Source organism: Knoellia terrae, assembly GCF_048606435.1.
In the GTDB taxonomy this organism is placed as follows: domain Bacteria; phylum Actinomycetota; class Actinomycetes; order Actinomycetales; family Dermatophilaceae; genus Knoellia; species Knoellia terrae.
On sequence record NZ_JBMBWH010000005.1, the window covers coordinates 170,124 to 226,669 of the forward strand.

The following is a 56,546-nucleotide window of genomic DNA, read 5'->3' on the forward strand; positions in this document are numbered from 1 at the left end:
TCTTCCTCCTCGAGAGCCTCATCGCCGGCAAGTTCTGAACCGGCGACGCCGACAGCCAGACATCCGCACGAAGGGCCCGGCACCCTCGTCCATGACGAGAGTGCCGGGCCCTTCGTGATCCGTCGAATCAGTCGAGCACCGCGATGCGGGCGCCCTTCACTGCCCCCACCCAGATGCTGTCGCCCACCGGCGCGGCGACCGTGGGTGCTCGGAAGTTCGCGGGGTCCCCGGCATAGAGGGTGCGCGAGGTCATCCTCTTCGGGTCGACCGCGATGACGTGGAGTCCGGTCGGGCAGTTGGCGAGGTCATTGGCCTGGCACGCGATGACGTTGGCAGCGACGTAGTCCTGACCGGTCACCAGGACCTCCCCCTGGCGAGACAGCCGCAGGTTGTCGGGCAGGAACGGCACGGCAACGCTGGCGCGGCCGATGGCCGAGGTCGCGGCGGCCCGGCTCCGGTCGAGCGGGATCCGGTGGACCATGCGGGCACCCCATTCCGCGACGAATGCGGTGCGCCCGTCACGAGTCACGACGACGCCGTTCGGGCCCGCCAGAGCCGAGTCCTCCACGACGCTCCAGCCCGCCGCGAGGTCCCATCGCATCAGGTTGCCACTGGGCGTGTCGCTGAAGATCTGCGAGAACGGGTCCGACTTCGTCGGGTTGAAGAAGTTCGTCACGACGAACCCGTCGCCGCCGGGCAGGGGTGCCACACCGTTGGCGAAGGTGCCAGCAGGCATCGTGACGCACCCGGTCCAGGTGAGGTCGACACCGTTGCGTACGTCGAGCCGGAAGATCTCGACTCCCTCGCGGCCCCCGTGGTTGACGACGTAGAGGTCGTAGGCGCCGTCCGCGCGCGCCTCGAGGTTGATCCCGTGCGGGGATGCGATCGCGGGGTTGGGAGCGCCGGGGCACGACGGGAAGCGCGCCTGGTCCCACTCCACGCCCCAGGCCCGGTCGGGCCAGATCTCGGTGACTGCGCGCGAGGCGGCGTCGATCGCGTAGAGGTGGCCCACGCTGCTCGTGGACAGCGGGTCGTCCGACAGGCCGCTGACGATGGCGACTCCCGAGTCCGGAACCTCGATGATGTCCTCGGGGCTGGTGGGCCCGGAGACGAAGTCCTGCAGGGCGACTGCCGGCGTGGGGGCCTTCGGAGCGGCCCCGGCTGCCCCGGCGGTCGCGACGAGCGCGGCCCCCAGAGTGGCGCCGACGGCCAGCCGGGTGAGGGCGGATCTGGTCATGGTCATGGAAGAGCAACCTCCGTGGGTGCGTCAGTGAACCCCGCCGGAGCGGCGGACCGCCGGTGCGAACGCATCGACGTCGCCAACCTAACGCGCTCCATGTAGCGACCAGTACAGTCTTGATCCGATTCTCACGCTTCGGACGCCGACGTCGCGCAAGGCATTCTGGCCATTGTGTCGCGATTCAACTCATGTCATCCTCGTAGTGCTTGATACAGAGGCTTGAACCGCGACGGTCGGTCTGGCGCAACCGCCCCGGCCCTCTTCCGTACGCGTCTCGCAAGATCAAAGGAGATCTCGCCATGTGCACCAGCTGCCTTCCCGACGACGTCAACGCCGCCCTCGACGAGGCGGTGCCCCACCAGACCGCGCGTCCCGACCAGCCGGCTCGGGGGCTGGCACGCCGCGCCCTGCTGCACGGTGGTCTCGGCGCAGCATCGGCCTTCGGCCTCACGGTTGCAGCCACCTCCCCCGCGCGTGCTGCGACCACGGGATCGCGTCAGGTCCGCGGCAACGCGCGAACCAAGGCGGTCCTGGTGGGTACGGCAGGTGGTCCCATCTGGCGACAGGCAGCCGGACGACGGGGTATCTGCACGGTGGTCGAGGTGGACGGCGCACGCTATCTCGTCGACGCCGGCCACGGCGCCGCGGCCGGGCTGTTCGAAGCCGGCATGATCGGCGGCGCCGACGGCAAGAACGACCTCACCGCCTTCCGCGCAGGGTTCCTCACGCACCTGCACTCCGACCACGTCACCGACCTGTCGACCTTCCTCGTCCAGGGCTTCATCGCTGGCGGGCTGGGCACGAACGGGGCACCGTTCCGGCTGTTGGGTCCGGGTGACCGCGGCGCCCTTCCCTCGGTCTTCCCACCCAGCCGTCCGACGCCCGACGTCTTCAACCCGAGCGACCCCACGCCGGGGACCGCCTCCATGGTGGGACACCTGCTGCGCGCGTTCGGTACGGACATCAACGACCGCATCTTCGACGCCGGGTCTCCCCTGATCGACAGGGTCGTGCAGGCCGAAGACATCGTTCTCCCCACCGGACTGATCGTCGGTCACGACGGCCCCCCGCCAGCCATGCGCCCGTTCCGGATCCACGAGGACGACCGGGTCGAAGTCCTGGCCACCCTGGTGGACCACGGCCAGATGACCCCCTCCTACGCCTACCGCTTCAACTCCGCCCACGGCTCCGTGGTGATCTCCGGGGACACCACCCTGTCGCCAAACCTGCTGGAGCTCGCGGACGGGTGCGACGTGCTCCTCCACGAGGTCATCGACTACGACACCATCGTCGCCAGCATCGACGGCTTGCCTGTCTCGGAGGAGATCAAGGAAGCCTTCCGTAACCACATGTTCGGCGCCCACACGACCGAGGCCCAGCTGGGGGAGCTCATCCGCAGCATCGATGTGAAGACCCTCGTGCTGCACCATGTCGTACCGGGAGACATCGCGAACGGGGGTTGGGGTCGGGTGTCCAACCGCCTGGGCCGCATCGGGCGTACTGCGGTGGTTGCCGGCGAGGACAACATGGTCGTGGGCGCGAGCTGACGACAGGGTCCGCCGTGGATGCGCCGCGGAGCCCCCACACCACGCCGTCGGTCAACCGCCGTGGCTATGGTCAGTTCCACGCCCGGGCCGTTCGGCACGGCGCCGGAGCCACCGAAGGAGAAGACGCATGACCACGTGGACCGAGGACTCTGTCGCGACCGAGCTGCTCGCGTGCGAGGCGGAGCGCCGCGACCGCGTGAAGTTCACGGACGAGTGGCCTGAGCTGGACGTCGCAACGGGATACCGCATCCAGGCAGAGACCCTGCGACGCAGGCTCGCCCGGGGCGAACAGATCACCGGCGTCAAGCTGGGCCTGACCAGCAGGGCGAAGCAGGAACGCATGGGCGTGGACACTCCCCTGGTGGCCTGGCTGACCGACGCCATGGTGCTGGAAGAGGGTGAACCCGTCCCGCAGCATGCACTCATCCGCCCCCGCATCGAGCCCGAGATCGTCTTCGTGATGCGCGACCGGCTCGAAGGGCCGGGCGTCACCGCGGAGCAGGCCCTGGCCGCGGTCGCAGAGGTCCGAGGAGGAGCGGAAGTGATCGACAGCCGCTACCGCGACTTCAGGTTCACCGCCGGCGACGTCCTTGCAGACAACGCCTCGTCGGGTGCCTACCTCGTGGGTGGCGTGGCGCTCGACCCGAGCGCGCTCGACCTGGCCGCCGAGGCGGTGGAGGTCATCGTGGACGGTCAGGCCGTGCACACGGCCACAGGCGCCGACGTCATGGGTCATCCAGCCGAGGCTCTGGCCATGGCGGTCAACGACCTCGCCGATCGCGGGATCGCCATGGAGGCCGGCTGGGTGGTGCTCACCGGCGGCATGTCGGACGCGGTCAACGCCACCCCCGGCACGACGGTGACCTGTCGCTTCGCCACGCTGGGTGACGTCGTCCTTGCATGCGGGCGCCCGGACTGATGCCCCTCGTCGACGTCACCCTGGTCGAGGGCCGCACTCCCACCCAGCTGCGTGCGCTCGTCACCGCCCTGACGGACGCGGTCGTCACGGCCATCGAAGCGCCCCGCGACAGCGTGCGCGTCGTCCTCAGGGAGGTGCCCACGACGCACTGGGCCGCCGGGGACGTGACGGTCGCCGAGCGCCCCTCCCCATCCGACGCCGTACCCGACCAGGCCTCGGGCGGCGGGACCGCCACCTGAGCCCTCCCAGTTCTTCGGCCGGATGATCCGGGGGGAAGGAGACGACCCGTCCGACGGCACCGATCCGACACCTCCCACGGCGGGCGTGCGCGCGCAGCGAACGCTGATCCTGTCCTCGAGATGCTGGTGGCCGCCTGGCTCAGCACCGTGGCACCCGTGGCTGCCATCACCCACGCCGTGCTCCCTGGCCACGTCGGACGCGGCCGCCACTGGCCTTCGCCGTCAGAACGCTGGACCCGCCCGATCGCCGCCTGCAGGTTCGAGCATGATCGCCCCGGCACCTGGGGACGCGGCGCGGAACCGGTTGGACCCGCAGGAGGACGGCGGCCGCTCAGCCGGCGCGACCGGCCGTCTGGTGTCGATCGTCCAGGCGCTGCATGCGCAGCGGTCCCCTCAACAGCGTGAGGACCAGTGCAACGACGAAGAGGGTCACGCCAGCGCCGAGCACCGTGGCCCGGGGACCGAACCGGTCAGACAGGAAACCCTGTGCAAGGGCGCCTATGGGAAAGCACCCGGTGTACGCCATGATCCTCACGGCGAGCACCCGACCGCGCAGCTCGTCGGCCACGATGATCTGGACGGCGGTGTTGGTCGACGAGATGGTGACGAGCAGCGCCCATCCGACGACGACGAGCGCGACGGCGCCCCCGACGGGTCCGGGCACCAGGGCGAAGGCTGCCAGCCCCAACGCCTGGCCGATCAGCCCGACCTGTGTCAGGCGGGACCGGCGCAGCACGTGGCTCCATCCGGCGAGGACCGGGGCGGCCAGGAGCGCTCCCACACCCAGTGCTGCGTTGAGCAGGCCCAAGGTCCCCGGTCCCACGTCGTAGACGCTCCCGGCGAAGACCACGGTGAACTGGAAGATCGGGTTCACCAGCAGGCCGACGGCGATGGCGACGAGCAGTCCCATCAGAATTCCCGGTTCCCCACGGATGTAGCGCAGGGCCGCTCGAAACTGCCGGAACACGGGTGCGGGGTCTCTGGGCCTCATTTGGCTGCGCACCCGAAGCAGCACCAGGGCCAGGAGCACCGCGAGGAACGACAGCGCATTGAGCAGCAGGGCCCAGCTGGGCCCGACAGTCGCCAGGATCAGACCGGCGATGGCGGGTCCCAGGGAGCGAGCCGCATTGAACTGCAGCGAGTTCAGGGCGACCGCGGAGTCGAGGTCGGAACGCGGGACGAGGTCGTTCACGAACGCCTGCCAGCTCGGCATGTTGATGCCTTGGAAGACCCCGCCGAGGCCGACAAGGGCCATCACCACCAGCGGCTCACGCAGCCCTGCCACCCAGAAGGCCCACAGCAGCAGGGCGCTCAGCGCCATCCCGGACTGCGTCACGAGCAGAACCCTGCGCCGGTCGTGCCGATCGGCAAGGACCCCGCCCCACGGGCCCAGGGCGATGTTCGGGACGAACTGGAACGCGCTGACGAGGCCCACCCACAGGGCGCTGCCGGTCATGCCGTAGATGACGAAGGGCACCGTGAGATTCGACAGCCAGCCACCGGTGTTGGACGTGATGGCCCCCACCCAGAACACGGCGTAGTCGCGGTGCCTGAAGGCACGCATCGCGTGACGCAGTCCGTGGGCGGGGACCTTCGCCAACGGTTCGACCGCGCCGACCGCGGCCGGGGGGTTCGTCGGTGCAGAGCCCGGAACCATGCCAGCACCCGTCTCGCTCGCACCCGCGTCCTGCGGTTCCGGGGATGCGTGTCCTCGTCGCGTCACCGCCCCTGCCACTGCGGCTCACGCCGCTCCAAGAATGCGCGAGCGCCCTCCTTCTGGTCCTCGGAGAGGTACACGTCGGGGCCTGCGTCGAGCCTGATCGCCGCCAGCGGGGACATCCCTGCCGTCTTGCGGTACGTCAGCTTGAGCCGCTGCAAGGAGAGGGGAGCCGACGACACGATGTCGTCGAGCAGCGCCGTGGCTGCGGCCTCGAGCTGGTCTGCGGGCACGACCCGGTTGAGCACACCCCAGCGGTCGAGCTCGCCGGCACTGATCCGCCGACCAGTGTACAGCCACTCCATGGCGATGGCGGGCGGCACGGTGACGGGCAGCAGCACCGACGCGAAGTGGGCACCTCGACCCCGTTTGGCCTCCGGGACACCGAAGACGGCATCCTCGGTCGCAACGCGGAGGTCGCAGGACAGCGCGAGCTCGAACCCACCCGCCATGGCCGGTCCGTTGACGATGGCGAGCGTGGGCTTGCGAGAGTCGATCATCACCTCCATGAGGCTGCGGCGGTTGTTGTGCAGCGGTCCGTAGAAGGGTCGGCCCGCTGCAGCGAGGTCACGGGCGTCCTTGAGGTCAGCACCCGAACAGAACGCCGAACCAGCTCCGGTGATCGCGATCGCGAACACCTCGGGATCATGGTCAGCCGCGATGACCTCGTCGACGAGACGGTCGTTGAGGTCGCGGTTCAGCGCGTTGCGCACGTCGGGCCGGTTGAGCGTGAGCAGCCGGACGCGGCCCCGGTCCTCGACCCTGAGGATGTCATCTGTCATGGGTGGTCCTTGTCGTCGTGTCGCACGGTCCCATCAGGAAGGGTAGGCGGGGAGATCGCGCCGCACGGTCACCCACTGCAGCTCGGTGAAAGCCTCAAGGTTGGACTGCACGCCACCGTGCTTCCCGCCCGATCCCGACTCCCCCAGGCCACCGAAGGGAGCGGTCGGCTCGTCGTTGATGGTCTGGTCGTTGATGTGCACGGACCCGGTGGACACACGGTCTGCGAGGTCCAGTCCGGCCATGACATCGCGGGTGATGATGCCGAGGGACAGGCCGTACGGCGAGTCTGCCGCGAGCGACGCCGCCTCGTCGGAGTCGGCGAAGGAGACCACCGGCGCAACCGGACCGAAGACCTCGGACGCGTAGGCGGGAGCATCGAGCGGGGTGTGGCCGAGGACGGTCGGGCGATAGAACAAGCCGTCGTAGGTGCCGCCCGCGAGCAGGTCTGCGCCGGCACCGACCGACGCGGTGACCAGGGTGTGGACGCGGTCCCGCTGGCCCGAGTCGATGAGCGGGCCGTAGCCGACGCCGGGACCGAGGGGGTCGCCCACGACGGTGGCCTCGGCGATCCGGGTGAGCTCGGCGAGGTAGTCGTCGACGAGGGACTCATGGACCAGGTGCCGACCGCTGGCCATGCAGATCTGGCCGGCGTGCCGGAACGACCCGAAGGCACCGGCGGCGGCGGCCTTGGCCACGTCCGCGTCGTGCAGGACCACGAGGGCGGAGTTGCCACCGAGCTCCAGGTGGACCCGCTTGAAGCGGGCAGCGGCCGCAAGAGCGATCGCGCGGCCCGCACCCGTCGAACCGGTGAACGCGATGACCGGCACTCGGGGGTGTTCCACGACGGCCTGACCGACCTCGGCGCCACCCGGCAGCACGTGCAACAGCCCCGCCGGCAGACCGGCCTCCTCGAAGATGCGGGCGATGAGCACCCCACCACTCACCGCGGTTCGCGGGTCCGGCTTGAGGACGACCGCGTTGCCGAGCGCCAGGGCCGGGGCCACGGCGCGGATCGCCAGCACCAGCGGTGCGTTGAACGGGGCGATGACACCGACGACTCCCACGGGCCGTCGACGCGCCAACGACAGCCGTGGGGCTCCCGAGCGGAGCAGCTCTCCGTAGGGTGCGCTGGCCAGGCCGGCCGCCTCGTAGCACTCCTGCGCGGCCACGGACTGGGCCCGCTCCGCCATGGCCAACGGCGCGCCCGATTCACGAGCCGTCCACTCCGCGGCCTCGGCAGCGTGCTCCTCGAAGAGTGCACCGGCACGCCGCAGGACCACGGCGCGTGCGTCGTACGCGAGGGCCGACCAGGCACGCTGCGCCGCCAGGGCGGTCTCGACGGCGTGCGACACCGCGTCCGCATCGGCCAGGCCGGTGCTCTCCAGCAGCTCCCCGGTCGCCTTGTCCGTGACGGCTCCCTGCGAGCCGGAGACCTGCCAGCCGTTGCTGAAGTACCTGCCCGACCAGCGAGAGCCCGAGAGCAGCTGCTCGCTCACGCCGTCACCTGGTCCACGGCGTTGGACTCGACCACTCCCCCGTCGACGAGCTCGTCCACCTCTTCGGCGGTGAAGCCCAGCTCGTGGAGCAGCTCCGCGCTGTGCTGACCGAGCTGCGGCGGAGGACACTGGTGCGGCAGGTACTCCCCGTCGAAGGTCACCGGGAGGTTGACGACCTCCAGCTCCGGCACCCGTGGATGGGGCAGCGACGTCACCAGACCCACGGCCTGCACCTGCGGGTCGGAGGCCACCTCGTGCACCGGCCTCACCGGCGCACTGGGCACACCTGCCTTCGCCAGCCGCTCGAGGAGGTCGTCGGCCTCGAAGGTCCGCGTGACCTCGGAGACCGCCTCGTTGACCTCGCTCCGGCGCTCGGCCCGCTCGATGTTGGAACCGAAGCCGGGACGCTCGAGCAGGTCGGGGGCATCGAGCGCCGAGACGAGGCGCACCCACAACGCCTGGTTGCCTGCCGAGATGAAGACGTACCCGACCCTGGCGGGGAAGGCGCCGTACGGCACCACACCAGCGTGGCCGGACCCCAGGTTGCGCGGCGGGGGGTTGCCGGCTCTCGATCCCATGACCTTCTGGTCCACCCAGGAGACGGCCGTCTGCAGCAGCGAGACCTCCACGTGACTGCCTTCACCGGTGCGGTCCCTCCGCCGCAGGGCGTCGAGGATGCCGATGACGGCCCACATCCCCGTGCCCTTGTCGAGGATCGACAGGGGCACCCGGCTCGGAGGACCCTGGCCCGTGTCGAGCATGCTGACGATTCCCGAGTAGGCCTGCAGGAGGGGGTCGTATGCCGGTTCCTGGGCTCGCGGGCCCACGGAACCGAAGCCACTCATCTCGCAGTAGATGAGCCCGGGGTTGATCTCCTTGAGCCGCTCGAGGTCGAAGCCCGCCTTGGCCAGCGCGCCCGGGCGCAGGTTCTGCACCAGGACGTCCGCGCTGCGCAGGAGCCGCTCGAGCACCTGCACCCCGCGGTCGTCCTTGAAGTCGAGAGCCAGGCTCTTCTTGTTGCGGTTCAGACCGAGGAAGGCCATCGGCTCGGTGCCCCAGTACGGCGGGGCCCAGCCCCGGGTGTCGTCCCCGGTGCCGACCCGCTCAACCTTGATCACCTCGGCGCCGAGGTCACCGAGGATCTGCCCCGTGGTCGGCCCCGCGACGCTGGTGCCGAGCTCGACCACGCGAAGCCCGTCGAGCGAGCCTGGGGTGGTTCCGGTCGGGATCTGGCTCTCCATGGTGCTCTCTCTCGTCGTCATGACTCGTCCTCGTGGCCGGCGTCCTGCGGCCCGCTGCTGCCGTTGATCCATGCGCGTTCGGCGTCGTCGCGGGCCGTCGACGTGATGGGGCTGCGCCACGGGCTCGGACATCCGGCATACGTCGAGGGGCCGAGCCGGAAGTGCTGGGCCTGCTCCTCGGTCTCGACCAGCGGCATGTCCATCGCGTAGAGCGCGTCACCGGTCGGACGCGGTCCAGCCTTGCTGACCTTGCCGTGCAGCGGATGGCCGACGACCTCCTCGGCGACGTGCGCGGCCTCGATGAGCCTTGCCAGGTCGATACCGGTGTCGACCCCCTCCGACTCCAGCAGGTCGACGAGGTCCTCGGTCGGGATCATCTTGGTCGCGCGGCCGTTGCCGCAGTAGGGGCACCCGCCCATTCCGCCGATGGAGGAGTCCAGGACGAGGGTGTGCTCCGACCCCAGGGCTCGCAGGGCCATGTAGGCCGACGTCAGGGCGCTGCCCCGACCGTCATGCAGGTGGAGGTGGACGGTCCGGACCTCCGGCCAGTCGCGCCGGATGGCACGGATCTGGTCGTCGACGGCCCCGGGCGTGTTCCAGCTCATCGGGTCGCCGAGCCAGACGGTGCGCGGGGTGAGGCCCGCGCGCTGCCAGGCGTGCATCTGCAGGCCGATCATCTCGTTGCGCTGCTCCTGCGTGAACCGGCCGAGCCAGTTGGAGCCCCACGCGGCGTTGACGGCGACGACGGCCTCGCGCACCCCACGCGCCAGCGCGGCTTCCACGGTGCGAGGCACGGCGGCGATCTCGTCGGCCTGGGTGCGGGCGGTGTTGCGCTGGACGAAGACGTCGCACAGGTGGATCGTCGTGCGTGCCGTGGCTTCCTGGGGCGACAGGGGCGGCACGTGCTGCGCACGGCGCTCGGCGCCCTTCTGGTTCAGCGCGAGCGCCGTGTAGCGCACACCGGGCACCGGTGTGAAGCCCTCGACGACCCGATCGATGTGCTCCATCTGCGGAACCCACCGGGGGCTGACGAACGAGCCCACCTGGATGGTGCGGAGCCCCGTCGCGGAGAGTGCGTCGAGCAACCGGATCTTGGCCTCGACGGTGATGTCGGCGCTCTCGATCTGCATGCCTTCGCGCATGCCCTCCTCGATGATCTCGACGCTCGGGAGCCCACTCATGCCTGCCCTCCCGGTGTCCTCGTCGCCTCCGGGGCGGAGAGGAGGTCCTGCAGGCCACCGAGGTCACCGCCGGTCCAGAGCCTGTCCAGCTCGGCCAGCAGTCGGCGGGTCGGCTCCGGCGCCCACCCCGCGGAGGCGAAGGCGTCGACAGCCTTGTCCTCGAGGTCACGGGTGCTCATCGGGTTGCGCGCGTCTCCCCGGCTCACGTCGACGCGCCGCGTGTGGACCCGACCGCTGTGCGTGTGGATCGTCACCACGGTGAACGGCTCGGTCGAGCCTGCCGCATCCGGGTCGAGTCCTTCACGGACCACCACGGCGTCGACCACCGGGCGCAGGGAGGGGTCGAGCACGGCCTCGTCGGTGAAGTCGGCGAGCCGCACGTGTCCTGAGCGCAGGGCCCGGGCCACCGTGTAGGGCAGGCTGAACTTCCCCTCCAGGCCGGTGCGGGGAAGGTGCGTCAGCAGCGGCCTGAGACCGCCCCGGTGCACGGTGACCTCGATGGACGCGACGTCGTCCGGGTCGAGGGTGGTCCGCAGGTCGAGGACCGCGTCGATGGCGCGGTGCGTGGCGTAGCACGACGGAAAGCGCTTGATCACCCAGTCCTCACGCCAGGTTCCCTCCCAGCGGTGCAGGTGCTCGCCCAGCCGGCTCAACCGGACGGGGTCCGTGTCACCGAAGAGGGCGAAGAACCCCCCCGGGGACTCGAGCTGGGTGTCGCGGGCGGTGAATCCCCGCTGGGCCAGCGCGATCGCGGTGACGGCGTCGCGTGCGGCCAGGCCGGCGTGCAGCGGCTTGGTCATCGTGCCGAAGTTGGCCAGGCTGCCCGACGCCATGGAGGCGGCCAGCCCGAGGGCGTGGCGCGTCGCCCCGGTCCCGAGCCCCGTCAGGGTGGCGAGGGCGGCGGTCGCGGCCAGCCGCCCGGTCGTGGAGGTGTTGTGCCATCCCCTGCCGTAGTGCACCTCGAGCGGCAGTACCTCCGACACCGCTCGGAAGACCGCCGACCCCACTGCGTAGGCCGAGGCGAAGACATCCGTCGTCGCGCCCGTCTGAGCAGCCTGCGCGACGAGGGCGGGAAGCAGCACCGCGGCGGGGTGCATCGGCATGGTCGGTGAGGCGTCGTCCCAGTCGAGGGCGTGCGCGGCCGTGCCGTTGACCAGGGCTGCGGCCGAGGCACCCACGGTCAGGGATGACCCCCAGAGCCGACACGCCCCCGGGGCCGGCTCCGCCTCGAGCAGGTCGAGGAGAGCGCGCACCGCCGGCGTGTCCATCCCGGCGACGCTGACTGCGACGGTGTCCACCAGGGTCGTGAGCACGTCCGGGGCCTGGCCGGCTCCGGCTCGTCGCCCGACGGCGCCCGCGGCGAAGGCAGCAATGTCGTGCGTCGCCCCAGCGTCCGCCGAGGCCGGCTCGACGTCGAGATCACCGGCCGCGCGTCCCGGGTCGGTGGTCGGAGTGGTTGTCGTCCCCATCGCTCAGAAGCTCTTCGGCATGCCCAGGTCGCGGTGCGCGATGCCCGCGAGGACGAGGTTGGTGGAGATCGGCGCGATCATCGGGCCCCGAGCGGCACGGAACTTCTGCTCGATGCCGTACTCGGAGGCGAGGCCCGCCCCTCCGAAGGTGTCCATGGCCGCGTTCGCGGCATTCCACAGCGCCTTGGAGGACAGCAGCTTCGCGGTGTTGGCGTAGAAGCCGTCGCGGCTGCCGGCCTGGAACACCTCGGCCGCGTGCCAGCGCATGAGGCTCGCCGCGCGCAGCTCGGTGAAGGCCGTGGCGAGCGGGAACTGGATGCCTTGGTTCATCCCGATCGGGCGACCGAACACCTCACGCTCCTTGGCGTACTGCACGGCGCGGTCCATGAAGTACAGACCCGACCCGATGTACTCGCTCGACACGAGGAGGCGCTCCGCGTTCATTCCCGAGAGGATGACCTTGAAGCCCTTGCCCTCCTCCCCTATCCGGTTCTGCACCGGGACGCGAAGGTTGGTGATGGACAGCTGGTTCGTGTGGTGACCGGACATGACCTTGATCGGGCGGTACTCGATCTGGCCGTTCTCCTTGGCCTCCCGCACGTCGACCAGCAGCACGGTCATGCCGTCGGTCTTCTTCTGCACGTCCTCGTACTTCTCCGTCCGCACGAGCAGGAGCATGAGGTCGGTCTGGTGGAACCGCGACGTGTAGATCTTGCCGCCGTTGACGACGTACTCGTCGCCGTCACGGGCCGCGAACGTCCGGATACGGGTGGTGTCGGTGCCGGCGTCGGGCTCGGTGATCCCGAACGACTGCAGGCGCAGACCATCGTTCGCGATCTGCGGCAGCCACTGCTGCTTCTGCTCGTCACTCCCGTGTCGCAGGATGGCGCCCATCTGGTACATCTGCGCGTGGATCGCGCCGGCGTTGCCGCCCCAGCGGTTGAGGGTCTCGAGGAAGAGCGCAGCGTCCGGGATGGAGCCGCCCCCGCCCCCGTACTCCTCGGGGATGAGCAGCGAGAGCCAGCCTCCGTCGGTGAGCTCCTTGACCCACTCCGCGGGGTAGCGGCCGTCCTCCTCGACGTCGATCCAGTACTGCATGTCGTACTTCCTGGCGATGTCCGAGACGGTGTCGCGCAACGCCTCCTGGTCTTCGGTGAGGAAGTCCTCGGCGAGCCAGTCCTGGGCCATGGCGGCCTCCTTCGTGGTTCTGGGGTGGCGCGGAGTGCGGGCACCCGCGTGATCAGGCTGTGGCCTCCACGACGACCTCGAGCAGGAGCGGCTCGGTGCGCTCGCCGAGGGTCGGAAGGATCAGATCGAGCTGGTCGGTCAGCTCGTCGTGGGTCGTCACGCGGCTGGTCGCACAACCGAACCCGGCTGCGATCGTCGACACGCTCACCTCGGTGAACGCCGGCCACGGCGGCTTGCCGCCGTGACCGGCAGCCAACCGGTCCATGACGGCATACCCACCGTTGGACAGGACGACGAACAGCGTCCCGACTCCGTAGTGCTGGGCGCTCCACAGTCCCTGGATGTTGTAGAGCGACGCGCCGTCGCCCAGCAGCGCGACGACGGGGCGGTTCGGGCGGGCCATGCGCACGCCGATGCTGGCCGGCAGCGCGAACCCCAGTCCGCCCTGCGCCACGGTGACAAATCCGAAGGGCCGGCGGGTGGGCATCAGGTCGAGCAGGAGGCGCCGGCTGGACGGGCTCTCCTCGAAGACGGTCGCCTCCTCGGGCAGCCGGTCGGCCAGAGCGGCGAACACGTGCTCGGCACGCAGGCTGTCCACCGCGGGCAGCGCGACGCGTGACCGGGGCGGTTGTGCCTCGGGAGCGCTTCGGGGTGCCACCCGCTCGGCCAGGTCCGCCACGACTCGTGCCACGTCGCCGATGACGGCGAGGTGGGCCGCGCTGTAGCTCGCTTCCTCCGTGTCCGCCGTGACGACCAGGACGGTGGTGCCCGCAGTGACGAAGTGTCCCGGCTCCCAGGTCCCCTGGCGGAAGGCCGGACCACCGGCCACCAGCACGACGTCGTGCGGCGTCAGCGCGTCGCGCAGCGCCGCACGACCCGCCGGCAGGTGGCCACGAAACCGCGGCGAGTCCTGGGGGAAGCCCGCCTGCGACCCGTGCGCCTCCTGCCACACCGGGCAGTCGAGGCGGTCGGCAAGGGCACCCAGCGCGGCCCAGCCTTCAGCAGAGTCGGCGCCGGGACCGACGACGAGGACGGGGCTGCTGGCGCCGTCGAGGGCAGCGGCCAGCTCCGCGCCGACCTTCTCATCGACGCCACGAGAGACGCGAAGACGCACGGGGGCAGGCACCGCGATGGTGTCGTCGGCTGGCTCCGCCCAGTCGTTCATGGGGACGACGACGACGGCGGGACCACGGTGGAGAGCTGCCTCGTGGGCTGCACGCGCGATGGCCGCCGGCACGTCGGCGGCCCGGGCCGGCTGCCGGCTCGAGACGGCATAGGCGCCGGCCAGTCCGTCGAGATGGCCCGCCAGGAAGGGTTCCGAGGCGACATGACGGCGGTCCTGCTGGCCGACGAGGATGACGAGCGGGGCCTTGTTGGTCCTGGCCGTCGCGATTGCCCCGACCGCGTTGCCGAACCCGGCCGTCGTGTGCAGCAGGACCAGCGCCGGTGACCCCGTTGCCAGGGCGTGACCGGAGGCCATCCCGACGACGGAGCCTTCGTGCAGCCCCAGGACGAAGTCAAGGTCGTCAGGCAGGTCTGCCAGCAGGGCGACCTCGGTCGAACCGGGGTTCGCGAAGATCCGCGTCAGCCCTTGCTGCCGCAGGACCTCGAATGCTGCATCCCGCACGGTGCGCACGACCCGCTCCTCTCGCTTGTCGACCGGTGCAGGACGCACTCGGCCTCTGCCATGGTTGGAGGAGCGGACGGTCGGTGACAGGCCTTGTCGCACCCAGCGGAAGACCCTTGTCAGGGTGCCATCGTTCCTCTCACCCAGTGATGTCTCCCCTTCGGGCGGCCTCGGCCACTCCTACGGTCGAGAGGTCCCGGTCCAGAAGGAGAAGACATGTCAACGACCCCCCGTGCGCCAACGCAGCCGTCGTCCGCGGACGACGTCGCCACAGGTCCGGCAGTTCCCGGTGCCGGACCGGCCTCGGCACTCGGCGACCTCCGGGTCCTCGACGTCGCCACCCTGTTCGCCGGACCGTCGGCTGCCACCGTCCTCGCCGACTTCGGCGCCGACGTCATCAAGATCGAGCACCCCCGCAAGCCCGACCCCGCCCGCACCCACGGGCAGAGCAAGAACGGCGTCGGCCTGTGGTGGAAGATCCTCGGCCGCAACAAGAGCGCCATCACCCTGGACCTGTCGCACGAGGAGGGCCAGCAGGTCTTCCTCGAGCTCGTGCGCACCGCGGACGTGGTCATCGAAAACTTCCGCCCCGGCACCCTGGAGCGGTGGAACCTCGGCTACGACCGGCTACGCGAGGTGAACGACCGGATCGTCCTCACCCGGGTGACTGGTTTCGGGCAGACCGGTCCCCGCAGGAACGAGCCGGCCTTCGGCACGATCGCGGAGGCCATGAGTGGGTTCGCCCACTCGACGGGACAACCGGACGGGCCGCCCACCCTGCCGCCCCTGGCGCTCGCCGACAACATCAGCGGCCTCGCTGCTGCCATCGCGACGCTGACCGCACTGCACCGCCGTGAGCGCACGGGCGAGGGGCAGGTCATCGACCTCGCCATCATCGAGCCGATCCTGGCCATGCTCGGCTCGCAGGTGACCGTGTACGACCAGCTCGGCATCGTGACCCAGCGCCGGGGGAACCGGTCCGAGAACAACGCTCCCCGCAACACCTACCGCACCGGCGACGGGGACTGGGTCGCGATATCGACCAGCGCCCACTCGATCGCCGAGCGCGTGATGACGCTCGTCGGCCGACCCGACATCGTGCACGAGGAGTGGTTCCGCGACGGCTTCCAGCGGGCGCAGCACGCCGACGAGCTCGACGAGGCGGTCGGGTCGTGGATCGCCCAGCGGCCGACGTCCGAGGTCGTCGAGGAGTTCTCGAAGGCACAGGCCGCCCTTGCCGTGGTGTACGACGTCGCCGGTGTCGTCGCCGACCCGCAGTATGCCGCGATCGGCGCCATCGCCACGGTGGAGGACGCGGACCTCGGTCCGGTCCGCATGCCCAACGTGCTCTTCCGCATGTCGGAGTCACCGGGCGCGATCCGACACACGGGACGCTCGCACGGGGCCGACACGGAGAGGGTCCTGACCGAGCTGGGGATCGACCTCGACCGGCAGGAGCGGCTTCGGGCCGCAGGGGTGATCTGAGTGCGTGACGATGTCGCCACCTGGCTCTATGTCCCCGCAGACCGGCTCCCGCAGCTGTTGACCAAGGCGGCTGGCTCTGCCGATGGGGTCGTCGTGGACCTCGAGGACGCCGTTCACCCCTCGGCCCGAGGCGGCGCCCGGGCCAGCCTGCACACGGCGCTCGGGGTGCACTCGAGCCTCCTGCACGCGCTTCCGGAGAACGTCCCGGTCGTCGTCCGGGTCAACTCCGTCGACTCGTCGGACTTCGAGGCCGACCTGGCCACCGTCGGGCCCCTGCTCCGCGCCGGCACCGTCCACGGCATACGCATTCCCAAGGTCGAGTCGGGCGCTCAGGTGGACGCCGCATTCGCGCAGTCCCGACGATTCAGCGACACGCCACACCTCGTTGCCCTCATCGAGTCGGCACGCGGTCTCGCACGGGCTCAGGAGATCGCCGATGCCCGCGGTGTGCACTCGATCTCCTTGGGCGAGAGCGACCTTCGGGCCGACCTGGGCCTGCCTCGCGGCGGGGGCGACGACGGGCTGCTGCTCGCCCGCCTCGCCATCGTGCAGGCCGCGCGAGCTGCCGGCCTCCCGTCCCCCGTGGGCAGCGTCCACCCCAGCGTCACGGACCTTGACGGCCTCCGTCGCTCGTGCGAGGTCCTGCGGGAGCTCGGCTTCTACGGAAGGTCCGTCATCCACCCCCGTCAGGTTCCTGTCGTCCGTGAGGCGTTCGCTCCGAGGCTCGAGGAGGTGGCGTGGGCGAACGAGGTGTTGAGCAGGGCGACCGACATGGAGGCCGCAGGCTCCGCCGCCGCGACGCTGCCCGACGGCAGCTTCGTGGACCCGGCGATTCTGCGCCTCGCGGAACACATCAGGCAGCGGGCACACGCATGAGCGCGGGGCGGACTGCCGACGGGGCGGTCGTGACGGTGGTCGACCTGGCCCAGCCGGTGCATCCGGGCGTTCCCACGTCACCGAACCACCCCGGCTACCGGCACTCCCTGCTCCGCCGTCACGGTGACGCGGTCCGGGTCGACGGCACGTCGGGTGCCAACGACCTGCTGGTGATGGGGACCCACACCGCCACGCACCTCGACGCCCTGGCCCACATCAGCCACGACGGTCTGCTGCACGGCGGTGTCCCGGCGGCCCGGGCCCAGACCGGCGGACGTTTCCTCGACCACGGGGTCCACACGGTCGACCCCATCGTGACGACGGGCTACCTGCTCGACGTGCCGGCCGTCCTCGGGGTCGAGCGGCTCGAACCCGGACATGCCGTCACGGTCGCCGAGCTGTCGCAGGCCCTCGGCGACCGTCGACCGGCTCCCGGCGCCGGCCTGCTCGTGCGCACCGGCTGGGGGCAGCTGTGGGACGCCCCCGCAGCCTTCCTCGACCACGATGGCGGGGTCCCCGGGCCGGACGAGGAGGCCGTGGCCTGGCTGGCCTCCCACCGGCCGTGCGTCGTCGGCTCGGACACCACCGCGTTCGAGCACATCCCGGCGGGCGCCGGGCACGCCCGTCTGCCGGGACACCGGATCCTCCTCGTGGAGAACGGCATCCCCATCCTCGAGATGCTCAACCTCGAGCAGCTCTCCGGCGCGACGACGGAGGCGTTCACCCTGGTGGCCGCGCCCCTACGTCTCGTCGGCGCCACCGGGTCACCCCTGCGACCGATCGCACTCCTGCACTGACCACGACCAGTCCCATCACGCCTCGACCACCCGGGAGATCCCATGGCCGCCGCCGGAACCACGCCCATGACGGGAACCGCAGTCGCACGCCTCGGAACGTTCGCTGCAGATGTCGCCGGCGACCCACCGGAGCACGTGCTCGTCGATGCCCGTCAACGTCTGCTGGACGTCGTCGGCATCTCGGTCGCCGCGCTGGGCACCGGCCCGGCCCAGGTGGCTCACTCCCTTGCCAGCCGTTGGGGGGGTGCTGCCGTCGCCGTCGCCATCGGTCTCGACGACCGGCTCCCGGCCCCATCGGCCGCGCTCGTCAACGGCACCCTGGCCCACGCCCTCGACTTCGACGACACGCACGTGCCCTCGATCCTGCATCCCAGCGCCTCGGTGGTGCCTGCCGCGCTCGCGGCGGCCGAGGAGGCCCGGGTCGACGGCCGGACACTGCTCGCCGCGATCGCGGTCGGCAACGAGATCGCGATCCGCCTCGGCAACGCCGGGTACGACCCACGCATCAACAACTCGATCTTCTTCGAGCGTGGCCTGCATGCGACCTCGATCTGCGGCGCCGTCGGTGCCGCGGCCGCAGCGGGTGTCGCCATGGGCCTGGACGCCGAACGCCTGGCCCATGCCATGGCCATCGCCTGCAGCATGGGCGCGGGTCTGCTCGAGGCCAACCGGGCCGGAGGGTCGGTCAAACGGATGCACTGTGGGTGGGCCGCCCACAGCGGCGTGGTCGCAGCCCAGGCCGCAGGGGCCGGACTGACCGGTCCTCCGACGGTCCTCGAGGGGCGCTTCGGGTTCTACCAGGCCTACTGCGGCGACACCTACGACGAAGCAGCGCTGCTCGACGGACTGGGCGTGCGGTGGGAGACGGCCTCCTGCTTCGTCAAGCCCTACCCGACGAACGTGTTCACCCACACGGGAATCGACGCCGCCATCGCTCTTCGGGAGCGCGGGCTGCGGCCCGCAGACGTGGAGTCGGTCCGGATCGGCGTGGCGGGTGCGACCCTGCGAACGATCGCTCAACCGCGCGAGGCCAAGATCCGCCCCGAGTCCGGATATCACGCCCAGTTCAGCGGACCCTTCACCTTCGCCCTGGCGCTGCGCGGCGGAGGTGGCCTCGGGCTCTACCTCGACGACTTCACGGACGAGGCGGTGAGGGACCCGCGCAACCTCGATCTCGCGGCCCGTGTCGAGCACGTGGCCGACGCTCGTTGCGAGCGAATCTTTCCCCTGCAGTTCCCCTCGATCGTCGAGGTGCGCACCACCGACGGCCGGGTGCTGGTCCACGAGGTCCTCGCCAACCGTGGCACCGTCGAGCGACCCCTCACCGACGCCGAGGTACAGGTCAAGTACGACCTGAACGCACGCCGGCTCGGAGCCGGGGCCGACGTCCTGGCCCGCCGCATCACTGGGCTGCTCGACGCGACGTCGGTCGCGGGGCTGCTCACGCTCTGAGGATCGGTCCCCACGCGAGCTGGTGTGCCGCCCCTGCACTGCACGGTGGCGGCGGCACACCAAGCCCGGCGAACCCGTTCAGACGGGCGTGGTCACCACGTCGTACGAGTAGAGCCAGTCATAGCGGTCGGCGATCGGTTCGATGCTCCACTCGCGCTGGAGATAGGGCTCGGCCCGCTCCTCGGAGACGAGCTCACGGCTGTGGAACCGTTCCGTGTTGGCGGTGGCGCCGCGCACCATCCGGCTCGTCCGCTGGATCCGCGCCACCTCGTAGCGGGTGAGCGCCTCGGCCGGGTCGTCGGCGTAGTCCTCGATCGCGCGAGCGAGCACGACGCCGTCCTCGATGGCGTGGACGGCACCCTGAGCCAGGAAGGGCAGCGTCGCGTGGGCGGCGTCACCGAGGAGGCTGATCCGTCCCGACGTCCAGGCGGGGATGGGGTCCCGGCTGAGGAGGGCCCACTTGAGCAACCGGGGCGAGGCGGTGATGAACGTGTGGATGTCCTCGTGCCAGCCGGCGAAGTCGGCATGGCACTCCTCGGCGGTGCCGGGATCGGTCCCACCCGCGGCTGTCCAGGTCTTGCCCTCGATCGTCGCCACGAAGTTCATCAACGTGCCTCCGTGGAGGGGGTAGGTGACCGCGTGGCCGCCGGGACCGATCCACGTCGAGCCCACCGGAGCGCGCAGGTGCTCGGGAAGATCGTCCATCGGGATGAGCCCCCGCCACGCGACCATGCCGGAGAACTCCGGGTTGCTCGGGCCCCACACCGTGTTGCGCACCACGGACCGCACCCCATCGGCGCCGATGACGACGTCACCGGTCACCCGGGTCCCGTCATCGAGGACCACGGACGCGCTCGACGCGTCCTGGTCGACTCCCGTCACGCGCGAACCGAGCTGGATGACGTCCGCGCCCAGAGCCCTCACGGCATCCTCCAGAGCCTTGAGCAGGTCGGGTCGGTACACCGTGAGGTACGGGTAGCCATATCGCTCGACGGCCATCGGCCCGAGATCGAACATGGGCCAGGGACGACCGGTGTTCCAGAGTCGGAACTCCTTGCGCACCGGGTCGCAGGACTGCTTGCGCAGGGTCTCGAAGACCCCGAGGTGGTCCAGCGCCCGGTTGCCGTTGGGGCTGATCTGTATGCCGGCACCGACTTCGGTGAGAGCGGGAGCCTGTTCGAGCACGGTGACGTCCACCCCGCGCTGCAGAAGTGCCAGCGCCGCGGTCATGCCACCGACGCCACCGCCTGCCAGGACAACATGCATCAGTTCCTCCCTCAGACCTTCTCGGAGCGCAGCAGGCCGAGCACGGAGAACACCGGCTCGTCGCTGGCGCGGACCAGCCGCGCCGACTCGGACACCACGTGCTGGTAGGGCCGCCAGGCCGGGACGGCGATGATGTCGCCGCGTTCCCAGGTCAGCCGCTCACCGTCCACGACGGTCTCACCAGCGCCCTCGATGACCGTGAAGATCGAGTTGGACGTCGTCCGCCTCGTCGGGGACTCGAAGCCGGCGCCGAGCTCCTGGACGTGCAGGGCGATGGTCGGCATCGCCGGGCTGCCGAGCTCGATCTCGCGCTCGGCCATGCCGTGCTCCGGGGCCTCCGTCTCGGCGGCCAGACGGGCGAGGGAGTCCTCCCACCGGAACGCGATCGGTGAGGTGTCGATGTCTCGGGGGTCCTCCTGGACGCCCGCGGGGTACTTCTCGAAGAACATCGGCTCGAGCAGGTGGACGAGGGGGACGTCGAGGATGTCGACCCAGTAGCAGTCGTCCGGTCCCACTGCCGAGTGCTCGTGCCAGGCCCAGCTGGGCGTCAGGAGGACATCTCCGGGTCGCATCTCGACACGGTCCCCATTCACCACGGTGTAGGTGCCGCGGCCCTCGAGGATGATGCGCAGCGCGGCCGGCGTGTGGTGGTGGGCGAGGGCGACCTCGCCGGGACGAATGAGCTGGTAGGCCGCCACGAGGCTGCGCAGCGTCGCGTAGGTGTTGCCCTCCACCGGGTTGGTGAGGGTGAGGTTGCGCCGGTCAGCCATCTCGTGGTCGACCAGTCGCCCGGCCGCGTCGAGGACGGCCTTCATCTGCGCGTAGCGCCACCTGTGGGGCAGGAAGTTCGGCAGCGGCTCGGGCCACAGGGCGGGGGAACGGCGGTACCAGCCGCCCTCGACGCTCAGGTCGTCGAAGACGCTGTACAGGTCGTCGAGCTTGTCGATCTCGGCCACGGACCGGGCGTCGAAGGAGGTCATGCGGTGCTCCTCAGTGCTGTTTGATGATCGGGGGGTCGTAGGGGCGAGCGAAGACCTCGGTCCGCCCGGTGGTGCCTTGGACGACGTTCACGTTCATCTCGCCCACACGCTCGATCCGGATGCGGATCGTGTCGCCGTCGGTGACCGGTCCGACGCCTGCCGGCGTGCCGGTGGCGATGACGTCGCCGGGGTGGAGCGTCATGACTGCCGAGGCCATCTCCACCATGCCGGGAATGTCCAGGACGAGGTCGCGCGTGTTCGCGTGCTGGCGGAGCTCATCGCCGACCCACAGGCGCATGTCGAGGTTCGTGGGGTCACCCACCTCGTCGGCGGTCGTGATCCACGGACCGACGGGGCAGAAGGTGTCGTAGGCCTTGCGGAAGACGCGCTCCTCACGCCCGCGGACCACCATGTCCAGGAGACAGGCGTAGCCGAAGACGTGCGAGCGCCATTCCTCGCGCGGGATGTCGCGTCCACCGGCGCCGATGATGATCGCGAGCTCGGACTCGTGGTGGACCTCACGGCCCGGGACCACGGGCAGGATCACCGGCTCACCGGCACCGGACAGCGACGACGGTGGTTTCAAGAAAAAGCCCTGCACGTCGGCGCGGTATCCGGCCTGCATCTCACGGCCGTGGTCGTGGTAGTTCACCGGATAGGCGATCACCTTGTTCGGCCATGGGACCGGCGTGAGGAGGGTGACCTCGCCGAGTGGCCGGCGTGGTCCCTCGGATGCTGCGCGCTCCAGGAGGGGACGGAGCGAGTCGAAGTCCCTGATCACCCGGTTCATGGTCACCGGTGGCCACGCGTCCGTGCCGCTGCCGCTGTCGACGGCGTCGGTGACGTCGACGACGTCGTCGTCGACCACCACACCGATGCGGTCATCGTCGAAACGGGCGATCCTCATGGCGCTCCTTCGGGGGTGGCGATCGGGTCGGAGCCATCCTGCGACCCCTGTCGCCTCACCCGCCGACGTCGTCGCACCTACCGGAACGCCTCTTCCCGGGTCGAGCTACGAACGACCGGCGACCGACGCCCCGATCTCGTTGGCGATGGTGACGACGTCGTCCTTGACCTCGCCGTACCGGTCGACCGTCAACCGCGTGGACGACCCGGAGATGCTCAGGGCGGCGATCACCTGTCCCTCACCGTCCCTGATCGACGTCGCGGCACCGCTCAGTCCCTTCTCACGCTCGTCGATGGCGATCGTCCAGTGGCTTGCGCGGATGGCATCGAGCTCGTCCTCGCTGGCGACCCACCTGCCGGCGGCAGCGGCCTCGGCCCGCACGATCTCGTGGACGTGGGCAGGCGCGAACGCGAGAAGCAGCTTCCCCGACGAGCCCACGCCGAGCGGCTGCCGACCCCCGGTGGGCACGACCGGGCGCAGGGCGGCGCGGCCCTCCACGGACGCCAGGCAGATGCGGTGATGGCTCTGTCTGATGTAGAGGTGCACGCTCTCCCCCGTGGTGTCGCGCAGACGCTGCATCCACGGCTCGGCCACTCCCCGGATGACGAAGGAGTCCGCCGCGCTGGCGCCCCATGACAGGAGCCGGGGCCCCAGGGCGATCCGCCCGTCGGGCGTCCGTCGAACGATCCGCAGCTCGGTCAGCTCGCCCAGGAGGCGGTGGACGGATGACTTGGGCAGGCCGAGATCCTCGGAGACCTCCGCCAACGTCATTGGTCGGCCCTTGCGAGCCAGGCTGTCGATGGCGCTCGCCGCCTTGTCCAGGACGGACATCGGTTGTGCTCCTTGGGTGTCTGTGTGTGCGGCTCAGGCCGGGCGGACTGCGGAGACACCGCTTCTGCGGGAGTGTCCACGGTGCCCCAGCCCGCTCGAGATCATCATCGCGGCCTGCGTCACGACCCGGGCGAGCGGGGCCGGGCTCAGCGGCTCGGGCGACAGCCTGACCGAGACGGCGGCGCGGACCTGACCGTCTTCGTCGAAGACGGCCGCCGCCACGAGAAGTCCGTCTCCAGATCCGCCGGACCCGCTCACGGCATACCCCGCGCGACGCACCTCGCCGAGCCTCTGGCGCAGCACGAACTCCCCACCGTCGACACCCGGACCTCCCTGTGCGGGGAGCAGTGGCTCGAGCGGCAGGTGGGCGAGCATGGCCAGTCCGCCAGCGTTCTGCGTCAACGGAATACGACGCTCGGGCTGCCAGGTGGCCGCCGCCTTGTGGCCGGCGATGAGGTCACAGAGGATGGCTTCGTCCTGCTCCCGGGACCACAGGGCGACCGGCGCTGCCGTGGCCGAGTAGAGGTCGACGAGGAAGGGGCGCGCGACGTCCTTGAGACGACGCACCTCGGGAACCCCCCAGCCGAGCCGCCACATGCGGCGACCCAGCCGGTACCGACCGCGACAGGCCCGCTCGACGGCACCCCACTCGACGAGGTGGGCCAGCATCCGGTGAACCGTGGCGGGGGGAAGGCCGGTCTGCGTGCACACTCCGGCGATCGTCTGCTCCGGCGTGTCCGGTCCGAAGCAGTCGAGGATCTCGAAGGCCCTTCCGAGCACTGAGCGCTTCTGGTCCCCGTCGAGCTGGCTTGGTGACGTCACTGTCATCTCCCACTATCCGGAATGGCATTCCACTATATTGAACGATAGGCCCCCAGATGCGGGGTCGTCAATGGCATCCCGCCGTCAGCGAGCCGAGGCCCCGCCGAGAAAGCCCACGAGCAACGTGTTGAACTCGCGCACGCGTTCGAAGGGGACCCACAGGCCGGTCCTGCCGTAGAGGTGGACCTGGACGTCCGGGATGCGGTTGAGGAGGAACAACGCGTTGTCGTAGCCCTGGACGCGGTTGTCCCGGCCCCACACGACGAGTGTGCGTGCCTTGATGCGGTCGAGCTCCCGCCACACCTGCTCGGTCTTCGGTGACGACGGCTCAGGGCGACCCTCCGGGGCCGCGGCGGTGAGCTCAGGACGGATGCTCGCCGCGTAGCGCTCCTCGACGAGCTCGTCGGTGATGGAGGTCGTGTCGTACATCATCATCTCGAGGTACGCGCGCATCCTGGCTGGGGAAGGTCCCTCGCCGCCGTAGTAGGACTGGATGAGCTTCTGGCCCTCCGACGGCATGGGCGTGAACAGCGGCAACCCTCCCGCAGAGCTGACGAGAACGAGGTCGTCGACGAGGCCGGGGTGCTCTATGGCAAGCATCATCGCCACAGCCCCACCTGTCGCCATCCCGAGAACATGCGCGGACTCGATGCCGAGCGCGGCGAGGAGGTCGGCGAACACCTGGGCATGGAAGCCGTAGCGGCCGCCCCTGATGTCCGGGACGTCCGAGCGCCCGTAGCCCGGGAGGTCGACGACGAGGACGCGGAAGTGCTCGGCCAGCCCCGGCACGTTCGCTCCGAAGTTGCCCCAGCCGTAGGCGCCCGGGGCGCCGCCGTGGATGCACAGCAGGACCGGGCCGGAGCCGGCGTCGTGGACGTGCACCCGGACGCCACCGGCGTCGACGAAGCGGCTCGTCGACTCTTCGGTGAAGCGTGGCTGGGACCCCTCCTTCCGGGCGAGGCCCTCCATCAGATCTTCACGTGCGACGGGATCGGGTGACCGAAGAGGTTGAGGCCGTAGGCGTGGAAGATCGGGCCCGACCCGTTCTGCACGTGGTGCAGCGCAGCCTGGGTGTCGCGCCACCGGCGCTGAAGCACGCCGCTGCGGTGGAGCGAACCTCCCCCGCTGAGGCGGAAGACGCTGTCGGCGGCAGCGGCGGCACGGTGGCTCGCCTGCACCTGGTTGCGCCGCACCTCTGCCCGCATGTCGAGCGACACGACCTCGCCGCGCTCGACGATGTCGTGGACGCGTTCGACGTCCCACAGGAGGTGGCCGATGCTGGCGTCGATGTCCGCCGCCGCCGCCCCCAGCGCAGAGAGCTGGAACGGGTCGAGGGCGGCTCTGCCACCTCGGCCCTCCCGCGAGCGGGTCACCGAGACGTAGGCGGCGAGCGTTCCCTTGGCCATGGCCAGCGTCGCCGCCGTGATGGCGCCGGAGAACATGACGTTGCGAGGCATCCGGTAGAGGGCAACCGACGCCCGGCTGGGGTCCTTGCCGCCGGTCCCGTCCGTGACGCCGGTCGTCTCGATCGTGCGGTAGGTGGGGACGTAGGCCTCGGTGACGACGAGGTCCTTGCTGCCGGTACCCCGCAGGCCGACGACGTCCCAGGAGTCCTCGACGACCTCGTAGTCCGACCGTGGAAGGAGAAAGTGGACCGGGGTGGGGTCGGCGACCTCGCCCTCCTGATCGGTGACGAGCCCGCCGATCATCACCCAGCGGCAGTGGTCGGTGCCCGAGGAGAAGTTCCAGCGCCCGCTGAAGACGAAACCGCCGTCAACCGGCCGCGCGCGACCGAGGGGCGCGTAGGGCGACGCCACCCAGGTGTCCGGATCCTCCGCCCACACCTCGGCCTGGACGCGGCGGTCGCCGTGGGCGAGCTCGTGCGGGTGAACACCGACCACGCCGGCGACCCACCCGGAGCTGGGGTCGTGCACCCCGATCTCGAGGACCGCACGGAAGAAGTCGACAGGGTGGGACTCCAGTCCGCCGAAGTCCTTGGGCTGCAGCATCCGCATCACTCCGGAGGTCCGCAGGGCAGTGGCTGTCTCGTCGGGAAGCCGTCCGAGCCGCTCGCCTTCGGCGGCATTCGCCTCGAGCACGTCTGCAATCCGCTCGATGTTGTCGAGGACGGTCATGGCCCTTCCTTTCAGGAGGTGCGGTGGTGGCCCCAGTAGTGCGCCACGTCGTAACGGGTGGGGAGCCAGGACTCGTCGTCGATGAGGATGCCGTCCGTGCCGTACTCGATGCCGAAGCCCGAGGGGGACCGCACGTAGTACGAGACCATCTTGTCGTTGGTGTGCTTGCCGAACGTGGAGAGGATCGGGGCGGCGCCGGCGAGCACGTGGTCGTACGAGCGGCCGACGATGTCGAGGTCGTCCACCTCGAACATGAAGTGCCCCACCCCGATCGGGCGGTTCGGCGAAGCTGCGAACGCGAACGAGTGGTGCCGGGGGTTGCAGTGGGTGAACACCCCGGACACTCCCCCGGGCATGTCGATGTGGTCGCTGAGCCGGAAGCCCAGCAGGTCGAGGTAGAGCTCGGTGTACACCTGCTCGTCGCGCACCACCTGGAAGGCATGGCCCACGCCGAGGTCTCCTGCGACGAACCTCGCGCCGATCGGCGAGACGAACCGCTCGGCCGCGTTGCGCAGGCCCCAGAACAGCTCGATGTCGTAGTTGTCGTCGGGGTCCCGGAAGCTGGCCAGCCCGTTGACGCTGCGTTCGGCCGCGGCTTCGGCGTCACGTGCCGTGACGTCGTAGCCGGCCGAGGTGAGGCGAGCCGTGATCTCCTCGAGGGCAGCGGGGCTCCCGACGTCCCAACCGATGGCGATCACCCCGTCGGTTGCCGCACGACGGATGTCGATCCGGTGGACGAACTGGTCCATCCGCAGGGTGAGCCTGTCCTTGCTGCTGTGGCCCACCTGCAGTCCCAGCAGCCCGGAACCGAACTCCTGCCATGCCGCCGGGTCGGTGCTTCCGACCACCGCGTAACCGAGAGCCTTCACTCGTGCCGTCATTGTGAGGTCCTTTCCGTTGGGCTGTGTCTGCGTCATCCTGTGTCCCGACCGCACCGTCCGCATAGCCGAGCGTGCCGACTGGCGGAATGCCCTGCGGACCCGTTACCGGCAGAGTCGTGCGGCAGCGGTGCTCGCCGCGCGGGACAGGGCCTCGACCCACGTGTCCAGCTGTGCCAACGACGCATCGGCGGGAAGGCCGGACATCCGCATCGCGATCTGCGGCATCTCGGCGGGAACCGGGACCGGGACGACGATGGAGTGCAGGTGGTAGGTGCGGTCGGGCTCGAGGTCCGGTTCGTACAGCAGCGCCGTGTCCGCGATCATCTGCTTCATCCGTCGCTCGTGCTGCGGCGTGCGCTCGGTGGAGGAGTAGTCCGTCATGAGCGAGATCCGGTCGACCGACGGGTCGGGCATGAGCGACACCGAGTAGCCACGCTCGCGGACGCGGTCGACGTTGCGGCGGAAGACCTCGCGGGTGGCGTCGTCCTGTCCGGGCGCCCGGGCGAGCCAGTCGGTCACGTCCTCCTCGGGTGCGTCGCGCAGGAAGACGGAGCCCAGGGGCGGGACGAGGGGGACGCGATGACCGACGGACGGGGTCGTGGGCTCCTCGGACCGGTTGGCGGTGAGGACGAACACGACGTCCCCGCCGACCCTCGCGAGCACGGCGCAGTCCACCTCGTGCTCGACGCTGAGCTGTTCGATGTCACCCCTGGCCAGCTCCGCCAGCCTCACGGCGTGGATGAGGTCGGGGTGGGAGGGCGCGACCAACGAGGGTGGGGCGAAGCGCCCGTAGCCGCCCTGGAAGAACAGCAGCGGCAACGACGGTCGCGCCACAGCGAGGTCGCGGATCCGCCCCAGCACGATGTAGTGGTCCCCGCCGTCGCGCACCTCCTCGTAGGTGCATTCGATCCACGAGACGGCACCGTCGAGGATGGGCGCCCCGCCCGGGGCGGGCGACCAGGCAACGCCCTCGAACTTGTCGACGGCACGCGACGCGAAGCGCCGGCACGTCGACTCCTGGTCGGCCGCCAGCACGTTGATGCAGAAGGTCGCTCCGGTGCGAAGCCTGGCGAAGCTGCCCGAGTCGCGGGTGGGAAGGAAGGCCACCAGCGGCGGGTCGAGGGAGACGGACGTGAAGGAACCGACGACCATGCCCGCCGGGAGGCCGTCTTCGGCGATGCCCGTGACGACCGCGACCCCGGTCGGATAGTGCCCGAGCGTCTCGCGGTACAGCGCCGGGTCGATGCCGGCGTGCGGTTCGGTGGGTGCCACGTCGGGGTGCGTCACGTCATGCCTCCTGGTTCGGTGGGTGCGGCCGTGATGGCCGTCCATCCTCGAGTGTCGCGGGAGGCGCCGCGTCGGCCTAGGACGCTGTCCCGTACCTCGGGACGGGGCGGATCACGGGGTGTGGTCGAGCATCGTCGTCAGCGCCTCACGTCCGAGAGCGACGTCCTCGTCCGGTGGGGCGCCACTGACACCGATTGCTCCGAGCAGGTGTCCGTCGATCTCGACGGGCAGGCCTCCCGGGAGCGAGGTGGGGGCGAAGGGGAGAGTGTCGGCGATGAGCTCGAAAAGGTCCGGATACTGCCCGCGCATGCCGCCGAGGCTCTCTGACGAACGGGCGAAGGCCGCCGCGGTCCGCGCCTTGGTCCGGGCCACGTCGGGGGTGAACCACGAGGCGCCGGTGCCCCTGAGGACGACCAGGTCGAAACCACGCTCGTCGACGACCGCCACGCTGACGGCCAGGCCGCGAGCCGCAGCTGATGCCAGCACCTCGCTGGCAACCGCCTGGGCGACCGCCGTCCCGAGGCTGGCCGGGTGGGTACGGCTCACGACCGACCGCCTACGGCGCGACGGTGAGCGTCGTGTTCGGGGTGGCCCTGCCCGATGCGACTGGTCGGCGGATCAGCGTGTAGACCTCGCTGCGCAGCTCCGCGAAGCGCGGCAGGGCCTTGGTGCCGAGCTGGTCACGGGGCACGGGCAGGTCGACGTCGATGAGTGCCGCGACGCTCGCCGGTTTGCCCGCGAGGACGAGGACGGTGTCAGCGAGGTAGACCGCTTCGTCGATGTCGTGCGTGACCAGCAGCACCGTGATGCCCAGCCGCTCCTTGAGGCCGATGACCAGGTCCTCGAGGTCAGCGCGGGTCTGGGCGTCGACCGAGGCGAACGGCTCGTCCATGACGATCGCGTGGGGACGGAAGGCAAGGGCCCGGGCGATCGCCACGCGCTGCTGCATCCCGCCCGACAGCTGCCACGGGTAGGCGTGGGTGAAGTCGGCCAAGCCGACCTCCGCCAACGCCTCCTTGGCCTGGGCGATGCGCTCGGCCTTGCCCATCCCTGCTGACCGCAGGGGCAGAGCGACATTCTCGAGGACCCGCAACCAGGGCATGAGCGACCGGCTGTAGTCCTGGAACACCACGGCCATGCCGCGCGGGGTGCCCTTGACGGGTTCACCCTCGAAGACGACGCTCCCCTTCGTGGGCTTGCGCAGCCCGGTCAGGCACTGCAGGAGCGTCGTCTTGCCTGCTCCGGAGGGTCCGACGATGCAGACGAACTTGCCCGTCGACACCGTGAAGTCCAGTCCTTCGAGGACGACGTGGTCCCCGTAGGAGTGGCCCAGACCCGTGACCTCCAGAACGGTGTCGTCGGTCGCGTTCCGATGTGGGGTGACATTCATGATCCGGCTCCTTCGTGGTGGGACATCATGCCTTTGTGCCAGCTCAGGACCCGGTTCTCCACGAGGCCGAAGAGCTTGTTCAGCAGGTAGCCGACGATGCCGAGGGCGATGATCCCCGTCCACATCGCGGGAATGTTGAACTCGCGCTGCGAGCTCAGGATGAAGTACCCCATGCCGCCAGGTGTGCCGACCATCTCGGAGATGACCATGGCGACGACCCCGATGGCCAACGCTGTCCGGGCGCCCGCGAAGATCTGCGGCATCGCCGTGGGCAGGGTGATGTAGCGAATCCTGTCCCATCTGGAGAGGCGGTAGCTCCTGGACACGTCTCGCAGCACGGGCTCCACCGAGCGGACTCCGTCGATCGTGTTGAGGAGGATGGGCCAGGCGCTCACCAGTGCGATGATGCCGATCTTCATCGACGTGCCGATGCCAAGGATGAGCATCATGATGGGCAGCACGGCGACGCCGGGGGTCGCCCTCAGGAACTCGATGATCGGCCGGGTGGCCTCCTCCAGCCAGCGGACCGAGCCCAGGAGCAGCCCCAGGGCGACCCCGCCGACGACGGCGATGGCGAAGCCCGCCGCGAGCCGGACCAGGCTGGGAACGATCTGGGTGGGGACGTTCTCGAAGATCCAGAGTGCGCGGAACTCCGTGAGGATGGTGGACAGCGGAGGAAAGTAGAAGGACGTGCTGTTGGCACTGGTGAACCACCAGAGCGCGACCAGCACGGCGGGGAGCCAGATCTCCCACAGAATCTTGGAGCGCCAGGACTTCATGTCAGCCACTTTCTCTCTGCGAGGGGTGCCACCACAGCAACCGACGTTGCGCGGCGAGCAGGACGAGGTTCAGTCCGACCCCCATGAACGCCGCGGTGAAGGCGTAGACGAACATCTCGTCAGGGTTGTTCACGGTGAGGGCGTTGAAGAGACTGCGCCCGATACCGTCGGTGCCCCCGAGGAACTCTGCCGAGATCGCGAGCAGGAGGCTGATGGTGGCAGCGATACGCAGACCAGTCGTGAGGAACGGCATCGCACTGGGCAGGTAGATGGCCCGGATCCGGTCCAGGACGCTGAGGTGGAAGGCAGCGCCCACCTGTCGCATCTGCGGCGAGACCTGCTGCACGGCGTAGGTCGCCTGCACGAGCATCGGCCAGACGGCTCCGAACATCACGAGGACCAAGGCCATGGTCCTGGTGCCGCCGAACAGCAGGAGGACCAGCGGGAGGATGGCGATGCCCGGGATCGTGCGTCCGAAGTCGACGACGAACTGGGAGCTGAGGGTGACCTTGCGGCTGGCCCCGTTGAACAGGCCCAGCGGCACGCCCACGGCGACCGAGAGCAGGAGGCCGAGGTTCGCGGTGAGCAGGGTGTTGCCCACTGCGGTCCAGTAGTCACTGTCCTGTGCCATGTCGATCGCCGTGACCAGCGTCCGCCACGGCGTCGGCACGTCGGCCGCCTCGCCCGGACCCGTGGCGAACAGGTGCCAGATCACCAGAGCGATCGCGCACGCCGCCGCCTGCCGTGCGACGACAGCGCCTCGGGCTCCGGCTGTTCGGCTCAGTTGCGCCATGCGGTTCTCCTTCCGGTCCGGCGCCGCGGCTGCCCCATGTGGGGGCCGCGGCGCCGTGATCCTGGGCCTCTTACTTGCTGGCGAAGACGAGGTCGGTGGCCTTGGGTGCCTTGGCCTTGTCGAGCAGGCCGTACTTCATCAGGCGGTCGAGGGCCGTCTGCACGTTCGCCTCACTGATCGACTCGACACTGAACTCCGGGTAGTGCGCCTTGTCGAGCAGCGCCTTCGGCGCCTTGATGTAGCTCGCAGCGACCTCCGAGCGCTTGGCCGGGTCGGTGTTGACCGTGGTGTTGCCCTTGAGGATCGCCTCCTCGAACGCCTTGACCGTGTTCGGGTTCTTCTTCGCGAACTCCTGCGTCGTGACGTACGCATACGCGAGGTCACCGCCGGCGGCGGTGTAGCCGCCGAGGACCCGGATGGACGGGTCCGCCAGGGCTGCGGTTCCTGCAGGCTCCGACGTCGTGGTCACCTCCACGTTGCCGGCCTTGAGTGCGGAGAGCGTGTTGGGAACCTCCACGAACTTGATCTTCGACGAGTCGCCACCCGCCTCGTCGACGACGGAACGGATGTCGACCCAGATCTGGCTGTTGATCTGGGGGATGCCGAAGGTCGCGTTCTCGACGTCCTTCATCGTCTTGATCGGGCTGTCGGCCTTGACCCACAGGTTGCCGACACCGAAGTTGTCCTTGGGTGCCGTGCCCTTGGCGCCGGGGGCGACCAGCGTCAACGGCACACCCTTGGTCCGTGCCACGGCCGGAACGGTGAGGTCCATCAGAGCGAACTGGACCTTCCCGCCCAAAAGCTGTGGCATGCCCTCGGCGGGGGTGGCGATGGTCGCCAGCGTGACCGTCAGGCCTGCACTGTCGAAGCTGCCGTCAGCCTTCGCGGCCTGGGCGCCGAGCGCGTTGAAGCTCGGGAAGACGGCGACGGACACCTTCGGCGTCTCGACCTTGCCGTCCGAGGCGCCGCCGGAGGCGGCACCGGAGGGGGCTTCCGTGTCGGAGCCGCAGGCCCCCACGAGGGAGACGGCGGTGACTGCCACGATGGCGAGCCCTGCGCGGCGGGTTCTGCCCAGAGTGATCATGTTGGTTTCCTGTCTCGGGCCGGGGCCCAGTCTCCATTGACGTCGGCAGGTCGGCGACGGTGCGCGACCAGAATTGGCAGCACGGTGACGAGGGTTGTGGGGCTCGTGCGCCCTGCAGAACACGACCGTGACACGGGCGAAATACGCGGCATGCGCTTTGCCTCATCCTGCGGAATACGCGGTCGTGAACGGGCGCTTGTTCCGCATACTGGCACGCATGTCCCATGAGCCGGAATGGCGGGACACCGGGACGATCGCCGCCTCACCGACGAGGTCGCGGCAGTGAAGGAGAACCGATGACCGCCACCGTCAACAGCGTGCCGGAGGACCGTCAGATCACCTCTGTAGGAAAGGCCCTCGAGCTCCTCGCCGCCTTTCGGGGCACGATTCCCGAGCTCGGCGTGAGCGAGCTCGCCCGGCGGGCCGGCATGCCCAAGTCGACGGCGTTCCGGCTCCTCGCGGACCTGGAGCACGCCGGCTTCGTGGCGCGTTCGGGGGCCAAGTACCGCCTGGGACTGTCCCTGTTCGAGCTGGGCAGCAGGGTCGGGTTCTGCCGGCCCAACGGTCTTCGCGACGTCGCCATCCACGATCTCAGCTCCCTGCACGTGCAGACCGGGCTCACCGCGCACCTGGCGATCCTCGAAGGCACCGACGTGGTCTATGTCGAAAAGGTGCACGCCGCGAACTGGCCGCGGGTCGTCACGGTGCCGGGGGCGCGGATGCCGGCGTCCTGCACAGGGCTCGGCAAGGCGATCCTGGCCTTCAGTGACGGTGCCACGGTGAGGGCCGTCGTCGAGTCGGGCCTGCCCCGGCGCACCCGCAACTCGATCACCGAGCCCGGCCGGTTCGTCCGAGAGCTGCGTCGTGTGCGCGAAGCCGGGGTGGCGTACGACCGGGAAGAGGGCACCTTGGGCCTCTCCTGCGTCGCGGCGCCCATCCTCGTCGGCGGCGGGGCCGTCGCCGCGATCTCGGCGTCGGGCCCAACCTTCGGGACGAGCTGGGAGCGCGTGGAGAGCCACGTGCGGAGGTCCGCCGAGGGCATCAGCCGTGCCTACCTGCTGCGCATGGCCGAGGTGTCCTGACCCTCCCCGCGACTCGCGACCGACGGCACCAGGGCCCAGCCGTCTACAGCCGGGTGCCCGGCGGCAGCTCCCTGCCGTAGAGGTTGAGTCCGTACGCGGCATACACGGGGTCCGCGACGTTCGAGGCGTGGGCGAGCCCGGTGTGCGCGTCCCGCCAGAAGCGCTGGATGGGGTTGTCCAGGCGCATGGCATGGCCGCCGGCGTGGGCCACGAGCCGGTCCACGGCGTCCACCGAGCGCCGCACTGCGCGGACCTGGTTGCGCCGGATCTGCGCCCGCAGCGCCAAGGGCATGTCCTCGCCTCGTTGAGCGAGGTCCCAGAGCCGGCCCATGTCGGACAGGAACTGCACCCGGCTGGCCTGGATGTCCGCGCCCGCTGCGCCCAGGCTGGCGAGCTGGTGCGGGTCCTGGCTCACCCGGTGGCCAGCCCGGCTGACTCGCGACCTGCTGTGCGCGACGAACGCCGCGAGCGCGCCCTCGGTCAGCGCGATGGTGGCGCAGGCGATCGTCCCACTGAACATCGTGTGGAACGGCATCCGGTACAGCGGCACATCCCCCCGGCCCGCCTGGTCGGCAGCGGCCCCGGTCTCGAGGTCGAGCGGGTCGATGACCCTGTGGTCGGGAACGAACGCATCCCTGATGAGGACGTCCTTGCTTCCCGTCCCGCGCAGGCCGACCACGTTCCACGAGTCGTCGATGATCTCGTAGTCCGACCGCGGCAGGATGAAGTGCCGCAGCGGGTTGGGGCCTGCCACGACGCCGTCCTGGTCAGTGACCATGCCGCCCAGCACGACCCAGTCGCAGAGGTCCGTCCCTGAGGAGAACGGCCAGCGACCGCTGAAGACGAAGCCACCCTCGACGGGGCGTGCACGGCCCAGTGGTGCGTACGGCGAGGCGACCCAGGTGTCAGGGTCGTGTCCCCACACCTCTTCCTGCATCCGCCGGGTTCCCACGGCGAGCTCGAAGGGGTGCACCCCCACGACGCCGGCAACCCATCCGGTGGAGCCGTGAAGGGACCCGATGGCGAGGAGCGCCTCGAAGAACTCCAGGGGTGAGCTCTCCAGTCCGTCGAAGTCCTTGGGCTGGAGCATCCGGCCGATCCCGGTCGCGCGCAGTCGCTTCGCTGTCTCGTCGGGCACACGTCCCAGGTCGTCTGCGGCATCGGCCTGCTCCTTCAGGAACTCGGCCATCTCCTCCACACGGTCGAGCACGGTACTCATGGACGTCTCCTCGGGGTGGTGGACAGGTCAGCTGTTGGAGACGAAGTCGGCGACGAGCCGGTTGAACTCATCAGCGTGCTCGAGCTGCGCCCAGTGACCGCAGCGGTTGAACAGCACCAGGCGAGAGTTGCGGATCACCGCGACGAGCTGCAGCCCGTGCTCGAAGCCGACGACGCGGTCGTCGCGCCCGTGCACCAGGAGGGTCGGGGCCGAGATGCTGGCGAGCTCCTCGAGCGTGGCCGTGCCACGTCGGGGCTTGCCGATGCCCGCCGCGAAGTTCTCGAGGTGCGTTCGGTTGGCCGTCGCGTTGTCGAAGCGCTGCTGGGCGAGCGCCTCGCTCTTGCTGCCGCTGTCGAAGGTCATGATGTCGACCAGCTGGGCCATCACGTCGACCGATGGCTCCACGTAGCCCCGGTGCAGGATCTTCAGGCCCTCCGAGGGCCCGTCGCCCGGCGAGAAGAGGCGCACTCCCCCGGCTCCTGCGCCCATGGTGATCAGATGCGAGACGCGCTCGGGGTGAACCGCCGAGAACTTCAGCGTCGTGGCCCCGCCCATCGAGTTGCCCACGAGGGCCGCCTTCTCGATACCCAGGGCGTCGAGCAGGTGCAGGACCGCCGTGACGTGGTCGCGCTCCTCGTAGCTGACCGGTGACGACTTGCCCCAGCCCGGCATGTCGGCGGCGATGACCCGGAACTGGCGGCTCAAAGCCTTGAGGTTGGGCCCGAAGTTGCTCCACCCCGTGGCGCCGGGTCCACTCCCGTGGAGCAGGAGGAGGGGATGCCCCTCGCCTGCCTCGTTGTAGTGGATGGTGCCGCTTGGCGTCTGCACCGTCCGGCTCGTGCCCTGCTCGGTCAGTTCCTCGGTCGTACTGGTCATGGTGTGGCTCCTCAAGGACGATCTCGTGCTGTCACGAGCGGACGCGCCCGCCTGCTCTCCCGGACAGCCTCACCCACGCCCGCGGAAATGCCGAGCCGTTGGTGCCGGATGCCGGAACACCGTCACGCGGCACGCCCACCGGGGTCACCCGCCCAGAGCGTCGAGGCGCGCAGCGCGTCGGTCGGCCCGGCCGCCGATGAGGACACACGCCCAGGTCGTCACCGTCGCCGACAGCACGACGATGCTCAGCGGGACCAGGCTGACTCCGCCCAGCCCCACGAGGGGAGCCACCGCCGCTCCGACCACGAACTGGGAGAAGCCGATCCACGCCGAGCCCGCGCCGGCTGCGTCGCGTGCGTGGCCGAGGGCGAGGGCGATCGAGTTGCCGAAGACGAACCCCATGCTGCCCACCAGCAGCATGCACGTCGGCACGGCGGCCCACGGCGGTGCCGCGAAGGTCACCACGACGGCCAGGGCGACGGCGGCGGTGGTCATGAGCAGGACTCCCCCACGCAGCATGGCAGCGGGTCCACGGGCGCGGACGAGCCGGGCGTTGACCGCGCTGGCCACGACGAGCGCCAGCGAGTTGAGGGCGAACAGTCCCGCGCCCTGCAGGGGATCGAGTCCCAGCAGGTCCTGGAAGATGAACGGCGACGCCGCGATGTAGCCCATGAGGGCTGCGAAGCTGCACGTCTTCACGAGGGCGTATGCCGTGAAGCCGGGCCGGCGCAGCACCGAGAGCAGGTGCGGGGGTCGCGTCGATGATGGGGAGTCCTCGTGAGCCTCCGACCGGCGCCGGGGAGCGGTCTCCCGGATGACGAGGACGGCGACCAGGAACATGGCGCCGGTGAGAGCGGCCAGCACGGCGAGCACCCCCCGCCAGCCGACGGGGTCGGCCAGCAGACCCCCGGCGATGGGGGCGGCGATGGGGGCGAGCCCTCCGAGCACTGCCAAGACACTGAAGACGCGCGCCGCCTCGGCACCTCGGAAGACGTCGGCGACGATGGCCCGCGCGATGACGATCCCCGCGGCGCCCCCGGCGCCCTGCGCGAACCGGGCGACGAGGAGGACCTCGATCGTCGGAGCCAGCACCGCGACCACCGAGGCGATGACGCAGAGCATCGTTCCGATCACCAGCGGCGGCTTGCGACCGAGCCGGTCGGAGAGCGGCCCGAACACGAGCTGACCCAGTGCCACACCGACGAGGAATGTGGTCAATGTCAGCTGCACACCGGAAGGCGTGGTGGACAGGTCCTCGGCGATCCTCGGGAAGGAGGGCAGGTACATGTCGGTCGCGAACGGGGAGATGGTCGACATGAGCGAGAGGGAGACGAGGAGGACCTCCCTGGCGCGCCCTACCGGCGGCATGGCGGCTGTCGAGCGTCTCTCTTGGGCCCCGTGGTCCGTTGGCGTCCTCCTGGACGCAGCGACCGCCATCAGGGGCGTGACATTGCTGCGGCCAGGCCTGGGGTCAGCTTGTAGGAGTGGTACTCGAGGAACGAGCCGTAGCCCTCGACCCCGTTCTCCCGGCCGAAACCGGAGTCCTTGACCCCGCCGAACGGAGCGCTGACGGGGATGTCGAAGGAGTTGACCGCCGCTGTCCCGGTGTCGAGCTGCAGTGCGACGTCCAACGCGTGTGCATCGTCCCGCGAGTACACGGCACCGTGCAGTCCGTACCGGGAGTCGTTCGCGAGCCTGACCGCCTCGGCCTCCGAGTCGTACGGGATCACCGACACCACGGGACCGAAGATCTCCTCACGGGCGATGACCATGTCGTTGCGCACGTTCCCGAAGACCGTTGGCGCGACGTACCAGCCGCGCGAGAGTCCGGCTGGCGCGGACCCGCCGTGCACGAGGGCGGCGCCCTCGTCACGCCCCGACGAGACGAGCGCCAACACCCTGTCCCTCTGACGCTGCGACACCAGCGGACCCATGGTCGTCCTGTCATCCATCGGATCACCGACCACCAGTCCCGACGCCCCTTCCGCAAGGGCTCCCACCACCTCGTCGTGCCTCGCGCGAGGGACGAGGACGCGTGTCAGGGAGGCACAGATCTGTCCGCTGTTCCCGAAGCCGAACGCCAGCAGGCTCGGCAGGGTGGCATCGAGGTCGGCATCCTCCAGCAGGATCGCCGCGGACTTGCCACCCAGCTCCAGCTGGAGCCGCTTCATGGCCGGCCCCGCGAGAGCCGCGATCCGGGCTCCCGTGGCGGTACTTCCGGTGAAGGCCACCTTGCGGACGCTCGGATGCCGGACGAGCGCCTCTCCGACGTCGCCCCCGCCGACCACGAGGTTGACGACCCCGGGCGGGAGCCCTGCCTCCCCCAACATCTCGACGAGCGGACCGGCAACCAGGGGTGACTCCAGCGCCGGCTTGAGCACCACGGTGCACCCGGACAACAGTGCCGGGATGATCTTCTTGAGCTCGTTTCGCACGGGGACGTTCCACGGGACGATCCCCGCGACCACACCGACAGGTCTGCGAAGGACGAGAGAATCGCCGAACCGGTCCCGACGGACCTGTGAGAACTGGACCTCGTCGATGGTCTCGAGGTACATCTGCAGCAGCCCTGCTGAGTTGCTGAGCTTCAACGAGGAACGATACGGCGCCCCCATCGACAGGCTGCGGAGCCGGGCCAGCTCCGGCGCCCGCTCCTCCAGGAGCTCCGCCATCCGAGCCACGACCGCGCGCCGCACGGGCAGCGCCGTGGCGGCCCAGCCGGGTAGCGCGCACTCTGCCGCCCGGACGGCCTCGTCGACGTCCGAGTCGGTCGCGACACCGACGAGGGCAAACGGCTCCTCGGTGGCGGGGTTGACGACGGCGGCCGACTCCCTGTTTGCCGAACGGCGCCAGGCGCCGTCGATGTAGACGCCGGGATGCTGGTCCACGTCACGTCTCCCGGTCGAGGCCGAGGATCCCGGGGACGTACTCCGCCAGCTCCTCGACGGTCCAACCCCGCGTGTGTCGGGCGAAGGTGGTCACGCCGGCGAGCTGCAGGGGTGGGGCATACGCACAGATGTCGGTTCCGGCGGAGTAGAGGAACTGGCCCGTGACCTCGGCCGCCGCCGGAGACACCAGGTAGGCCACGAGGGGGGCGATGTGCTCGGGTTCCATGTGCAACGTCTCGGGCATGCCGCCGAACCGTCGGTTGCCAGCAGGAATGCTGAAGAGCTGGGTCATGGCGCTCGGCAGCAGGCAGTTGACCGTGATGCCGTGCTCGGCCAGCTCCCGGGCGGCGGCCGATGTCAGCCCCATGATGGCGGCCTTGGCGCCGCTGTAGGCCACTTGCGTCCCGAAGAGGCCCCCACGCGAGGAGACCGTGACGATACGGCCTCCGTCTCCCTGCACGATCATCTGCCGGGCGGCAGCGCGCATGCAGGCAACATGACCGCCGAGGTGGACGCCGGTGACGCTGTCCCACTCGTCCTCCTCGAGATCGAGGATGGAGCTGGGGCGATAGTTGCCCGCAGGAGTCACGAGGATGTCAAGGCGCCGGAAGGCCTCCACCGCGGCGCCCACGAGGTGCGCTGCCGCGTCGAAGTCCGAGATGTCGTGCGTGTCGGCGAGCGCCTGCCCTCCAGCGGCGACAATCTCGGCCGCGACCCGCTGGGCGGCGGGTGTGCCGTCCTCGTGGACGAAGAGGTCGTTCACGACCACGGCGGCTCCGCGCCCGCCCAGCTCGAGAGCGATGGCTCGACCGAGGCCTCGCCCCCCGCCGGTCACCACGGCCACCTTTGCGTCCAGCCGGATCCGGGGACTGCGCGACGTCGTCATCATGTCGTTCCGATGTCGAGAAGGGGGGTGAGGAACTGGCTGACTGCGTCGGCCGGCGCGTCCTCCGCAAAACGCACGAGTGCGTGGGGGTTCGCGATGGCCATGGGCGCTGAGTACATTCCGAGGTCGTGCTCCGAGGCGAAGAGGAACCGGCCACTGATGCCTTCGGCGGCCGGAGTGCACAGGTGGGCCACCAGCTCGGAGACCATGTTCCGGTCACTCCCGGTGGGCTCCCCGACGATGACGTCGTCGCCGAGGACCAGGCAGTTGGCCGTGACACGGTGCTCTGCCAGGGAGGTCGCGATGGCACTGGCCAGGCTGAGCATCGCCGCGTTCATGGCAGCCGAGGCGGGAGCCAAGGAGGCGAACGTCCCACTGTGGGAGAAGGTGAGGATCCGCCCTCCACGACCTTGCTCGACGAACCGTCGGGCGGCGGCTCGGGCCAGTGCCACGGCCCGCTTCTGGTAGGAGGCCAGCAGTGCGTGCCAGGCCTCGTCGCCCAGATCCACGAGTCGGTCGCTGCTGGTGGGTACGGGTGGTGCGAGGAGGACGTCCAGCCCACCGTGGACCCGGACCACCCGGGCGACGAGGTCGTCGGCGTCCTGGAAGGAGCCGACCGCCGCATCGAGGACCTCGACGCGCCCCCCACCGGACCCCGCGAGGCGGTGCGCCGCCTCCAGCTCCTGCTCGTCCTGTGCCTGGAGCAGCACTCGGGCTCCGATGGCGGTCAGCGCAGCCACGATGGAGCCGAGGTGGCGGTCACCGCCGCAGACAAGAGTGGTCAGCTGGGGATTCATGGAGCTCCATCGGGTCTTCCGGACTGGATCTGGCGAAGGTAACAAGGCGTTCCCGCCGTGGCGGTTGGTCCGCTCATCCAGTGGAAAGCCCGTCGTGGCCGATGATCCCGCCGGTCGGAGGTCCCGTCCTCAGCAGAGTGGCGTCAGAGGCCCGAACCCGGCCCAGTCGTCAGGGTCATGGGCGATCCACAGTCGATGCCCCGAGCGTTCGAGCAGGGCAAGGCGCTCCAGGCTCCGGACAGCGAGCCGGGGATCCCAGTCGTGGGGGTAGGTGGCGAGACGGTCCAGTCCTTCCCGGAGGTGGACGGTGTCTCCCGTGAGGACGATGGTCTGTGACGGGAGCCGAACCACCAGGGACAGCTGTCCCGGTGTGTGGCCCGGGGTGTGCAGCACCGTGATGGCGCCGTCACCGAGGACGTCGTGCGTGGGGCCGTTGACGACGGTCCAGCGCTGCTGGTCGATGGGCGCCAGGTCCTGCGACCAACGGAAGTAGCGAGCACTCGCTGGATCCGGCGACCGGGCCCATTCCAGCTCACCCGGCCCGATGATGATCACGGCTCGAGGGAACAGCCCCAGTCCACCGGCGTGGTCGCTGTGACCGTGCGAGAGCACGACGTGGGTGACGTCTTCCGTGTCGAACCCCAGACCTGCCAACTGCCGGTCGAGCCGCTGCCCCGGGTTCGTCCGGATGCGCAGCACGTCCACGAGCTCCCCGAAGTACCCGACAGGGTCGTCATGGAACCTCGGCGCGAACCCGGTGTCGAACAGCACGAGACCGCTGTCGTGCTCGATGAGGAACGAGGGCACGGGGAAGGTCACTCGCCCCTCGGCCCCGACGACCAGGTTCGACGCGTCCGTCGTCATCGTGGGGGCGTCGAGAGCGCGCAGACGCCGTGCCGTACCGGTCACGTGAGCCGAGCGCATCAGGCATGAGTACCACACGGCCACCGCCGACGGCCGGGGCTCGCGCCGCGGCAGTAGGAAGGACGTCACCGATGAGAGCAAGCTCCGCCACGACGTCGGTGGAGGAGAAGGCGACAGGCGGCGCCCGCCACCTCCTCGACCTGCTGCCGTCAGCCGGTCACCTCGGGGACGGGTGGCGTGGAGCCTCGCGCGGCACGAGCGGCGAGGCGGAGCCACGTGTCCACGACGGTGTCCGGGTTGAGTGACATCGACTGGATGCCCTGGTCGAGGAGCCAGTCGGCGAGGTCGGGATGATCGCTCGGTCCCTGGCCACAGATCCCGACGTACTTGCCTCGCGCCAGACACGCTTCGATGGCCATCGCCAGCATCTTCTTGACGGCGGGGTCGCGCTCGTCGAAGGAACCCGCGACGAGCGAGGAGTCGCGGTCCAGCCCGAGCGTGAGCTGGGTCATGTCGTTGGAGCCGATGGAGAACCCGTCGAAGTGGTCGAGGAAGGCGTCAGCGTTGACGGCGTTCGACGGGACCTCGCACATCATGACGACCTGAAGGTCGTTCTCGCCGCGGCGCAGGCCGTGACTCCCCAACAGCTCGATCACGCCCTGGGCCTCGGCGACGGTGCGCACGAAGGGGATCATCACCTTGACGTTGGTCAGGCCCATGTCGTCCCGCACGAGCCGAAGGGCCTCGCACTCCATCGCGAAGCACTGGGCGAAGTCGGCCGAGAGGTACCGCGCGGCGCCGCGGTAGCCCAGCATCGGGTTCTCCTCGTGCGGCTCGTAGCGCGCGCCACCCAGCAGACCGGCATACTCGTTGGACTTGAAGTCGCTCATCCGCACGATGACCGGCTCCGGCGCAAAGGCTGCGGCGAGCATCGAGATGCCCTCGGCGACGCGCTTGACGAAGAAGTCCCGCGGGGACTCGTATGCCGCGATGAGGCTCTCGATCTCGGCCTTGAGCTCGGGCTCCTGGTCGTCCAGCTCGAGCAGCGCCCGGGGGTGGATGCCGATCTGGCGGTTGATGATGAACTCGAGCCGAGCCAGTCCGATGCCCTTGTGGGGCAGGCGGGAGAACTCGAAGGCCTGCTCCGGCGTGCCGACGTTCATCATGATGTCGACCGGGATCTGCGGCATGTCGTCGAGCTCGGTCTCGGTGACCGAGAAGGCGCGCAGGCCCTCGTAGACGAGGCCGGTGTCACCCTCCGCGCAGGACACGGTGACCTCCTGTCCTTCGGCGAGCTCGCGGGTGGCCGAGCCCGTGCCGACGACCGCGGGGATGCCGAGCTCGCGGGCGATGATCGCGGCGTGACAGGTGCGACCGCCCCGGTTGGTGACGATCGCGCTGGCGCGCTTCATCACCGGCTCCCAGTCGGGGTCGGTCATGTCGGCGACGAGGACCTCCCCCGCCTGGAAGTCGTGCATCGACTCGGCGGTCCGCAGGACCCGCACCGCCCCCGCGCCGACCTTCTGGCCGATGGCTCGACCCTCGATGAGCACCGGACCGCGTTCGTCCATCCGGAAGCGTCGGAGGGTGTTGCCGCTCTGGCGCGACTTCACCGTCTCGGGCCGCGCCTGCAGGATGTAGAGCTGGCCGTCGACGCCGTCCTTGCCCCACTCGATGTCCATGGGACGGCCGTAGTGCTCCTCGATCCTCAGTGCGTGCTCGGCGAGCTCGGTGACCTCGGCATCGGTGAGGCTGAGGCGGCCGCGCTGGGTGGGGTCGACGTCGACGAAGTCGATCGACCGACCCACCGCGGAGTCCTCGGTGTAGACCATCTTGGTCTCCTTGCTCCCGACACCGCGCTTGAGGATCGCGGGGCGGCCGGCGCGCAGGGCGGGCTTGTGGACATAGAACTCGTCGGGGTTGACGGCTCCCTGCACGACGGCCTCGCCGAGCCCGTAGCTGCTCGTGATGAAGACGGCATCCGAGAAGCCGGACTCGGTGTCGATGGTGAACATGACACCGGATGAACCGATGTCGGAGCGCACCATCCGCTGGATGCCGGCCGACAGGGCGACCGACTCGTGGTCGAAGCTGCTGTGCACGCGGTAGGCGATGGCCCGGTCGTTGTAGAGCGAGGCGAAGACCCGCTTGATCGCGAGGAGGATGTTGTCGCTGCCGCGCACGTTGAGGAACGTCTCCTGCTGTCCGGCGAAGCTCGCGTCGGGCAGGTCCTCCGCGGTCGCGCTCGAGCGCACCGCCCAGCTGACCTCGTCGCCCGACTCGCTGACGAGGGTGTCGTACGCCGTGCGGATCTCGCTCTCGAGGTCTGCCGGGAACGGCTGCTGCTCGACCCACTCCCGGATCTCCGCACCGGCGACGACGAGCGACCGGGTGTCCTCGACGTCGAGGTCGTCGAGGACCCCGTTGATCCGGTCGGCGAGACCCTGGTGCGAGAGGAACCGCCGGTAGGCCTCGGCAGTGGTCGCGAATCCGTCGGGGACACGCACCCCCGCCGTGGACAGGTGCTGGACCATCTCGCCGAGCGAGGCGTTCTTCCCGCCGACGCGCTCGACGTCGTGGAGGCCGAGGTCGGCGAACCAGACCACGTTCTCGCTGGAGGAGCCGTTCGTGGTGCCGGTCATGGCGGTCCTTTCGTGGGGTCGGCGTCAGCCGAGGTCGGGCAGGCGGCTGCTCTGCATGATGACGGCCGCCATCTCCTCCACCGACATCTTGGCGGAGTTGATCGAGGGAATGCGGTGTGTCCGGTAGAGCGTCTCGGCGTGACGCAGCTCGAAGCTGCACTGCGCGAGGGCGGCATAGGCCGAACCCGGTCGGCGCTCCCCGCGGACCTGGGAGAGCCTGGCCGGCGTCGAGAGGAGCCCGAAGCACTTGGCGGACAGGTGCGAGATGGGCCTGGGCAGCTCGCTGGAGTCGAAGTCCTCGGGCACCAACGGGTAGTTCGCGACCTTGAGCCCGTGCTGCAGCGCGAGGTACATCGACGTCGGGGTCTTCCCGCACCTCGACGGTGCGACGAGGATGAGGTCGGCCTGGTCGAGGTTGCGCAGGCTGGCGCCGTCGTCGTGCTCCATGGCGAACTCGATCGCCTTCATCCTCCGGTCGTAGCGCAGCATGTCGCCGACGCCGTGCAGGGCCGCGGCGCTGTGCGTCGCGTTCACGTGCAGGACCCGCTCGACCGTGTCGAGGTGGGAGCCGAAGAGGTCGATGAAGGCGGCGCGTGTCTCCTGGAGCTCCCGCCGCAGCGCCTCGTCCGAGACGGTCGAGAAGGCGAGCGGCGTGACCGTGTCGCTCATCACGGCGTCGATCTGCGCCACGACGGCCCGGGCCTTCTCCGTCGTCGTGATGAACGGGATCTTGCGGCGGGTGAACGCCTGGCCCGGAAACTGGGCGAGGAGCAGGTTCCCGAGAGTCTCGGCGGAGATCCCGGTGCCACCAGCGAGGAAGAAGACCGGCGTCACCTCCTGTTCAGGCTGCGTGCTGCCGTCGTCTCCGCCCGCCGGCGCCATCGACCGTCCACCCGGCCCCCCGCGCACCTCGCCGGCGGGCTCCTGCTGACGGGTCATCAGGTCAGCGGCCGCTCAGGTCGAGGGCGATGTCGACGATCATGTCCTCCTGCCCCCCGACGAGCTGACGACGGCCAACCTCGAGCAGCAGCGTGCGCACATCGATACCGTAGCGCTCCGACGCGGTCTCGGCGTGGCGCAGGAAGCTCGAGTAGACGCCGGCGTAGCCCAGGGTGAGGGTCTCGCGGTCGACCTGGACGGGGCGGTCCTGCAGCGGGCGGACGATGTCGTCGGCGGCGTCCTGCAGGGCGAAGAGGTCGCAGCGGTGCTTCCAGTCCTGCAGGTTCGCCACGGCGATGAACGGCTCGATCGGGCAGTTGCCCGCCCCGGCGCCGTGTCCGGCGAGGGAGGCGTCGACGCGAGTGACGCCCTCCTCAACGGCGACGACGGAGTTGGCCACGGCGAGGGAGAGGTTCTGGTGGGCGTGGATGCCGATCTGGGTTGCCGGGTCGAGCACGTCGCGGTACGCCCGGACCCGTTCGCGAACCCCGTCCATCGTGAGGCGACCGCCGGAGTCGGTGACGTAGACGCACTGGGCGCCGTAGGACTCCATGAGCTTGGCCTGGGCAGCCAGGACCGGCGCGGTGCTCATGTGGCTCATCATGAGGAAGCCGGAGACGTCCATGCCCATCTCCCTGGCCTTGCCGATGTGCTGCGCCGACACGTCGGCCTCGGTGCAGTGCGTGGCGACACGAACCGAGCGCACACCCAGGGAGTAGGCGTCCTCCAGCTCGGCGATCGTGCCGATGCCCGGCAGGAGCAGGGTGGTGAGCGTGGCCTGGGTGATGTTCTCGGCAGCGGCCTCGATCCAGGCCCAGTCGCTGTGCGATCCCGGTCCGTAGTTGAGGCTGCCTCCCGCGAGCCCGTCGCCGTGTGCGACCTCGATGGCGTCGACGCCGGCGGCGTCGAGCGCCGCGGTGATCCGCCCGACGTCGGTGGGACTGATGCGGTGGCGCACGGCGTGCATCCCGTCACGCAGCGTGACGTCCTGGATGTAGAGGCGTGGGGTGTCGGTCATGGCGTCTGCTCCCGGAGTGGTGAGTGCGGTGGGCCCGGCCTGCGGTTCGGCGGTGCTCATGCGGTCACCGCCGGGGTCGGTGCCGCGGCTCTGGCCGCAGCGCGGTCGACCATGCTCTCGGCCACGCGCAGTGCGGCCGACGTCATGATGTCCAGGTTCCCGGCATACGCGGGCAGGTGCATTCCCGCCCCTTCGACCTGGAGGAAGACGCTGACCTTCGTCGTCACCGTCGACGAGCCCCGCGGCAGGAGCGTGTGCACCGGCTCGTCCTCGGCAACCGGGGTGAACTGCACCTCCTGCTTGAGGCTGTAGCCGGGCACGTACTTCTTGACCTCCTCGACCATCCGGTCGACGGACTCCCGGATGGCGTCGTGGTCGGCGTCCCCGATGAGGGCGAAGACGGTGTCCCGCATGATGAGCGGCGGCTCCGCCGGGTTGAGGATGATGATGGCCTTGCCGCGCTGTGCGCCCCCGACCTTCTCGATCCCCACGGTGGTCGTCTCGGTGAACTCGTCGATGTTGGCTCGCGTGCCCGGGCCGGCGGACTTGGACGCGATCGACGCGACGATCTCGGCGTAGGCGACGGGGGTGACGCGCGAGATCGCGGCGACGATGGGGATCGTCGCCTGACCACCGCAGGTGACCATGTTGACGTTGTCCGCGTCGTCCTCCAGGTGCTCGTCGAGGTTCACCGGCGGGACGACGTAGGGACCGATCGCGGCAGGCGTGAGGTCGACGAGCTTCTTGCCGTATGCCGCGAGCTTGGCCGCGTTGGCCACGTGGGCCTTCGCGGACGTGGCGTCGAAGACGATCCCGATCTCGTCGAAGTGCTCCATCGCGATGAGCCCGTCGACGCCCTCGTGGGTCGTGGGGACGCCCAGGCTCGCCGCGCGGCGCAGGCCGTCCGACTCGGGGTCGATACCCACCATGGCCCCCATCTCGAGGTTCGTGGACAGGCGCATGACCTTGAACATGAGGTCGGTTCCGATGTTGCCCGGACCGATGATGGCCACCTTGGTCTTGCTCATGAGGGATCCTTCGTCGCGGGATTCGAGGACAGGGGTGCGGGGGCAGGTGCGCGGTCGGCCGTGAAGGTCACGCCCACCGTGCCGAGCGAGGAGATCTCGGCGCGGAACGTGGTGCCGGGAGTGACGGGGTGCATCGGGCCCAGGGCACCCGAGAGCACGACCTGGCCGGCCCGCAGCGGGTCACCGACCTCCTGGGCGGTGCGGGCGAGCCAGAGCAGCGCCAGGAGCGGGTCGCCCAGGCAGGCGGCTCCGTTCCCCTCCGAGACCACGACGCCGTCGGCCGTCATGCGCATCGTCACGGCGACCGGGTCGAACTCGTCGAGGCGCAGCCGCGTCGAACCGAGCACGAAGAGCGCGCTCGAACCGTTGTCCGCGACGGTGTCGGTGATCCGGATGTCCCACCCGGCGACCCGGCTGTCGACGATCTCGAGCGCGGCCACCGCATGGTCGACGGCCTCGCGCACGGTGTCGAGGTCGAGGTCGTCGGCGACGAGGTCGGCGCCCAGCACGAAGGCGACCTCGGCCTCGATCCGGGGCTGGAGCAGTGCGTCCGTCGGCACGGCGACGAGGCCGGACACGTCCATGTCGTCGAAGAGGACGCCGAAGTCGGGCTGGTCGACACCGAGCTGGCGCTGGACCGCCGGTGAGGTGAGACCGATCTTGCGTCCGACGACACGGCCCCCTGCAGCACGTCTGCGTTCGGCGAGAAGGTGCTGGACGGCATACGCCCTGCCGAGGTCGGTCTCCCCGATCAGGTCACGCACCGGAGGGCACGGCTGCCCCGTCCGGGCGGCGGTCTCGAGGCGCTCGACGGCCTCGATGACGGCAGGTTCGGGGGCGACGTCTGTCGTCTTCTCGGATGAGATGGTCATGGGACCTCCTGGGGGCTCCATGACAGCGTGGCCGCTCGGCGTGAGAAGTTCCACGGTGAGGTTCCACTGAGTGGAACGCCATTTTCCTGCGAGCGTCAGCCCCGGCCCAGCGCGGACCTGCGGGCAAGGGTGGCGGCGACCCCGGCCGCCGCGGCCCGCAGGGCCACGGTGTGCTTCTCGGGCTGGAAGCGGACGACGGGGCCGGTGACGCTGATGGCGGCGACGGGCCGGTCCTCGGCGTCGAGCACCGGCGCGGCGACGCAGACGATGCCCACGGCGGACTCCTCGTACTCGAAGGCCACTCCCGTCTCGATCACGCTGTCCAGCTGACGACGTAGCGGCCCCGGCGCGATGACCGTCCGTGCAGTCCTGCGGGTCAGGCCGGCTGCCACCACGTCGGCGAGGAGCTGCGGCGCCGAGTGCGCCAGGAGCACCTTGCCGATCGCGGTGCAGTGCAACGGCATTCGGCCACCCACACGTGACGGTGCCGCCGCCTGCCGATGCCCGCCGATCTTGGCGACGTACACCACCTCCTGTCCCTCGAGCACGCCGAGGTGCACCGTCTCGTGGGTGCGCTCACGCAGGTCCTCCATGAACGGTGTCGCCACCTCCAAGAGCCGCCTCTCCACCGACGCCCGCATGCCGAGCTCGAAGACCAGGCCGCTCAACCGGTATCCGTTGGCCGTGCGTTCCAGCAGTCGGGCCGCCACCAGGTCACCCACGACCCGGTGCAGGGTCCCCTTGGCAAGCCCCGTTCGTCGGCCCAGCTCGGCCAGCGGGACCCCGTGGTCCTGGGCCGAGAAGGCGAACAGCACAGCAACGACCTTCCCCAGCAGAGTGCCGGTGTCAACCGGCAGCGCCGGGTCCCGGGGCGCCGGATCCGGGGTCTGCATGAGGTCCACCGAACCCGAGGGATGCCTCAGGCGTCAACTGCCGGCCCACGGACGGGTGGCCAGGGGCGCCACCATCGACTGGATGGTCAGGCGTCCCGGCGGCCCTAGTTCTCGCAGCCGATGCCGTCGTCGTCCCGGTCCAGCTTCGGGGCGTATCCGGGGTCTCCGCGGCGAATCGGCGCCGCGCCGGCCGCGCGCACCGCGTCACAGTTCTCGTAGGACACCTCGGAGGAGGTCTCGGAGGAGGCCTCGGCCAGCGTTGCCGCGGCGGCGGCCTCCGCCGCCGCGGTCGCCGCCTTGGCTTTGGCTGCGGCGACAGCCTTCATCCGTGCGTCCGATGCCGCCTTGGCCTTTGCCGCGGCTGCGGCCTTGGCCTTGGCCACCGCTGCTGCCTTCACCTGAGCGGCGGCTACTGCCTGGGCCTTCGCCACGGCGTCCGCCTTGGCCTTGGCTTCCGCCGCCGCCTTGGCCGTCGCTGCCGCGGCGGCAGCCGCAGCAGCCTTGGCCTCCGCTTCGACCTTCGCCTTCGCGTCGGCTGCCGCCTCGGCCGCCGCCGCCTTCGCTGCTCCCGTGTCCGTGGTGGGGACAGCAGCGAGTGGTTGGGCCCCGGACGGCTGGCCGGTGCTGGTGGCGCTCGTCGTGCCACACCCTGTCAGTGCCCCTGCGGCCAGGACCAACCCGGCCGTGGTCGTGATGATGATTCTGCGCATCCCGCGTCCCCCTCGTTCTCGAACCGAACTCGGGGACCCTATCGCCGCATCGACGGACCGCGTGGGTCTTTGGCGGAACCCGTCAACAGCCCTTCGACTCAGGCGTCGACGATGACCGGGATGATGAGGGGGCTGCGGCGGTGGGCACGGAGGACGGCGGACGAGGCCGCGCGGCGCACGAGCTCCTCCAGCTGCTCGAGGTCCTCGATCCGGTCCGTGCTCGCCTTGGTGAGGGCCTTCTGGATCGCCGGGGTCGCGGAGGAGAAGTCGGTCCCCTCCGGCGGGAACCCGTGGGCGAGGTACTCCGGCTCCTCGACGAGGTTGCCCGTGTCCGGGTCGACGATGCACACGATCGTCACCACGCCCTCCTCGGCGAGGGTGCGTCGCACGTGCAGGCTCTCCTCCGTCGCGCCGCCGACCGTCATGTTGTCCACGTAGACGAGGCCCGCGGGGACGCTGCCGGTGATCCTGGCGCGCCCGTCGACGAGGTCGATGACGCTGCCGTCCTGGGCGATGAGGACCCGGTCGGGGTCGATGCCGGTCCGGATGGCGATGTCGGCGTTGGCGCGCAGGTGGCGCCACTCCCCATGGACAGGCAGCACGTTGGTGGGCTCGATGATGTTGAAGCAGTAGGCGAGCTCACCGGCGCTGGCGTGCCCGGACACGTGCACCTTGGCGTTGCCCTTGTGCACGACGTTGGCGCCCCACCGGGTCAGCTCGTTGATGACGCGGTAGATCGCGTTCTCGTTGCCGGGGATGAGCGAGCTGGCCATGAGCACGGTGTCGCCCTCGGTGATGCTCACCGGGTGGTCCCGGTTGGCCATCCGGGCCAGCGCCGCCATCGGCTCACCCTGGGACCCCGTGGCGATGATGGTGATCTGGTCCGGCCGCAGGCGGTCGAGCGCCTTGAGGTCCTTGACGACGAGGCCGTCGGGGATGGTGAGGTAGCCGAGCTCCCGGGCGATGCCCATGTTGCGCACCATCGAGCGTCCGACGAACGCGACCTTGCGACCGTGCTGGTGGGCCGAGTCGAGGATCTGCTGGATGCGGTGGACGTGGCTGGCGAAGCTGGAGACGATCACCCGCCCCTTGGTCGTGCGGAAGACCGTGTCGATCGCGGGGGCCAGCTCGCCCTCGGAGACGGTGAACCCGGGGACCTCAGCGTTGGTGGAGTCGACGAGGAAGAGGTCGACGCCCTCCTCGCCGAGGCGGGCGAACGCGCGCAGGTCGGTGACCCGGCCGTCGAGCGGGAACTGGTCCATCTTGAAGTCGCCGGTGTGCAGCACGAGCCCGGCCGCGGTCCGGATCGCGACCGCGAGCCCGTCCGGGATGGAGTGGTTCACCGCGACGAACTCGCAGTCGAAGGGCCCGAGCGTGCGACGGTCACCCTCGGCCACCACGACCGTCCTGGGCTTGATGCGGTGCTCGGCGAGCTTGGCCTCGAGCAGCGCCAGCGTCAGCCGCGACCCGACGACGGGGATGTCCGGCCGTTCACGCAGCAGGTACGGGACGCCGCCGATGTGGTCCTCGTGGCCGTGGGTCAGCACGATCGCGTCGATGCGGTCGAACCGGTCCTTGAGCCAGGTGAAGTCGGGCAGGATCACGTCGACACCGGGCTGGTGCTCGTCGGGGAAGAGCACGCCGCAGTCGACGATCAGCAGGCGACCCGCGTGCTCGAAGACCGTCATGTTGCGACCGATCTCCCCGAGACCGCCGAGCGGCACCACGCGGAGCCCGTTCGGGGGAAGAGCCGGAAGGGTGTCGCCGCTCTTGCGGCGGGGTCCGCGGCGGCTCATCGTCGCCCCACCCACGTCGGCTGCTGACACGCGTGGTGTCCCGGGTGGTCCTGACGTGCTGGTTTCACGTGTACTCCGATGTGACGGGGAGGGTGGGCAGGGGCGGTGCTCGGACGCGCGCCCCGCCGGCCGGTGGATTTCACCCCCCAGTGTGCTGCCGCGGGCGGGCGCAGGGCGAATCCGCCCCGGCTCACGGCCGGGAGGAGGGTGCTCAGGTGAGCCGGTCGGCCAGGTCGGTGAGCGACGTGCAGGTGAGGTCCGGCGGGGAGAAGTAGCCGGGATAGGTGCCACCGTCCCGGTTGACCCACGCCGTGGCCAGACCGGCCCTGGCGGCTCCGTCGATGTCCCAGGGGTGGACCGCGACGAGCATGGCCACGCCCGCGGCGACTCCACACCGCTCGAGGGCATGGGCGTAGGCGGCGGGCGCGGGTTTCCACACCCCCGCGTCCTCGACGGACAACAGCTGCTCGAAGCGGTCGCCCACGCCTGCCCGGCCGAGAAGGCCCTGCGCGACCGAGGCGGAGCCGTTGCTCAGCGTGACGAGGCGAATGCCGAGAGCGGCGAGCGCGGCAGCGCCGGCGGGGACGTCGGGGTGCACGGTGAGGGTGGCGAATCCGTCCATGACGTGCTCGACGGCCTCTGGCAGGGGGCGGTCGAGGACGTGCCGCTGGAGCACGACCGTCAACGACCCGGTGGCCAGCCGGGTGAACGGCGCACTCCCGCCGGCGACCGTGAGGGCGAACCCGTCGCGCAGCAGGCCCGCGAACCAGCCGGCCGCCAGATCGGGTGGCGCCCCCACGTCCTCGAAGCGCCCTTGCATCGGCGACATGTCGGAGAGCGTCTCGTTGACGTCGAAGACCAGCAGCCGGGGGCGTCGGGGGCCGTCCACGCTGACGGGCAGGTCCGGCTCCACGCCCGGTGCCGGGGCGGCGTTCCCGTTGGTCATGCGGCGACTCTATGCCTCCCCCGGGGGGTGCCCTTCAGTCGTCGTCGAAGAGGTCCTGGCCGTCGATCGTCCCGGCGGTCTCGTCGATCGCCTCGACGGTGGCCGTCGGCTCGGGCTCTGCCGAGGGACGGCGGTCGAGGTGGACGCCGGCGATCATGCAGCGCACGGAGCCGCCCGCGAGCTCGATCGTGGGGATCTCGACGGCGACGATCTCGCACGACTGCTCGATCGCCTCCACCTGGTCCGGGCGGAGGCTGCGTCGGGCACGGGCCGACATCGCCATGATGTAGCGACGGCGGCCCTCCGACGTGCGGCCGCACAGCTCGACGGCGTTGCCCGCGAACTCGCGGATCTGCTGCTCGGTCAGCTCGACGACCGTGCGCCCGTTGACCGACAGGCGTTCACGCACCTGCTCGCGCCGCTCCGGGTCGGGGATCATCTCCAGCGCGATCATGGCGACGTCCGTGCCGATGCAGGCGACGACGTTGGTGTGGTAGACCGGCACGCCGTCGGAGTCGACGGCGTCGAACGCCATCGGCTCGTAGGCGAAGTCGGTGCAGAACCGCTCGAGGACGGCGATGTCGGCCCGGTGTGAGCGCGCGGTGTAGGCGACGCGGGAGACGTGGTCGAGCACCATCGCCCCGGTGCCCTCGAGGAAGATGCCGTCGGGCTCCAGGCCGGAGTAGTCGACGATCGCCTGCACCCGGTAGTCCGACTTGAGCATCTCGAGGACGTCGGCCCGGCGCTCGTGACGCCGGTTCGACGCGTACATCGGGTAGACGGCGACGTACCCACCGGCGTGGGTGGACAGCCAGTTGTTCGGGAAGACGCTGTCGGGCCGGGTGTGGTCCTCGTCGGCGAAGACGTGGACCTTCACCCCGGCCTCACGCAGGGCGTCCGCCAGCGCGTCCATCTCGGCCAGGGCCTTTGCCGCCGTGGCGTCGTCGGACTGGCCGGTCGGGATGTCGCGCTGGAACGCGTTGTCAGCCGCGGTTGCCGGGTTGGGCTGGAACCGTTCGGCACGGATCAGGATGACGGCAGACGGGGCCTGTGCACTCACGCAGGGAATCTAGACCATCGCGTATGCCGTCCCGGCGCGGGTCGATCAGAAGCCGCCCCCGAAGTCCCCGCCGCCGAAGTCGCCACCACCGAAGTCGGACCCCCCACCGAAGTCCGAGCCGGCGGAGTAGTCCGAGCCACCCCCGTCGCCCCAGGTGCCACCGCCCGCATCGCCGCCCGCGTCACCGCCACCGTCACCCCCCGCGTCACCGCCGTCGGAGCCGCTCTCGGAGCCGCTCTCAGCGCCGGCCTCCCCCGCGTCGGCGGCCTCCGGCGAGTCGCCGTAGCCGTCGAAGAGCGTGTTGGCGATGGCGGACCCGACGACGACACCGGCGATGGTGCCCATCATCGACCCCATCATCATCCCGCCCATGCCCATCCCCGAGCCGCCTCCGAACGAGCCGCGGCCGAACGTGCGCTCGAGGGTCCCGGGCTGTCGCATCTCGGCCCGGGTCGCGGCCCGGGCGAGGTCGTGCGGCTCGGCGCTGGCCGGGGCCTCCCCCTGCGGAGCTCCCTGCGTCAGCTCGGTGAGCACCTGCTGGCGCTGCTCGGGGGTGAGGCGGGCGAACGCCTCGGCGTGGACCTGCTCCAGCGACTCCGGAGGGGCGGTGCGCAGCAGGTAGCGGTATCGGGCCACGGCGCGCTGGTCCTCCGAAGCCGCACCACCGCCGCCGGGTGACGACGCCTGGAACGGCTGCCCCTGCTGCGAGGTCTGCGGCCCGGGTGTGGACCAGGACCCACCAGCGGCTCCGGGCGCCTGACCGTACTGGTCGTGCTGCTGCCGGGGCTCACGGCCGAGAAGCTTGTCGAGAAGTCCCACTGTTCCTCCTGAGGTCCGGCCGGGCCCGCGCCGCGGCCTTCCCCCCAGCATGCCCCGGCCGACGCCTCAACGGGTGAGTGCGAGCGACCCCATCGCGACGAGCCAGCTGACGAAGCTGCCGACGAGAAAGTACTCGGTGACCTCGTCGATGCCGTCGCCCTTGACGCTCGTCGCGTCGTCCTTGGCCGACTGCAGCTCCGGGAAGCGGATGAGACCCTTGGCGGCGATGACGATGCTCGCGGCCGTCACCTGGCCGGCGAGCCCCAGCCCGAGGATGAAGACGCGCTCCATGGGTCCGAGGAGCCGCCCACCCTTGAGCTTCTCGGACGGCTGGGCGCCGGTCGCTCCGCCGGTGGCCGACGGGCGCAGGGCACCGACGCTGACGAGGACGAGGCGCACGATGACGTTGCCGGTGGCGAGGTTGGCGACGAACAGCCCGACGACGAGGAGCAGGCGAGCGACGGGTCGGTCACCGGAGAGGGGCAGGTCGGCCCAGTCGAGCCACCGGCCCAGCGGGCCACCGGGGGTCGAGGCGAACCCGGACGTGGCGACGAGGGCGACGGCGGTGCCGCCGAGCAGCAGGAGCGCCTGCGCATGTCCGCCACCGCGCCTCAGCGAGCGCTCGGACAGGAGCACCCACCCGGCGAGGGGCACGACGGACGCGAGGAGGGCGACGAGGTCGGCAGCACCGGAGAGACCGGCGAGGAGCCCCACCGCGACCACGGTCACCGCGCCGGCGGGCACCGCGGCGCGACGGACGTGGCGCTGGTCCACGGACCGCAGCAGGTCGGCGACCCCCACACCGAGCAGCCACACCGCGAGCCAGGTCACGGCAGGCTCCTCAGCAGCTCGTGGCACCGGACGATGACGGCGAGTCCGTCGGCGCGAACGCGCTGCGACACCGCCGACGGGCTGATGCCCTCGGCTGCCGCCAGCTCACGTTGCGTCATGCCCTCGAGGAGTCCTCTCAGCAGTCGTGCCGACCGCTTCGACAACGAGCCAACCAGGTGGTCCTGACACTGGAGCGCCGCCTCGACCGCGAGGGCGGTCCCGTCGGGGTCCGGCTCGCCCTCGGCCAACCGGTATGCCGTGTGGACGTGCTGCATCGCTCCCCGCTCCGCCTGCTCCTCCACCTCGACGATGGCCCGGCGAGCGGCCCACCACCCCGGACCGTCCTTGATGCCGCGCGCCTCGTCGAGGGTGGTCGTGGCGCCCCGGCCGATCCCGTAGCGGGTCTCGGTCTCCGGCTGCAGGGCCAGTCGTGTCCGGAGCGCGGCCTCGAGGGCTGCGCCGAGGTGGGGGTAGACGGCCTGGAACTCGTCCCCGACCGTGACCTCGAGCGGCTCCACGGACGACACTCGCGCGTTGGTGTCCGCGAGCGCCGCCTCCACCACCCGGTGCAGCCGACGGCGGTCCGGGCTCTCGCGCGAGGCCACGAGGTCCCCGATGAGGACGACGGGTGCGAGCTGACGGTGGACCATGTTCAGATCATACCTTCATATCCACGGAGTTCAGGTATGAACTTCACTTCGTCATCCTGAAGCCGGGGGCTGAACCCTCGCTGATGTGGTGCGATCGCCCCATCGGACTGTCGCTTGAGAGGTGGGAGGGCCATCATGGGATAACGGGCCCCGCGGCCCGTGACGACGGGGACTTCGGTCCCACCGGACCTCCGCCGCCCGGCCCACCCCCTCGTGGAGGCAGAGATGAGCGGTACCACCTCACCCGTCCCCAAGTCCCGCATCGTCGTCGGAATCGACGGTTCCGCGCACGGCTGGGCCGCCCTGGCCTGGGCTGCAGAGGAGGCGTCCCGCCGGTCGCGAAGCCTGCACCTCATCCACGCCTTCGCGCCGGACATCCCCATGCTCGGCTTCGGCACGACCGACCAGAGCTCGATCCGTGAGGAGGGAGAGCGGCTCCTCGCCACCGCCACGGCACGCGCCCACGCCGTCGACCGGGGAATTACGGTGACGACGTCGCTGCCTCCCGGCTACGCCTCCCGCTCCCTCGTCGCCGCCTCTCACGACGCCGCGCTCGTCGTCCTCGGCGCCGTCGGTCATGGTCTGCTCAGCCGCGCCAGCATCGGAGCGGTGGCCCAGCAGGTCGCCGCTCACGCCACCTGCCCGGTCGTCATCGTCGGACACGAGGGCCACACCGAGGCGCTCCACCACCGGGTCGTCGTCGGGGTGGACGGCTCGAAGCCCTCCATGGCAGCGCTGCGCACCGCCTTCCACCACGCGGCGCAGCGCGACGCCGAGCTCGTCGTGGTCCACGCCTGGGAGGCCAAGGGGCCCGAGGACCCCACGCTGACGACGGAGTCGAGCTGGCCGGCATACGAGGGAGAGCTCGAGCGGGCCGTGGGTCGCGAGATCTCGACGATCAGCGCGGAGCACCCGGCCGTCAAGGTCGTGCACCAGGTGGTGCGCAGCGCACCGGTGGCGGCGCTCATCCAGGCTGCGGATTCCGCCGACCTCGTCGTCGTCGGCGCCCGCGGCACGGGAGGCTTCCCGGGCCTGCACCTCGGCTCAGTCTCGAACCGGCTCCTGGGCCGCACCGCCTGCCCGCTGGTCCTCGTGCACCCGCGGGAGCCGTGAGGTCGCACCGAGCTGGTCGAGGACGAACGCCCACTCCCACGCCACCTGCTCCCACGCGGCGTAGCGGCCACTGCGGCCACCGTGGCCGGCGGCCATCTCGGTGCGCAGGAGGACCGGCCGGGTCGCGGGGTCATTGGTGACGGTGGCGCGCAGCCGGGCCACCCACTTGGCCGCCTCGGTGAAGTAGACGCGGGTGTCGTTGAGG

General features: G+C 70.3%; 54 protein-coding genes (2 of these 54 cut by a window edge). 10 read left to right on the forward strand and 44 right to left on the reverse strand.

Annotation, left to right across the window (positions count from 1 at the left end; genetic code table 11):
* Positions 1–38 carry the 3' end of an alpha/beta fold hydrolase gene (locus ACOJV9_RS09175; RefSeq protein ID WP_420184895.1) on the forward strand. It extends 808 nt beyond the left edge of the window, so the window shows 38 of its 846 coding nt (coding positions 809–846); its start codon lies beyond the left edge, outside the window; it ends in the stop codon at positions 36–38.
* 89 nt (positions 39–127) lie between these two features.
* Here the strand turns inward: ACOJV9_RS09175 and ACOJV9_RS09180 are convergent, their stop codons facing one another.
* Positions 128–1,243 carry an SMP-30/gluconolactonase/LRE family protein gene (locus ACOJV9_RS09180; RefSeq protein ID WP_420184896.1) on the reverse strand — a complete coding sequence of 372 codons (1,116 nt, stop codon included), beginning with the start codon at positions 1,241–1,243 and terminating at the stop codon, positions 128–130.
* A gap of 296 nt (positions 1,244–1,539) precedes the next feature.
* On the opposite strand from ACOJV9_RS09180, the gene ACOJV9_RS09185 reads away from it, so the two are divergent.
* From ACOJV9_RS09185 to ACOJV9_RS09195, 3 genes are all read left to right on the forward strand, one after another.
* Positions 1,540–2,787: an MBL fold metallo-hydrolase gene (locus ACOJV9_RS09185; protein ID WP_420184897.1), complete on the forward strand. Its 1,248-nt coding sequence runs from the start codon at positions 1,540–1,542 to the stop codon at positions 2,785–2,787.
* Positions 2,788–2,914: 127 nt separating this feature from the next.
* Positions 2,915–3,706 carry a 2-keto-4-pentenoate hydratase gene (locus ACOJV9_RS09190; RefSeq protein ID WP_420184898.1) on the forward strand — a complete coding sequence of 264 codons (792 nt, stop codon included), beginning with the start codon at positions 2,915–2,917 and terminating at the stop codon, positions 3,704–3,706.
* Positions 3,688–3,945 (forward strand): tautomerase family protein, encoded by a 258-nt coding sequence (locus tag ACOJV9_RS09195; RefSeq protein ID WP_420184899.1) that lies wholly within the window; start codon positions 3,688–3,690, stop codon positions 3,943–3,945. Before ACOJV9_RS09190 ends, ACOJV9_RS09195 begins: the two co-directional genes overlap by 19 nt.
* A gap of 331 nt (positions 3,946–4,276) precedes the next feature.
* On the opposite strand, the gene ACOJV9_RS09200 is transcribed toward ACOJV9_RS09195, so the two are convergent.
* From ACOJV9_RS09200 to ACOJV9_RS09235, 8 genes are all read right to left on the reverse strand, one after another.
* A complete protein-coding gene (locus ACOJV9_RS09200; protein ID WP_420184900.1) occupies positions 4,277–5,509 on the reverse strand; it encodes an MFS transporter in 1,233 nt (410 codons plus the stop codon).
* A gap of 155 nt (positions 5,510–5,664) precedes the next feature.
* Entirely contained in the window at positions 5,665–6,444 is a 780-nt protein-coding gene (locus ACOJV9_RS09205; protein ID WP_420184901.1) for an enoyl-CoA hydratase/isomerase family protein, read from the reverse strand.
* A 33-nt stretch (positions 6,445–6,477) separates the two neighbouring features.
* Positions 6,478–7,941 carry an aldehyde dehydrogenase family protein gene (locus ACOJV9_RS09210; protein ID WP_420184902.1) on the reverse strand — a complete coding sequence of 488 codons (1,464 nt, stop codon included), beginning with the start codon at positions 7,939–7,941 and terminating at the stop codon, positions 6,478–6,480.
* A complete protein-coding gene (locus ACOJV9_RS09215; RefSeq protein ID WP_420184903.1) occupies positions 7,938–9,203 on the reverse strand; it encodes a CaiB/BaiF CoA transferase family protein in 1,266 nt (421 codons plus the stop codon). The genes ACOJV9_RS09210 and ACOJV9_RS09215 overlap by 4 nt, the downstream gene beginning before the upstream one ends.
* The gene (locus ACOJV9_RS09220; protein ID WP_420184904.1) at positions 9,200–10,363 is read right to left on the reverse strand and encodes a beta/alpha barrel domain-containing protein; all 1,164 of its coding nucleotides are present in this window, start codon (positions 10,361–10,363) and stop codon (positions 9,200–9,202) included. Before ACOJV9_RS09220 ends, ACOJV9_RS09215 begins: the two co-directional genes overlap by 4 nt.
* Positions 10,360–11,832 carry an MmgE/PrpD family protein gene (locus tag ACOJV9_RS09225; protein ID WP_420184905.1) on the reverse strand — a complete coding sequence of 491 codons (1,473 nt, stop codon included), beginning with the start codon at positions 11,830–11,832 and terminating at the stop codon, positions 10,360–10,362. The genes ACOJV9_RS09220 and ACOJV9_RS09225 overlap by 4 nt, the downstream gene beginning before the upstream one ends.
* A 3-nt stretch (positions 11,833–11,835) precedes the next feature.
* Entirely contained in the window at positions 11,836–13,020 is a 1,185-nt protein-coding gene (locus ACOJV9_RS09230; protein WP_420184906.1) for an acyl-CoA dehydrogenase family protein, read from the reverse strand.
* Between the two features lie 52 nt (positions 13,021–13,072).
* Positions 13,073–14,656, reverse strand: coding sequence for a thiamine pyrophosphate-binding protein (locus ACOJV9_RS09235; RefSeq protein WP_420184907.1), 1,584 nt, complete (start codon positions 14,654–14,656; stop codon positions 13,073–13,075).
* 207 nt (positions 14,657–14,863) lie between these two features.
* Between ACOJV9_RS09235 and ACOJV9_RS09240 the strand changes: the two genes are divergently transcribed.
* From ACOJV9_RS09240 to ACOJV9_RS09255, 4 genes are all read left to right on the forward strand, one after another.
* A complete protein-coding gene (locus ACOJV9_RS09240) occupies positions 14,864–16,132 on the forward strand; it encodes a CaiB/BaiF CoA transferase family protein (RefSeq protein WP_420184908.1) in 1,269 nt (422 codons plus the stop codon).
* A complete protein-coding gene (locus tag ACOJV9_RS09245; protein WP_420184909.1) occupies positions 16,133–17,008 on the forward strand; it encodes an HpcH/HpaI aldolase/citrate lyase family protein in 876 nt (291 codons plus the stop codon).
* 29 nt (positions 17,009–17,037) lie between these two features.
* Positions 17,038–17,805, forward strand: a complete 768-nt coding sequence (locus ACOJV9_RS09250) for a cyclase family protein (protein WP_420184910.1) — start codon at positions 17,038–17,040, stop codon at positions 17,803–17,805.
* A 66-nt stretch (positions 17,806–17,871) separates the two neighbouring features.
* Positions 17,872–19,257: an MmgE/PrpD family protein gene (locus tag ACOJV9_RS09255; RefSeq protein WP_420184911.1), complete on the forward strand. Its 1,386-nt coding sequence runs from the start codon at positions 17,872–17,874 to the stop codon at positions 19,255–19,257.
* A gap of 78 nt (positions 19,258–19,335) precedes the next feature.
* On the opposite strand, the gene ACOJV9_RS09260 is transcribed toward ACOJV9_RS09255, so the two are convergent.
* The 14 genes from ACOJV9_RS09260 to ACOJV9_RS09325 form a co-directional block, all read right to left on the reverse strand.
* Positions 19,336–20,523, reverse strand: coding sequence for an FAD-dependent monooxygenase (locus ACOJV9_RS09260; RefSeq protein ID WP_420184912.1), 1,188 nt, complete (start codon positions 20,521–20,523; stop codon positions 19,336–19,338).
* Between the two features lie 11 nt (positions 20,524–20,534).
* Positions 20,535–21,503, reverse strand: coding sequence for a cupin domain-containing protein (locus ACOJV9_RS09265; protein ID WP_420184913.1), 969 nt, complete (start codon positions 21,501–21,503; stop codon positions 20,535–20,537).
* Positions 21,504–21,513: 10 nt separating this feature from the next.
* On the reverse strand, positions 21,514–22,410 hold the full coding sequence (locus ACOJV9_RS09270; protein ID WP_420184914.1) for a fumarylacetoacetate hydrolase family protein: 897 nt from the start codon (positions 22,408–22,410) through the stop codon (positions 21,514–21,516).
* Positions 22,411–22,515: 105 nt separating this feature from the next.
* Positions 22,516–23,241 (reverse strand): IclR family transcriptional regulator, encoded by a 726-nt coding sequence (locus ACOJV9_RS09275; protein ID WP_420184915.1) that lies wholly within the window; start codon positions 23,239–23,241, stop codon positions 22,516–22,518.
* A 33-nt stretch (positions 23,242–23,274) separates the two neighbouring features.
* Entirely contained in the window at positions 23,275–24,063 is a 789-nt protein-coding gene (locus ACOJV9_RS09280) for an IclR family transcriptional regulator (protein ID WP_420184916.1), read from the reverse strand.
* An 84-nt stretch (positions 24,064–24,147) separates the two neighbouring features.
* Positions 24,148–25,032, reverse strand: coding sequence for an alpha/beta fold hydrolase (locus tag ACOJV9_RS09285; RefSeq protein WP_420184917.1), 885 nt, complete (start codon positions 25,030–25,032; stop codon positions 24,148–24,150).
* Complete coding sequence (locus ACOJV9_RS09290; protein ID WP_420184918.1) at positions 25,032–26,198, reverse strand: acyl-CoA dehydrogenase family protein; 1,167 nt, start codon at positions 26,196–26,198, stop codon at positions 25,032–25,034. The genes ACOJV9_RS09285 and ACOJV9_RS09290 overlap by 1 nt, the downstream gene beginning before the upstream one ends.
* Positions 26,199–26,209: 11 nt before the next feature.
* Positions 26,210–27,079, reverse strand: a complete 870-nt coding sequence (locus ACOJV9_RS09295) for a VOC family protein (RefSeq protein ID WP_420184919.1) — start codon at positions 27,077–27,079, stop codon at positions 26,210–26,212.
* Between the two features lie 102 nt (positions 27,080–27,181).
* Positions 27,182–28,366, reverse strand: coding sequence for a flavin reductase (locus ACOJV9_RS09300; protein WP_420184920.1), 1,185 nt, complete (start codon positions 28,364–28,366; stop codon positions 27,182–27,184).
* 111 nt (positions 28,367–28,477) lie between these two features.
* Positions 28,478–28,912, reverse strand: a complete 435-nt coding sequence (locus tag ACOJV9_RS09305) for a GlcG/HbpS family heme-binding protein (protein WP_420184921.1) — start codon at positions 28,910–28,912, stop codon at positions 28,478–28,480.
* Positions 28,913–28,922: 10 nt separating this feature from the next.
* Positions 28,923–29,756, reverse strand: a complete 834-nt coding sequence (locus tag ACOJV9_RS09310) for an ABC transporter ATP-binding protein (RefSeq protein ID WP_420184922.1) — start codon at positions 29,754–29,756, stop codon at positions 28,923–28,925.
* Positions 29,753–30,535 carry an ABC transporter permease gene (locus ACOJV9_RS09315; protein WP_420184923.1) on the reverse strand — a complete coding sequence of 261 codons (783 nt, stop codon included), beginning with the start codon at positions 30,533–30,535 and terminating at the stop codon, positions 29,753–29,755. The genes ACOJV9_RS09310 and ACOJV9_RS09315 overlap by 4 nt, the downstream gene beginning before the upstream one ends.
* 1 nt (position 30,536) lies before the next feature.
* Positions 30,537–31,328: an ABC transporter permease gene (locus ACOJV9_RS09320; protein ID WP_420184924.1), complete on the reverse strand. Its 792-nt coding sequence runs from the start codon at positions 31,326–31,328 to the stop codon at positions 30,537–30,539.
* Between the two features lie 70 nt (positions 31,329–31,398).
* Positions 31,399–32,412: an ABC transporter substrate-binding protein gene (locus ACOJV9_RS09325; protein ID WP_420184925.1), complete on the reverse strand. Its 1,014-nt coding sequence runs from the start codon at positions 32,410–32,412 to the stop codon at positions 31,399–31,401.
* Positions 32,413–32,708: 296 nt separating this feature from the next.
* On the opposite strand from ACOJV9_RS09325, the gene ACOJV9_RS09330 reads away from it, so the two are divergent.
* Positions 32,709–33,494, forward strand: a complete 786-nt coding sequence (locus tag ACOJV9_RS09330; RefSeq protein WP_420184926.1) for an IclR family transcriptional regulator — start codon at positions 32,709–32,711, stop codon at positions 33,492–33,494.
* Between the two features lie 43 nt (positions 33,495–33,537).
* Here the strand turns inward: ACOJV9_RS09330 and ACOJV9_RS09335 are convergent, their stop codons facing one another.
* The 20 genes from ACOJV9_RS09335 to ACOJV9_RS09430 form a co-directional block, all read right to left on the reverse strand.
* Positions 33,538–34,713 carry an acyl-CoA dehydrogenase family protein gene (locus tag ACOJV9_RS09335; protein WP_420184927.1) on the reverse strand — a complete coding sequence of 392 codons (1,176 nt, stop codon included), beginning with the start codon at positions 34,711–34,713 and terminating at the stop codon, positions 33,538–33,540.
* A gap of 27 nt (positions 34,714–34,740) precedes the next feature.
* Entirely contained in the window at positions 34,741–35,589 is an 849-nt protein-coding gene (locus ACOJV9_RS09340) for an alpha/beta fold hydrolase (protein ID WP_420184928.1), read from the reverse strand.
* A 144-nt stretch (positions 35,590–35,733) separates the two neighbouring features.
* Complete coding sequence (locus tag ACOJV9_RS09345) at positions 35,734–36,957, reverse strand: multidrug effflux MFS transporter (protein WP_420184929.1); 1,224 nt, start codon at positions 36,955–36,957, stop codon at positions 35,734–35,736.
* Between the two features lie 68 nt (positions 36,958–37,025).
* A complete protein-coding gene (locus tag ACOJV9_RS09350) occupies positions 37,026–38,477 on the reverse strand; it encodes an aldehyde dehydrogenase family protein (protein WP_420184930.1) in 1,452 nt (483 codons plus the stop codon).
* A 1-nt stretch (position 38,478) separates the two neighbouring features.
* On the reverse strand, positions 38,479–39,312 hold the full coding sequence (locus ACOJV9_RS09355; RefSeq protein ID WP_420184931.1) for an SDR family NAD(P)-dependent oxidoreductase: 834 nt from the start codon (positions 39,310–39,312) through the stop codon (positions 38,479–38,481).
* Between the two features lie 50 nt (positions 39,313–39,362).
* Positions 39,363–40,160, reverse strand: a complete 798-nt coding sequence (locus ACOJV9_RS09360; RefSeq protein WP_420184932.1) for an SDR family oxidoreductase — start codon at positions 40,158–40,160, stop codon at positions 39,363–39,365.
* Positions 40,161–40,289: 129 nt separating this feature from the next.
* Positions 40,290–41,069, reverse strand: a complete 780-nt coding sequence (locus ACOJV9_RS09365) for an N-acyl homoserine lactonase family protein (RefSeq protein ID WP_420184933.1) — start codon at positions 41,067–41,069, stop codon at positions 40,290–40,292.
* Positions 41,070–41,233: 164 nt separating this feature from the next.
* The gene (gene ppsA, locus ACOJV9_RS09370) at positions 41,234–43,666 is read right to left on the reverse strand and encodes a phosphoenolpyruvate synthase (RefSeq protein ID WP_420184934.1); all 2,433 of its coding nucleotides are present in this window, start codon (positions 43,664–43,666) and stop codon (positions 41,234–41,236) included.
* Between the two features lie 24 nt (positions 43,667–43,690).
* Positions 43,691–44,548, reverse strand: a complete 858-nt coding sequence (locus tag ACOJV9_RS09375) for a pyruvate, water dikinase regulatory protein (protein WP_420184977.1) — start codon at positions 44,546–44,548, stop codon at positions 43,691–43,693.
* A 61-nt stretch (positions 44,549–44,609) separates the two neighbouring features.
* Entirely contained in the window at positions 44,610–45,623 is a 1,014-nt protein-coding gene (gene dmpG, locus ACOJV9_RS09380; protein WP_420184935.1) for a 4-hydroxy-2-oxovalerate aldolase, read from the reverse strand.
* Positions 45,624–45,679: 56 nt separating this feature from the next.
* The gene (locus tag ACOJV9_RS09385) at positions 45,680–46,651 is read right to left on the reverse strand and encodes an acetaldehyde dehydrogenase (acetylating) (RefSeq protein ID WP_420184936.1); all 972 of its coding nucleotides are present in this window, start codon (positions 46,649–46,651) and stop codon (positions 45,680–45,682) included.
* Positions 46,648–47,523, reverse strand: coding sequence for a 2-keto-4-pentenoate hydratase (locus ACOJV9_RS09390; protein ID WP_420184937.1), 876 nt, complete (start codon positions 47,521–47,523; stop codon positions 46,648–46,650). Before ACOJV9_RS09390 ends, ACOJV9_RS09385 begins: the two co-directional genes overlap by 4 nt.
* 95 nt (positions 47,524–47,618) lie before the next feature.
* Positions 47,619–48,416, reverse strand: coding sequence for an IclR family transcriptional regulator (locus ACOJV9_RS09395; protein ID WP_420184938.1), 798 nt, complete (start codon positions 48,414–48,416; stop codon positions 47,619–47,621).
* 104 nt (positions 48,417–48,520) lie between these two features.
* Positions 48,521–49,126 carry an excalibur calcium-binding domain-containing protein gene (locus tag ACOJV9_RS09400; RefSeq protein WP_420184939.1) on the reverse strand — a complete coding sequence of 202 codons (606 nt, stop codon included), beginning with the start codon at positions 49,124–49,126 and terminating at the stop codon, positions 48,521–48,523.
* 98 nt (positions 49,127–49,224) lie between these two features.
* Positions 49,225–50,922: a ribonuclease J gene (locus ACOJV9_RS09405; protein ID WP_420184978.1), complete on the reverse strand. Its 1,698-nt coding sequence runs from the start codon at positions 50,920–50,922 to the stop codon at positions 49,225–49,227.
* A gap of 211 nt (positions 50,923–51,133) precedes the next feature.
* Positions 51,134–51,868 (reverse strand): haloacid dehalogenase type II, encoded by a 735-nt coding sequence (locus tag ACOJV9_RS09410; protein ID WP_420184940.1) that lies wholly within the window; start codon positions 51,866–51,868, stop codon positions 51,134–51,136.
* Between the two features lie 34 nt (positions 51,869–51,902).
* Complete coding sequence (gene ctlX, locus ACOJV9_RS09415; protein ID WP_420184941.1) at positions 51,903–52,928, reverse strand: citrulline utilization hydrolase CtlX; 1,026 nt, start codon at positions 52,926–52,928, stop codon at positions 51,903–51,905.
* 45 nt (positions 52,929–52,973) lie between these two features.
* Entirely contained in the window at positions 52,974–53,747 is a 774-nt protein-coding gene (locus tag ACOJV9_RS09420) for a hypothetical protein (protein ID WP_420184942.1), read from the reverse strand.
* A 66-nt stretch (positions 53,748–53,813) separates the two neighbouring features.
* Positions 53,814–54,578 carry a hypothetical protein gene (locus ACOJV9_RS09425; protein ID WP_420184943.1) on the reverse strand — a complete coding sequence of 255 codons (765 nt, stop codon included), beginning with the start codon at positions 54,576–54,578 and terminating at the stop codon, positions 53,814–53,816.
* The gene (locus ACOJV9_RS09430) at positions 54,575–55,228 is read right to left on the reverse strand and encodes a SatD family protein (RefSeq protein ID WP_420184944.1); all 654 of its coding nucleotides are present in this window, start codon (positions 55,226–55,228) and stop codon (positions 54,575–54,577) included. The genes ACOJV9_RS09425 and ACOJV9_RS09430 overlap by 4 nt, the downstream gene beginning before the upstream one ends.
* Before the next feature lie 225 nt (positions 55,229–55,453).
* Here ACOJV9_RS09430 and ACOJV9_RS09435 point away from each other — a divergent pair, with 225 nt between their 5' ends.
* On the forward strand, positions 55,454–56,341 hold the full coding sequence (locus tag ACOJV9_RS09435; protein WP_420184945.1) for a universal stress protein: 888 nt from the start codon (positions 55,454–55,456) through the stop codon (positions 56,339–56,341).
* Here the strand turns inward: ACOJV9_RS09435 and ACOJV9_RS09440 are convergent.
* Positions 56,273–56,546, reverse strand: the end of a protein-coding gene (locus ACOJV9_RS09440) for a S9 family peptidase (RefSeq protein ID WP_420184946.1). It continues 1,913 nt past the right edge of the window; the window shows 274 of its 2,187 coding nt (coding positions 1,914–2,187); its start codon lies off the right edge, out of view; its stop codon occupies positions 56,273–56,275. The genes ACOJV9_RS09435 and ACOJV9_RS09440 overlap by 69 nt on opposite strands.

What these genes read in the sequence shown, in the direction of transcription:
- ACOJV9_RS09180 (WP_420184896.1), bottom strand. Translation starts at nt 1,243, where the DNA reads ATGACCATGACCAGATCCGCCCTCACCCGGCTGGCCGTCGGCGCCACT.
- ACOJV9_RS09185 (WP_420184897.1), top strand. Translation starts at nt 1,540, where the DNA reads ATGTGCACCAGCTGCCTTCCCGACGACGTCAACGCCGCCCTCGACGAG.
- ACOJV9_RS09190 (WP_420184898.1), top strand. Translation starts at nt 2,915, where the DNA reads ATGACCACGTGGACCGAGGACTCTGTCGCGACCGAGCTGCTCGCGTGC.
- ACOJV9_RS09195 (WP_420184899.1), top strand. Translation starts at nt 3,688, where the DNA reads ATGCGGGCGCCCGGACTGATGCCCCTCGTCGACGTCACCCTGGTCGAG.
- ACOJV9_RS09200 (WP_420184900.1), bottom strand. Translation starts at nt 5,509, where the DNA reads ATGCGTGCCTTCAGGCACCGCGACTACGCCGTGTTCTGGGTGGGGGCC.
- ACOJV9_RS09205 (WP_420184901.1), bottom strand. Translation starts at nt 6,444, where the DNA reads ATGACAGATGACATCCTCAGGGTCGAGGACCGGGGCCGCGTCCGGCTG.
- ACOJV9_RS09215 (WP_420184903.1), bottom strand. Translation starts at nt 9,203, where the DNA reads ATGACGACGAGAGAGAGCACCATGGAGAGCCAGATCCCGACCGGAACC.
- ACOJV9_RS09220 (WP_420184904.1), bottom strand. Translation starts at nt 10,363, where the DNA reads ATGAGTGGGCTCCCGAGCGTCGAGATCATCGAGGAGGGCATGCGCGAA.
- ACOJV9_RS09225 (WP_420184905.1), bottom strand. Translation starts at nt 11,832, where the DNA reads ATGGGGACGACAACCACTCCGACCACCGACCCGGGACGCGCGGCCGGT.
- ACOJV9_RS09230 (WP_420184906.1), bottom strand. Translation starts at nt 13,020, where the DNA reads ATGGCCCAGGACTGGCTCGCCGAGGACTTCCTCACCGAAGACCAGGAG.
- ACOJV9_RS09240 (WP_420184908.1), top strand. Translation starts at nt 14,864, where the DNA reads ATGTCAACGACCCCCCGTGCGCCAACGCAGCCGTCGTCCGCGGACGAC.
- ACOJV9_RS09255 (WP_420184911.1), top strand. Translation starts at nt 17,872, where the DNA reads ATGACGGGAACCGCAGTCGCACGCCTCGGAACGTTCGCTGCAGATGTC.
- ACOJV9_RS09260 (WP_420184912.1), bottom strand. Translation starts at nt 20,523, where the DNA reads ATGCATGTTGTCCTGGCAGGCGGTGGCGTCGGTGGCATGACCGCGGCG.
- ACOJV9_RS09265 (WP_420184913.1), bottom strand. Translation starts at nt 21,503, where the DNA reads ATGACCTCCTTCGACGCCCGGTCCGTGGCCGAGATCGACAAGCTCGAC.
- ACOJV9_RS09270 (WP_420184914.1), bottom strand. Translation starts at nt 22,410, where the DNA reads ATGAGGATCGCCCGTTTCGACGATGACCGCATCGGTGTGGTGGTCGAC.
- ACOJV9_RS09275 (WP_420184915.1), bottom strand. Translation starts at nt 23,241, where the DNA reads ATGTCCGTCCTGGACAAGGCGGCGAGCGCCATCGACAGCCTGGCTCGC.
- ACOJV9_RS09285 (WP_420184917.1), bottom strand. Translation starts at nt 25,032, where the DNA reads ATGGAGGGCCTCGCCCGGAAGGAGGGGTCCCAGCCACGCTTCACCGAA.
- ACOJV9_RS09290 (WP_420184918.1), bottom strand. Translation starts at nt 26,198, where the DNA reads ATGACCGTCCTCGACAACATCGAGCGGATTGCAGACGTGCTCGAGGCG.
- ACOJV9_RS09295 (WP_420184919.1), bottom strand. Translation starts at nt 27,079, where the DNA reads ATGACGGCACGAGTGAAGGCTCTCGGTTACGCGGTGGTCGGAAGCACC.
- ACOJV9_RS09310 (WP_420184922.1), bottom strand. Translation starts at nt 29,756, where the DNA reads ATGAATGTCACCCCACATCGGAACGCGACCGACGACACCGTTCTGGAG.
- ACOJV9_RS09315 (WP_420184923.1), bottom strand. Translation starts at nt 30,535, where the DNA reads ATGAAGTCCTGGCGCTCCAAGATTCTGTGGGAGATCTGGCTCCCCGCC.
- ACOJV9_RS09320 (WP_420184924.1), bottom strand. Translation starts at nt 31,328, where the DNA reads ATGGCGCAACTGAGCCGAACAGCCGGAGCCCGAGGCGCTGTCGTCGCA.
- ACOJV9_RS09325 (WP_420184925.1), bottom strand. Translation starts at nt 32,412, where the DNA reads ATGATCACTCTGGGCAGAACCCGCCGCGCAGGGCTCGCCATCGTGGCA.
- ACOJV9_RS09330 (WP_420184926.1), top strand. Translation starts at nt 32,709, where the DNA reads ATGACCGCCACCGTCAACAGCGTGCCGGAGGACCGTCAGATCACCTCT.
- ACOJV9_RS09335 (WP_420184927.1), bottom strand. Translation starts at nt 34,713, where the DNA reads ATGAGTACCGTGCTCGACCGTGTGGAGGAGATGGCCGAGTTCCTGAAG.
- ACOJV9_RS09340 (WP_420184928.1), bottom strand. Translation starts at nt 35,589, where the DNA reads ATGACCAGTACGACCGAGGAACTGACCGAGCAGGGCACGAGCCGGACG.
- ACOJV9_RS09345 (WP_420184929.1), bottom strand. Translation starts at nt 36,957, where the DNA reads ATGCCGCCGGTAGGGCGCGCCAGGGAGGTCCTCCTCGTCTCCCTCTCG.
- ACOJV9_RS09360 (WP_420184932.1), bottom strand. Translation starts at nt 40,160, where the DNA reads ATGAATCCCCAGCTGACCACTCTTGTCTGCGGCGGTGACCGCCACCTC.
- ppsA (WP_420184934.1), bottom strand. Translation starts at nt 43,666, where the DNA reads ATGACCGGCACCACGAACGGCTCCTCCAGCGAGAACGTGGTCTGGTTC.
- ACOJV9_RS09375 (WP_420184977.1), bottom strand. Translation starts at nt 44,548, where the DNA reads ATGGCGCCGGCGGGCGGAGACGACGGCAGCACGCAGCCTGAACAGGAG.
- dmpG (WP_420184935.1), bottom strand. Translation starts at nt 45,623, where the DNA reads ATGACCGACACCCCACGCCTCTACATCCAGGACGTCACGCTGCGTGAC.
- ACOJV9_RS09385 (WP_420184936.1), bottom strand. Translation starts at nt 46,651, where the DNA reads ATGAGCAAGACCAAGGTGGCCATCATCGGTCCGGGCAACATCGGAACC.
- ACOJV9_RS09390 (WP_420184937.1), bottom strand. Translation starts at nt 47,523, where the DNA reads ATGACCATCTCATCCGAGAAGACGACAGACGTCGCCCCCGAACCTGCC.
- ACOJV9_RS09395 (WP_420184938.1), bottom strand. Translation starts at nt 48,416, where the DNA reads ATGCAGACCCCGGATCCGGCGCCCCGGGACCCGGCGCTGCCGGTTGAC.
- ACOJV9_RS09400 (WP_420184939.1), bottom strand. Translation starts at nt 49,126, where the DNA reads ATGCGCAGAATCATCATCACGACCACGGCCGGGTTGGTCCTGGCCGCA.
- ACOJV9_RS09405 (WP_420184978.1), bottom strand. Translation starts at nt 50,922, where the DNA reads ATGAGCCGCCGCGGACCCCGCCGCAAGAGCGGCGACACCCTTCCGGCT.
- ACOJV9_RS09410 (WP_420184940.1), bottom strand. Translation starts at nt 51,868, where the DNA reads ATGACCAACGGGAACGCCGCCCCGGCACCGGGCGTGGAGCCGGACCTG.
- ACOJV9_RS09430 (WP_420184944.1), bottom strand. Translation starts at nt 55,228, where the DNA reads ATGGTCCACCGTCAGCTCGCACCCGTCGTCCTCATCGGGGACCTCGTG.
- ACOJV9_RS09435 (WP_420184945.1), top strand. Translation starts at nt 55,454, where the DNA reads ATGAGCGGTACCACCTCACCCGTCCCCAAGTCCCGCATCGTCGTCGGA.